Origin of the sequence: Ammoniphilus resinae (assembly GCF_017873965.1) — a bacterium.
GTDB lineage: Bacteria > Bacillota > Bacilli > Aneurinibacillales > RAOX-1 > Ammoniphilus_A > Ammoniphilus_A resinae.
The window spans coordinates 115344-172436 of record NZ_JAGGKT010000011.1; the positions used below are offsets into that span (position 1 = coordinate 115344).

Below are 57093 nucleotides of genomic sequence, written 5' to 3' on the forward strand. Positions count from 1 at the left end.
AATACGATACTGTCAGGGTGAATTCCACTAAGTACATCTACTGTTTTATACAAAGCCTCATGGAAAACCCCTACAACATGAGGTCTTTCGATTGGACTATGGTCACGCACCTGAACATCTGAATCACAGAATCGAACAAATGATTTAACCGGGGATCCCTTCTTCTCGGAACCATAAGATGAAAAGTTCATCCCATTCAGCCCAAGCCCCATTACGCCAGCTTCCGCAAGCATTTTCCCTGCTAGGTTGGCACCAAGACCACCGATTGACTCTAAGCGAATTTCAAAAAAACCAAGTTCATTTTGCTTGGGTAAAATCGACATCTACTTTCCTCCTTGCTCTTTTCAATTCAAGTGTTTCTACTATTAGCACAGTGGAAACACGAATCTCTATTATGAATTTTCAATCAAATAACCTTATGATAAATTATAACAGATAGTTTTTACCATGACAACAGATTTCTTGAATGCGTTTTACCTTCAGTAAAATCACCTAATCTGGTTAAGAAACAACACGATACACTGCTATGCAACAGGGATTTTCCTGTTATAACACAAGGAGGACAACCCGTTCCTCGTGGAACGAAGTAGTCGAGTCCGTTTAATGAAATAATAAAAACCGGCGCGAGCGCCGGTTTCTTTGGTTTGCAGGATCTTTTCTTTTCCGTTATTGAGGGTGATTGGACTTTTCTCTAATTCCCCTCATTTAAAAAAGCTCTCGGCATCCAAAATACGATACTGATACCCCTGTTCAACTAGAAACGTCTGTCTTTTCTGCGAAAATTCCTCTTCTTTACTTTCCTTTGTCACGATAGAATAAAAATGGGATTGATTGGAGCCAGTTTTCGGGCGTAGGATTCTGCCTAAGCGCTGTGCCTCCTCTTGCCTTGAGCCAAAGGTTCCGGAAATTTGCAGGGCGACGTTAGCATCTGGTAAATCCACGGCAAAGTTGGCTACCTTGGAGACAATCAATTGTTTCACATCTTTCTTGCGAAAAGCTTCATAGAGCTGGTCCCTTAGTCCTTGTGGAGTTTTCCCAGTGATTAAAGGGATTTGCAGATCATCGGCGATTGCCTGCAGCTGTTCAACGTATTGTCCAATGATCAAGATTTGGTCATCTTTGTGCCTACTAACAATCTCTTTGATAATCTTCTTTTTCTCAGGGTTTTCCGCTGCAACCCTGAATTTTTGTCGGTTTGTGCTGTATATGTACTCTTCTCGAAGTGGGAAGGGCATGCTTACACGGATTTCTGAACATTGTGCCTTGGCAATCCAACCACTTTTCTCAAGGTCCTTCCAGGGAATATCGTATTTTTTAGGTCCTACGAGGGTGAATACTTCCTCTTCACAACCATCCTCACGAACCAAGGTTGCGGTTAATCCCAGTCGGCGCTTCGCCTGGATATCAGCCGTCATCCGAAAAACCGGGGCAGGAAGTAGGTGCACCTCATCGTATATGATTAGCCCCCAATTTCGTTGATTAAACAGATTAATATGCTTATAGTCCCCATCTTTTTGATCACGGTAAGTTAACATTTGGTAGGTTGTGACTGTAATGGGCTTAACTTCTTTAGCTGCTGCGGTATATTCCCCCACTTCGTCCACACCAAGATTTGTTCGCTGTTGTAATTCCTTGATCCATTGCCTAACGGAAGTAACATTAGATGTTAAAACCAATGTTTCCATCCCTATTTTGGCCATGGACGCTATGGCGATCACTGTTTTTCCAGCCCCACAAGGAAGAACCAGTACGCCATTCCCGCCATATACTGAACCGTCTACATAGTAAGCATCCACAGCCTGCTGTTGATATAGCCGTAATTCTGTATTTTCAAGTCGAATAGATAATGGGGTTCCTTCCAAGTAACCTGCTAGATCCTGTACAGGATATCCTAAGCGAATCAATTCCGTTTTTAGCGTCCCTCTTGACGAAGGGAGGATTTCTACCTCATATTCCGTTCTTTCTTCGCCCAGAAATCTTCGAATATCCCGATAGGCAAGAATCTCCTGTAGCACAAAGGTAGAACTTGATTCTAGCCAAAGTTTCTCGTTCCTCTTCACAAGTTTTAAAAGCCCATACCGCCCAGCGTATTCTCTAATTTCGTGCAACAGTGCTTCAGACACCCCAAATTTCGAAAAGCGAACCAATGCTGTACACATGTCACCAGCTTCCAATCCCGTTGCGGCTGCATTCCAGATGCTAAGTGAGGTGATTCGATAAGTATGTATGTATTCGGGGCTTTTCACCAATTCGGCAAAAGGAGATATCGCGTTCCTTGCTTCCTCAAATTTGGGGTTCAGGACTTCCAGTAAAAGTGTACGATCACTTTGAACAATGAGAGGATTTTTCGGCTTAATCTCCATTAAAAACTGTCTCCTTAGAATGAATGAATTTATTTAATAAGGATAGCATACCCATTAGGGGGTGGAAAACATTACGGAAGAAAATCTCTTTATCTCAAAAATGCTTAATCGCAAATCGGTTCCAGAGGTCGATGGAGAGTTCCAATATGAATTTGCAGTAGATATGGAATTTGTGCATGTGGAAGACAAGGAAGAGCAGGAGACATGAGCAAAGGCTTCTTACGAAGCCTTTGTCTCTGTTTTTATTGCATGAAAAGTTTGCGTTCTCTACGAGACATCTTCAAGAGAAGCTTTTTTTAACTGTTGAATGGAATTCGCTACTTCTAATGCCACCCCTTCATAATCCGAACTGTTTAAACGAAGGGGTTCACCAAAAATAATTCCGGCTTTTGCTCCCCATCCCCCTTTTAGACCATAAATATAGGTTGGGATTACTGGCGCCTTACTTTTTCCCACGATAAAACCAATTCCTTTCTTTGGCTCCAACATCGTTTCATCCTTAGCGCGCGTCCCTTCAATAAAAATAGAAAATATATGCCCTTTTTGAATCAATTGGAGTGTATGTTTCAGTGATCTCAAATCAGCACTCCCTCTCTTCACGGGAAAAGAGCCCATTTCCGTTATGATCCACGCGAAAAAACGATTTTTAAAAAGCTCCTCTTTTGCCATAATGAACATTTTTCTTGGGGTGTGAACCCCAACCAAAAGCGGATCCCAATTTGATGTGTGATTCATAGCCAAAATACAGCCGCCCTCAGGTATATGCTCGATCCCTTGGACTTGAATACGAAAACGAATTTTCAGAAACCAATAAACGATAAATCTGATGATTCTGTAAACCACTCTCAATCCTCCCCTACCCTTCCACAGAAGTCGGACCCCAGCCGAAATTTGTACAAAACTATAAATTCCCCCTTCAAAACGGTTCTTCAAAATAAAGGGTAGTTTACTTTATGACAAATCACGATTGGAGTCCGACCCCAATTGTTGTATTTTACTTTCCTCCCGCAGTTTGGTCAATCAGGAAAAATTGAACAGCTAATTCGGTGGAAACGGAACTTCAATAATTGATCCAGATACTAGTTCTGTTGGATTTTTCAGTTTGTTGTGCTTGGCCAAAAAAGTGGCGAATTTTCCAGTATGATAGTAGGCAAGGGAAATCCGATACAATGTCTCCCCTACACCAACCTTATGTTTCATTACTTTTGTATACACTGGTGGTTTCTCCACGGGTTTTGACTCTTCGGCAGCAAGTTGTGACTCCTCGACAGTAGGCATGACCGTAGAATTAACAGTTACCGCATCGGCTTTTTCCACCTGGACGGGCTCTATGACAGGTTTAGGTTCGGTCTGTTTCTTCTCAGCCTCCTCAATATCTAGAGGTTTAGGTTCTGGGGCAGCAACGGGTTCAACCATTGTTGTTTGATTCTGTCCAAACCCAGCAAAGAAATCCTGGTCAATAAACCACCAGATCCCACCAACAAGTAATAGGAGTCCCATGGTGATAGGGATCCCCGATTTTAAAGAGGGAAGGGAAAAAGCAGAACGCCTTGCTTTACTATGAACCTTGCGTCTTGGAGGAATTCCTGCGATTACTTCTTCATCCTCAACATCTTTCTGGTTTATTAATTCTTCTTTTTTCGAATGCTTTATATCTTTTCCTCTTAAGCGTTTTCTTATTTCCATCGTTCACTCTACCTTACCTATGTTTGTTATTAACTACTTCCACATTCAACACCTTTTTCCTTCCTTTTTTGAAGAGTTAGGATTGAGGAATGCCAAAAAAGTGAAAAAGCTTTTTTATCGGTTAAATTTTCGATCGCTGTTTAAAATAAAGTTGTACTTAAAAAGCTTCAATCAAAACTCTTCTGAAGGAGATGTGTCCTCACTTAGAAGAAGCTTTCCCTTTGGACAACAATTCATGTAAAGCAGAACACAAATTGATGTAGTTCAAAGGGTATTAATTGCTGTCATACCAACAGGAAATTTCATTCACTTTAACATTGTATTCGTAAAACTTACCTATGCGGTAAAAATCTTCATAGTTCATCTTGATATTTTTCTATGTTATGACTAAAATGTAAGATGTATTGGGCAAAATAAAACATTACTTAATTAGTATGGAAGGTCTTTCACTTTACTTTCCAAATTATTTTCAAACAATCTGAGGAGGTTTTTCTAATGGCAAAATATACTTGGGTGGATAAGGAAACCTGTATTGCCTGTGGTGCTTGTGGGGCTACAGCGCCAGATATTTATGATTACGATGATGAAGGAATCGCTTTTGTAACACTTGACGATAACGAGGGAATCGTAGAAATTCCAGAAATTCTTTGGGATGATATGAACGATGCGGCAGATGGTTGCCCAACTGATTCTATCAAAGTTTCTGACGAGCCTAAGTAGTATTTTGATAGAGCATAGAGTATATAAAAGAAAAAAAGACCTCTTTGGTCTTTTTTCTTTTTAAATCCCATTTTAAGAAGCTTTTTTTAATATCCAGAATTCCATTGATAGCTAGGGCGGTAAGTTCCAGTCATATTAAAACTGTTATTAAAGTATCGATCTAGAATCTTCTGTGTTTCCCACTGCTGATCAGTCATCCCGCCATAAGGTACATTGGAGTTTGATGGGGTAGATGACGGTGAAGTCTGTGTCTGTGTATTTGGACTCGGCAGCAGAATTCGATCCTTTCCGACCGTTATCTCCATTTTTGACGCATCGTAATTCACCTTTTCCCCTAATGCCTCCGAAATAAATCGAAGGGGAACCATTGTCTTGCCTTTTATGATCTTCCCAGGTACATCGAGTGATTTTACTTGGCCGTTTACAAAAGCTTGCTGCATTCCTATTGTAAATTTGATCGTTCTAGTTTCTTTTACTGCGGAAATGGTTCTGGTTTTCTCATCCCACTCCACTGATACCCCGAGCATTTCAAATAACTCACGAAGAGGAACCAGGAACCTCCCGTTTTCATTAACAGGATTTGTTTTAAAGACAAAAATCCCTCCCGTTGCTGCAGGAACATCCCATGAATTTTCACTTGGGAGTGTTGCCTCTTCACTCCAGTGACTAGTTGAACGAGGTGTATCTGCCCACTGCTCGGTATATTGTGGTTCAGTCCACTGTTCAGTATATTGTGGTTCAGTCCATTGCTTCGTGTAGGATTCGGCTGATTCAGCGGTTACATGAAAATCATACGTATCGTTGACTGTGACCTTCTTTGCTTTGGCATTATAGTTCATCGAACCACCGGCGAACTTGATGATAATGTCAATGGGGACAATCGTCAGGTTTCCTTTCTCCTGAACTGCTTTAGGCAGTGTAAAGGAATCCATCTTTTCAGTTTGGATATTAAACTGCACATATTTGTTTAGACCGGGGAAAAAGTAAAGAATTTCCTTTTCCCCCTTGAGCACCGCAATTCCCTTTGGGTCATCCAAAGGCAAAGTGACGAGGCCAAGGTAACCTGCGATTTCCTCTACAGGCGCATAAATCACTCCATTCTCGATCACGGGATCCACTGTAAATGATAGGGACTCCCCCAATTCCTCTTGATTCGTGGTCTCAGCTTCAGTCCATAATTCAGTTGTTTCCGCTTCAATCCATTGTTCTGTAGTTTCCGGCTCCGACCAGACTGAGGTGTTTGATGTTGTTGTGACAGATGTTTGGTTCTGCGCTATACCATCCTTGCAGTACCACCCCTCCCCTAACGAGAACTTGGCATCTTCACAGCCCAATGCTTTAACCTCATCGTATGTCTTATAGAAAATCTTTGCGGAACTGGATGGAGACTGAGTTGAAGTCTGCTCAGTGTAGAGCACATCCGACCAAATTTCCGCCGCCATGGTTGACGGAACAACCGTAAATAAAAAAGCCAGGGATAATGATAAAATTCTTCTCATCTATAGACCACCTTCATGAAAGAGTTTGACTTCATTATACTAATCAGCTTCTTACAGTCCTCTTACAGGACACCAGTATTTAAATATCTAAAAAACAAGGGATTCAAATATCAAACCAACTCGTGTAAGATGTTCTTAAAAACAGTAATTTCTAAAGAGGAACAGCAATGGAAGAATGGTATGCACTCTATCTGAATGAAAGCCTGGCCCCATTTCAAAAATATTTGCAAACGAAACTTAATCAATATGGAATAGAGGGAAATGATATTGGGTTCGCTCGTGCTCTTTCCCATCTTGGATGCATAGAAATCTATGAAGCCAATGAATTTGCTGTGCAAATTATTCATAGACAAATAAGTGACGAGTACAAGGAAGGGATCCTTGTCGGGGCGGATCCGCGAATCCTGGCTGGGTACGCAAGATTTCTCGCCCTCCATTCCGTTTTTCACGGCCAATATAGCGAGGCAGAGGCCTTCTATCGTGCGGCAAAGATGTATTATCAAAGTTTGGACTTCTTTGAAGACGAAGTTCTCATGCTGCAAGAAGCAAGCTATTGGTATGATCTGCTCACAGGGAATTGGGAAGAAGCCTTTGCGGTACTGGCACGCCTAGAGCAGATTAATCAATGGAAACCAAACACCTTTCATCTGGAGATCGAATGTTTGCGGTTTAGTTTAAGCGTCTACCAGGAGGGCTTCACACGCGAACTAAAAATGAATTTGCCAAATGACTGTGATCTGCGCGTAGTATTTTTCGTAGCTTCACGAATAAAATTTCTGGCAGGTTTATTGCTAGAGACATTGAATCAAGAAAAAGCCCATCATCATTTCATCGAAAAAATTGAATTATCTCTGCTTCATATCGTGTCCGCTTTCCAGCGAAAGGAATGGAGTCAAGTTGCAAAGTTGTTTGCTGAAAACCAAGGAAGAATCCGCTTATGGAAGCACCCATGGTACGTGCAGTTCATACAGTATTTAAATCAATTTTCTCTATCCGAACATGCCAAAGACCTGTCCCTGCTTTTCGACAAAACCGGGGACACTTTCCCATGGGATCGATCATTTTACAAGTACATAAGCGAACTGTCTCAATCTAAGCAACATGTAAGAAAATTTTCTTTCAGCTTGTTCCATCACTTTTCTATACAATACGGGGACGCTCCATTAAAAATTTCGGGTTGGGGGAGAAGAAAGGCACCCGAGTTGCTATTATGTTTGCTCATCCAACCCGATCACCAATTATCCAAAGAGCAAATGATCGAGTTATTATTCCAAACGGATGATTTTCTGAAGGCATCCAATCATCTACATGTCATCATCCATCAACTGAATCGCACCTTCCAGAAAATCATGGATAGTAAAGTCGATGATTTTAAAATGGTTCAAGTCACCCAAGGAGTGATTCATCTAGATAAGGAATGGCTCGGAGAAATCGATCTCAAACATTATAAAGAACTAATCGAGGCAGGAAATAAAGAATGGCTGCAAAACCCGAAAGAAGCTGTGATAATTTATGAACAAGCAAGGAAAATTTACCATCCAACTTTTCTCCCGGAATATCTCTATATTGATTGGCTCAACGATTATCGCGAGGAGTTAAAGGGAACTTTTTACCAGTTGATGCAAAAGCTAATCCAATATTATCAGAGGAAAGAGGATTCATCTTCGGTTTGCTTCTTATATGAAGAATTGATTGCCCATAACAGCGAGGAGGAAGAGCATTATCAAAAATACATTTCCTATTTACTGCAAATACAGGAGCATTCCAGTGCAAAACATTGGTATGGCCTATATAAAAACATGATGAAAAAAGAATGGGGGGCTACACCCACCTATACCTTGCAACAACTGGCGGGAGAGATCTTAAAATGAAATTCAGCAAACTCTTCGTGCCCTTATTTTTTTTATACCTTGGTATCGCTCTTTTCGGTGCGTTGATCATTACTCTGGGAAATCTCTATATCAACGGTTCCACCATTGCAAAGCTTTTAAAATACAATTTAAAAGCGATTGCGGTTCAAGTTCTGTTTTTACTCGTTCTTTTTCAAATCTTTTCGTTGGTCCGCCTGAAAACAATATGGAAGCCCAAGCATTCGGAACAAGTAAAGGATTCGTTGATCTGGCAGCGACTATTATACTTCCCTTCCGAGACGTTTTGGTCGATGGTCATATTCGGACTCCTTGCCGGTCCCCTTTTTCACATTTTTGATTTGCTCCTAAGGAGACGCTCTATAGCGATGCTAACCCAATGGGAATGGCTGTCACAAATTAAAAGTTTCTTTTATGAACAGGCTATTGTGCTTATGCTAGCCATCCTCTTGTACACGTTTATTCGCCGTTTACTGCGTCCTTATATTTTACAGCTCCCGGTTGAAACAATGAAAGAAATGAAACCAAGAACGCTTGTTTATCATTTTGCCATTATTTTTTCTTCACTCTTTCTCGTGTCTTTATTTAGCATTTTGTGGTACATCTTCAACAGGAGCTTACAAGGGAAATCCATTGATTTGTGGGTTTTACTCGCGATAACCGGGTTTATCACGTTATTCTCCTGTTCCATCTTCACGGTTCATGTACTGGAATTCCGTCGGGAAATCCGCATCTTTATCGATCGAATTTATTCACTATTAAATAGTGAAAGGAAATCGATCCATGCCAAGATTCCCGTCATGTCTCGGGATGAAACGGGACAACTTAGCCTCGTTTTTAATCGTTTACAAGAACGCATCCAGCATGAATATGAAGATATTGAAAGAGATTTGCAATTGGCGAATGCCGTTCAGCAAAAATTACTCCCTTCGCCCTATGCGACCTTTGAACACTTCCAAGTAGCTGCTTCATTCCAACCGTACAAAGAAATTGGCGGGGATTTCTACGATCTCATCCAATTTAGCCCGCAGCGTTTTGCATTCGTCATTGGAGATGTCTCAGGGAAAGGGATGCCCGCAGCGCTTGTGATGTCTGCCACCCTCGTTTTACTGCGGACTGAAATTAAACGCGGTGGAACACCCGCAGAAATTTTGGAAAGAGTTAACAAAGAACTGGAAGAAATCGTACAGGGAGAAATGTTTGTCACCTTGGGCCTTGGGATGATTGATACCCAAAATAAGAATTTGAGATACGCTAGTGCAGGTCATCTGGCTCCCTATCTTGTCCGGAACGGGCAACCCCAGCCACTGAAAGTATCTTCCCTGCCATTAGGGATTGATCCAGATGAAATTTATAGGGAAGAAGAGGTATCACTTTTGGACGGGGACACCCTTGTTCTGTATACTGATGGATTAATTGAAAATTTCTCGTTAAAAGATTACTCTACAGGATTCGATGCCCTTGAATCCTGGATTAAGCAATGGGACCCTGGACTTTCCATTGAAGACAAGCTGCAGCTACTGCTTGCTCAAAGGGCACTTATGCAGAGCCAAGGTACAGAGGATGATTGTACTGTACTGCTTATCGGCTGTGGCAAGGTGGTGAAAACTAATGAACATCCAAAGCCAATTTGGTGAAGAAAAACATGTGATCAAGCAATTGGATCTTTATTTATCACAAGGGGCCCTTCAGGAAGATGAATATTATGATATTCGAACAGCGGTGACAGAGGCCTGCCTAAACGCCATGGAGCATGGAAATCAATTACAGAATCTTCTCCCCGTCAAGATACATTTCGAGTGGCTGGAATCTCGTCTCATCATTATCGTGAAGGATTGCGGTAAAGGTTTTGGGAGAATTCCTACAAACAGGGAGGATGACCGCGGATGGGGGCTGGCTTTTATTCAACATCTAATGGATTATTGCACTTACTACATCGATTTAACAGACCGATGTTTTTGTATGCATATGGAAAAGGAGCTCAAAAATAAACATCAACCGGAGGGCTTGTAATGGATAAACAAGTGGAACTTCAGATCCAGGCCAAATTAAATAAAGGGGTCTATCTGGTACAATTAACAGGAGATATTACAAAAAAGTCAGGCAAACAGCTTTTAGATTGGCATCATTGGGAAGCGGGGCTACCTGGACAAAGCAAAAGGCTGGTTCTTGATTTTGGGCGGGTAAATTATATTAATAGCGCTGGGATTGGGGACTTAATCCGTCTTGTTCGAATGGGTAAAGATGGTCTGTACCAAAGCGGTTGCTTCGGCTTGAACTATCATTATGAAAAATTATTTCATATGGTTGGTTTGACGAGATGGCTTACTATCTATCCCAGTGAATGGGCTGCATTGGATACAGAAACGGAAGTGGGATAATTTACCCCTCTTCCGTTTTATTATAGGACATATAGACCCCAAGCAATCAATCCACCAGAAAGAGAGCTCAAAAAATTCACCAAATCATTCGTCATCCAAGGGTATCCTCGATAGAAATCCGCTTTATGCCCACAATGTAACGCTTTCTCTGTTATTTTCCCACATTGTTTACAAATATTGATTTTTTGTACCGTAGCCCCTAACAAACTATCTACCAAGGCTCCAATAAACCCTGCCATTGTGCCAATCCAAATGATCGAAGGGGATTCCATGTGGCCTTCCATTCTCATCCAGATAAAGCCTAATAGACTGATTAATCCAGCAGCACATAGGGAAGCAAACAGTCCCAGTCGGGATACGCCCCCCGATGTCCCCTTCTCTACTCTTTTCCAGGTTAAAATATGTCTTGGCGCACGACGGTTCAATACCCCTATCTCGGTTGCCCAAGTGTCCGCATTCACGGTTGCAATGGTTCCGAGATAAAACACCATATAAGGTAAGGGGTCGGCAGACAGAAAGGAAAAGATCACAAGAACCCCACCGAGACCACCGTTTGCTAAAACCTGTAAAGCATCTCTACATCCTGTCTTGGCAAATAATTCCTCCACTTCTCTTTTTCGCTCCTTTTTAAAATGGGAGAACAAACTGGAAGAAATAAAAAAAACAAGAAGGAGCCCATACCAGAACAGGGACCCAAACATAAAAATGAGGGTGCCGATCCCTATAGCAGCGATAGCACCGCTAAATGACAAGGATTTGCGAAGGTAAGCTATGATCGATATTAGTCCACTTAAAAAAAGCCCCCAAGCAAATGAAATTCCCATTGCAGTTATTCCCCTCTTTCCTGCAAGAAAAGCGCGACTTCCGCCATCCCTCCTTCAACATTAATTACTTGATCAAAACCTTGTTGAAGTAAAAAATTGGTAACATGCCAACTTCGGACTCCGTGGCCGCAAACAATATATAGTGGCTGATCTTTAGGAAGCTGTTCCAATTGCTCCGGAATTGTATTCATGGGAATCAAGGTCGACTCCTCCAAATGGAACATCTCCCACTCGTATGGTTCACGCACATCTATGACTTGTTCAGGTTTTAACACCCTAGCCTTATATTTCTCCACAAATTGCCCTGCACTTATAAAATGATCTTCCATCTTCGTCAAGCTCCTTCGTTTAAGGTTTTCATCCATTTTAACATAATCTTTCCTTTGCATAAGGATATTGCTATAATATCAGAGTGTTATTATATGTTTAAATTGGAGGTAACAACATGTCATTTGAAAGCAGAATTGTTGATGTATTTGTTGAAATCCCAACAGGAAGTCAAAATAAATACGAATATGATAAGGAATCCGGTGTATTCCGTCTTGACCGCGTTCTGTTCTCTCCCATGCATTATCCCACAGAATACGGTTATTTAGAAAATACCCTTGCTTTAGATGGTGATCCACTGGATGCCCTTGTACTTACTACTTTCCCAACTTTCCCCGGTTGTGTAATTTCTACCCGAATTATCGGGGTATTGATCATGGCGGATGACAAGGGACAAGATGAAAAGCTGCTTGGCGTTCCCGTTGACGACCCTCGCTGGAAACATGTTCACAGTTTAAAGGATATTTCAGAGCACACACTAAAAGAGATTTCCCATTTCTTTGAACGCTACAAGGATCTTGAAAACAAAGAAACCAAAATCGAAGGTTGGGAAGGACCTGAAAAAGCTTCCCAACTTATTGATGAATGTATTGCACGCTTCCAGCAAAAAAAATAGAAGAATCAAGTAGAAAAGACGAACATTCCCTACCTAACGTTGGGGATCGTTCATTTTTTTCCTTAATTTCTTATTGACGTATGAAATTAAGCATGGTAAATTAGTAATCAATTAAGAGACATCCATTCTCATATATAGATGTATAAAAACGATGATAAAGAATGTTTTCGGAAATGAAATCCAAAGAGAGCTGGTGGATGCTGCGAACCAGTGATTCTTCCGATGACCAGAGCACTTTTGAGTTGTTAGTCTGAAACCTTTGGGATTAGGAATAACCGGTAGCACCGTTATATGCATTGGTCTAGGACCAGCAAAGGTCATGATCGCGAGATCTTGATGAATGAGGGTGGCACCACGGAGCTAATAATGGCCTCTCCGTCCCTTACTACAACGCAAAAGTAGTGAGAGTCGAGAGGTCATTTCAATTTTAAAAAATAAAAAAACTAGGGGTGGAGAAAACCATGTTTAAGATTCTTGTCAGTGACCCATTAAGTGAAGTAGGATTACAAAAATTATTGGAAGCGACTGATGTAGAAGTCGTTCAAAAAACCGGATTAAAAGAAGAAGAACTTGTTCAGATTATCCCTGAATTTGATGCACTTCTAGTAAGAAGTCAAACAAAGGTTACCCCAGCGATTATTGAAGCAGCTTCCCGTTTAAAAGCGATTGGACGGGCTGGTGTCGGTGTAGATAACATTAATATTCAAGCAGCAACCAGCAAAGGGATTGTTGTCATTAATGCACCAGACGGAAACACGATCTCTACTGCTGAGCACTCCTTTGCGATGATTATGGCTTTGGCTCGCCGCATCCCAAATGCCTATCATTCCATGATGAATGGTCAGTGGGATCGTAAAAGCTTTGTTGGTGTAGAGTTAAACCAAAAAGTTCTTGGGGTTGTTGGCTTGGGTCGTATTGGTACTGAGGTAGCAAAAAGGGCAAAAGCATTTAACATGAAAGTGGTTGCTTACGATCCATTCCTAACCGAAGAAAGAGCGAAAAAGCTTGGAGTAACTCCTGCTTCCATTAAAGAACTTGTATCCCAGGCAGATTTCATTACAACACATACACCGCTTACCAAGGAAACCAAATATTTAATTAGCACGAAAGAATTTGCCTTGATGAAAGATGGCGTGCGCATTATCAACTGTGCCCGTGGAGGAATCATTGAAGAGAAAGCTCTTTATGAAGCCATTGTCAGCGGGAAAGTAGCTGGAGCAGCGCTTGACGTATTTGAAGTGGAACCACCAATGGAAAACCCATTGTTAAAATTACCAAAAGTCATTGTGACTCCTCACCTTGGAGCATCCACTGTGGAAGCACAAGAAAATGTGGCGATCGATGTATCTGAAGAAATCCTTCACGTTTTACGTGAGCAGCCATTTAAAAATGCAGTCAACCTACCATCTATCCCAGAAAATATCATCGAAAAGGTTGAACCGTATTTTGCGTTAAGCGAAAAATTGGGTTCCTTCATTGCCCAAATCGCAGTTGGCGGCCTAGAAGAAATTACTGTCACCTATTCCGGTGAACTTACAGAAATTGATACAGCTTCCCTAACTAGAACCGTTCTAAAAGGAGCGCTTTCTTATCACTTAGGTGAAGGTGTTAATTATATTAACGCCCCGCACTTAGCGAAGAATCGTGGCATCAATGTTGTCGAGCAAAAATCAACAGCAAATAAAGGGTTTACCAACTTAATTGCTGTAAGTCTAAAAACCAATCAGGAAGAGAAAACCGTTGCTGGAACCATGTTAAATGGTTATGGAGCTAGAATCGTCAAGGTTGACGGATACCCTGTAGATCTTCAACCAGAAGGGCATTTAATCCTTGTTCACCACAATGACCGCCCAGGGGCAATCGGTCGTGTTGGAACCATCCTTGGTAACAATAACGTAAACATCGCTGCGATGCAGGTTGGACGTCGCGACATGGGTGGAAATGCGATTATGATTCTTTCCATCGACCGCCCAGCAACTCCTGATGTATTGGATGTTTTGGGTGAATTAAACGAAATTACGAGCGTAACGGAAATTGATCTATAGGTTATATAGGAAAAACCCGGTGGAATTCTCCACCGGGTTTTTATATGCTTCGAAAGAAGCTTATTCCTTTTCCTTCTTATCCAAAATCATACTTAATTCTTCCCAATAATCATCTGCATCTTGACAGTAAAAGTAATCGACACCGTTATGATGAAAATGGGTAAGACATTCCATTGTACGGAATATTTCTACTCGATCACCGATGGAGAACTTCATGCCCACCTGCTCTGCTTCCTCCCAGACAGACTTATATTCATCGTCCATAAATTCTTCTTCACTAGCCTCAGAAACTGCCTGGTAGAAAGGATATCTAATGGTGCGTATGATATTTAAAGTCATCTTCTTCACTCGACACCCATCCTTTCACTTTACTATATTCTATGAACGGAATGTAAAAAAGTACGCCTGTTCATTGCTTAAAGAATAGATGGAATCTCTGTCATATCGTTGACGATAAAATCTGCCTGCAATTCTTCAAATTTTCCACGTGCCTCTTGACCAGTTAATCCGGTAAGTGTTGCGGCAAAACAGCAGCCTATTTCTTTTGCTGCCAGATAGTCCGCCACTGAATCTCCGACAATCATTAATTTTTTAGCATCAGAAGGGTTAATCTGGAAATCAATCACTTGTTCATCATCTTGCTGAAGTCCCAACCAGCCCTTAATATAACAGAACGGATGTGGTTTTGCCATAGGGGCCCTATGCGGAAAGCGACTTTCAGCATCTAGTACATGGCTTGCCGTGATGATCCGCTCAGGATCGAAATAAGACAAGAGTCCCATCTCCCGCAAGGGGATGATGGTTTCAATGGTTGGCCGGCCTGTGCCAATCCCCAATTTTATTCCCTTATTACGAAGCATTTCAAGTGTTTCTGCAATCCGTTCTGGGGGAACAATGGGAATTTCATTGCTTAGAAAGCCTTTCTTTCCACTTTGGTAAGTTTCTCTGCCAATGCTTTCAGGCACTAATTGATCTCCTAGATACCATTCTTGAAAGGTTTCCTGACAAATTTCCCATAATAGGCTAGTAGGTGAGAAAACGTCCGTTTTGATTCCCAATCTTTTTTCTGCGACGTTGTTTAAATAGTAAAGAATAGATTGATTTTGACTCGGACCTGTTGAGAAATCCTCTAAAAAACTTGCATAATCAATCTGGATTGTTTTGTTTTTAAGCAAAGAAGCTATCTTCTCAATACTCTCTCTCGTTATTTCCTTGGTAATGATGTGTTCAATCTCCACACGGTGTTCGGGAAGAAGCTGTTGTAAAAGAACAATCAGCTGGTGGCTAAAACTCAAGTAAACCATATCCCAATTTGCATTAATTCCATAGCTCTTCATTAATGACAGTACCTGGTCATCGATAAATAATTCTTTACGAATTCTTCTAATCTCTTCCTCTACAGGATCCGGAGAAAAATTCTCACTACGAATCCCTAAATACTTTTGGCTATAGAGCATCTCCCACACGGTTAGTGCGGAGGCATCGAAATATCTTTCCTCACTTAATAGCACTCCGTCAACATCAAATAAAATCAAGTCAAGCATTGGTATTCCTCCACAATTTACAATATCCCTATTTTATCATACTTCAACGAGAATGAAGAGAAGGAATATCCACAAACATTAAATCTTTATTAATCTTGATGTTCATTTGGAATCGTAATGGAAAAGGTTGTGCCTTCACCAAGTTTACTATGGACACTGATTTGACCCCCATGCGCAGCCACAATTTGCTTTACGATAGACAAGCCTAGCCCTGTTCCTGATCGCGATCTTGTTCTCGCTTTATCTGCTTTATAAAATCGTTCAAAAACAAATGGAAGATCTTCTTCCGGGATCCCTGTTCCCGTATCCCTCACTTCAATAAATAGCTGGTCATCCTTAATCATCGTAGAAACAAATACTTTCCCATCTGCATGGGTATGGCGAATTGCATTATCAATGAGGTTTGTAAACACCTGCTCAATGCGGTCGGCGTCAAGGGAAAATTGTGCCTCAGGCATGAGCATAAATTCAGGGATGACAGTGATTTTTTGTTCATTCCCGACCACGGAAAATTTGCGAATAATCTTATCGAAGATCGGTAGTATTTCCACTTGTTTTCGATTTAATTCAATATGGCCTGCTTCCATCCTTCCCAAGTCAAGCAGTTCATTGACGAGCCTGCTCATCCGCACAGACTCATCGTAAATGATCTGTGCCAATTCCTTGGTTTCTTCCGGACTTACCGCAATATCATCGACGATAGCTTCGCTATATCCCTGGAGCATGGCAAGCGGCGTGCGAAGTTCGTGTGATACATTTGCGATAAAATCTTTACGCAGCTTATCGAGCTGTCTCTCTTTCGTCATATCCCGCAAAACAGCAACAACCCCACTGACTTGATTGCGGTCATACAAAGGGGCTAAAACAACGGACCAGACCCTGCCCTGTGCCGTTATATCAATTACAGATTCATGCTCCGTCTCAACCACTTCTTTACTATAGGTAACAAACGGTTCTGGTGGTTGCAACCCGATCAATGAATCTTTACTGCCCCATTCCTTCCCTGAACTTTCAAACTTTAAGGCCTTCAGCATTTCTTCAGCAGGAGGGTTAATAATTAATATTTCGCCGCTCTTATCGACAGTGATCACCCCGTCAACCATACTGCGAAGAACACTGAATAACTGGTCTTTCTCCCTGGACAAAGCATGAATTAATTCATCCAACTGTTTTGCCATCCGATTAAAGGTGGAAGCCAATTCGCCAATCTCATCACCGCTTTTAATGGTAATAATGGTATCAAAGTTCCCTCTTGATATGGAATCCGCTGCTTTGGTCATCTGTCTCAACGGGTTCGTAATTCTCGTGGAAAGGAAAAAGGCGAAAATAGTGGTCAAGAAAATACTAATCGCTGCAGCATAGAGAATGTACTTGGTTGTTTCTTTGGTTGTTTCGGTCATGTCTTGAAGATTCTGGTAGAGAATAATGGCTCCGTTTGTTCCTTCTTTCGTATGTAAAGGGACAGACACCGCCAGAATTTCCTTCTCCCCGATCTCATTCTGCATAGGCGGCTGGAGCACCGGGAAGCGGCCCCTCACTACCCCCACCTCTCCTTCTAGGGCCTTTTTAAGAACCGGATGTTCTGTCAGAAGGTTTGAGGGTACCTGTGGCAGGCCTTGATCTACTGCATTAATGGAACCCTCTTTTAGACCGACAACCAAAAGATTAGTATTATATGCTTCTACCATTTCTTTGGCCGTTTGAATATGTTCAGAATCTGGTGTCGCCTCAATGGTCTTGGTAAGCTGCACAGCTAATTTCTTTAGATTGTCTGTACGCTGTTCCAAATAATAACCGTCCAAAAACTGAACCAATAAAAGGCTTAGCAGGGTGAGAACCACCGCTACCAAGCCTATAATCGTAATCCAAAGCTTTCCTACAATACTATTCCAAACCATTATTTTGGCACCTCAAGCTTGTATCCAATTCCCCATACCGTAGCGATCATTTCCGCCGCCTCTGAAGAAACTTTGTTTAGCTTTTCCCGCAATCTTTTGATATGTGTATCTACCGTTCTTAAGTCGCCGAAAAATTCATAATGCCAGACATCCTTTAGCAAATCCTCTCGGGAGAATACCTTTTCCGGATGCTGTGCCAAATATAACAAAAGTTCATATTCCTTTGGCGTTAGGTTTACCTCAATCCCATCAGCCAATACCTTGTGTGCATCATGGTCAATCGTGAGATGAGGAAACACCAAGATGTTATGCGGATTATTCTCCGTATTGAGGAACGTTGTACTGGACGAACGCCGCAACAATGCCTTCACCCGAAACACAACTTCCCTTGGGCTAAAAGGCTTTACCACATAGTCGTCAGTACCAGCTTCAAACCCTTGGATACGGTTTACCTCTTCCCCTTTTGCTGTTAGCATCATAATTGGAGTTGATTTTTTTTCCCGCAGTCGTTGGCAAACTTCAATTCCATCCATTCCTGGAAGCATCAGATCTAGTAGAATCAATGCGTAATCATTGGCGAGAGCCAACTCTAGCGCTTTTTCCCCATCTTCTGCTTCATCAATTTCAAAATTTTCACGTTCCAGATACATCTTTAACAATCTGCGAATTCTTTCTTCATCATCTACTACTAGTACTTTTTGAATCCCCTCATTAGCCATCATAATATCACCCCACCTGAGCGTATGAATGCAACCCCACTATGACTAAATTAACAAATACCAATGTCACCATAACAACAATAAACCCTAAAACAGCAAGCCACGCTGATTTTTCTCCAATCCACCCTTTGGAAAGCCGTAAATGCAAATAGGCAGTGTAGAACAACCAAGTAATCAGCGCCCATACCTCTTTTGGATCCCAACCCCAGAAGCGCCCCCACGCCTCTGCAGCCCAAATCATGGCAAAGATAAGTGCACCTAATGTAAATACAGGGTAGCCAATGGCAATTGCGCGATAACTGATTTCATCGATCATTTCCGGATCAAGATCAGACAATGCTGGCTGCAACAGCTGTCCCAACCTTTTTCTAAATAACAAACGAAGCAAAACATATAGACCAAGTCCTGATAAGACAGACCAAATCACGGTATTCAATTTCTTCGCAGCATTAAGTCCCTTCATCCAACCCGGCGCATCAAACCACGGTTTCATAGCCGAATCTGAAAGTAGAACAGCATTCTGGGGACCGGCAATCGCTGGCATTTTATATTCCACTACGGATTTTGTATTATCTATATTCAATTCAAATTCTGCTTTATAATCCATCGCATTAAAGACAACGGAAGTAATGATGAAGCCTACTAACATCAACACGAGAGTTAATGTCCCTTCAAGCCATCTTCTGCTGCGAGAATTTTTGCTTTGATCGATGGTTCTTACGAGATACATTAATCCAGCAGCAAACCCTACGGCAAAAATCCCTTCTCCCGCAGCAGCGGTCGTTACGTGAATCTTCAGCCAATAACTTTGCAAGGCTGGTATTAACGGTGTAACTGTCCGCGGGAATACGGAAGCATATGCTATCATAATGAAGACAACAGGGATAGCAAATGCACCCAGAATCGGCACGCGATAAACCAAGTAAATAATCACAAAGGCAACCGCGATACTGAAAGCCAGGAAGGCAATGAATTCAAACATATTCGATGTTGGAATATGCCCCTGACCAATCCAGCGGGTAATGATATAACTCGCATGGGCCAAAACTGCTACGATTGTGATCCCAAATCCAATCGAACCAAAACGTTGCTTATGTGCCTGTTCATCACGTTTGCCCCATCTTTTTCCGGTTACAGAGATAGCAAACACAAAACTGGCAACAATATATAAAATAAACGCGACCAACAGCAGGTTACTACTAAGCTCAATCAACTTTCTTCCCATCCTTTCCATGTTCCACAAGTGAAACAGGTATTGACGCCTTTTTGAAAACATCTAATACTTCGTTCTTGAGTCCAAACCAGTTCTTGTTTGTATGCCCAGCCACATAGACTAATGACCTCTCTGTTTGGATCCATATCCGGCGATGCTGCCAATAGAAGCCCATGACAAGCCCAAGCATGGAAATAAAACAGCCAAAATATATAACTGGTAGACTTTTATCTTTACGCACCATAAGTCCGGTAATATTCGTTAAATCCGGCATGGAAAACTCATATCCGAAAATATTTTCTGTTCCAGGTGCCGGCAAGTAGGAACCTAGAAACAACCAAGCCTTTTCGCCGTTAGGCGTTTGCGGACTGATCACATTTAGGACGAAAGCTGGATTATCAGGATTGGGAGATTTCGTTGTAGGCTTTTTATCCTTTGTAAATTCAAAATCCGGATAGTACTCAAGCATCTTTATCGTCGTTGTATCATTGATTTTATACTCAGATTGCGGGTTATACAGATCTATTTTAAACTTGCCAATCTTATCCCCTGTCTTTTCGTTTACCAAGGTCATATTTAACGCGGCGATGGCCTTTGGTCGCTGTCCAGACTGGAACAATTGGAGGTCATTATACTTCAATGGATGGTTGACAATGATATCATGTCTTGCAACCTCTTGAAGCTTTGGTTCTGAACCCGGTAACCCTGCATTGACATTTTCATATAGCACAGCTTTTGTTTGATATTGTTTAATAACCCCTTGTAGGTTATCGAGTCCTGCACCCTCCGGAAGATCCTCTTTCTCGTAAAAATCGATGGTGAACCCTTCGCTTTTCACATAATAGGGGGTTTCAGGAACCTTCTTCGTTTCTCCGTCTTTCACCCAGACATATTGGTCAAGATAATAGCCTGGTACCAAACGCATTAAGGCACCAATTAAAAATATAATTAATCCGATATGATTAATATAAGGACCCCAGCGGCTAAACCGACCTTTTTCAGCGAGGAGAGAATCTCCCTCACGGCGCACATCGTAGCGACGTTTTTTTAGAAAGCCTTGAAGTTGATCCAGTTTGCTTCCCCACTCAGCAGGGACCGAAACTTCTGCTTTTAATCTTTGACGGGTCAAAAAGTTGATGCTGTGCTTCACTTTTTGCTTTTTCAAAGCTTTATAGAGTGGAATCATCCGATCCAGACTACAAACGACAAGTGAGATCCCAATCATTAATAATAAAAGGACATACCACCAGGAAGAAAATAAGTTATGAAAACCTAATAAATAATAAATCTTTCCAATAAACCCATAGGTTTCCTCGTAAAAAATACTCGCTGGCTTTGGAACAGGAATATACACTTCCTGTGGAAAGATCGTTCCGACAATCGACGCCACTAAAACAATCACGATCATATAAACAGCGATTTTTACAGAGGAGAAAAAATTCCATACCTTATCTATAATCGACTTGTTGTATGTCTGGGACCGCCGGGCTGCTCCCTCATAACGCATATCAAGCGGACTGTCCCCCTGTTTGATTTCCTCCAATAGAGGGTTTCCGCACGCTTCACAAAGTACTGTTCCAACCGGATTAGCATGTCCACATTCACATTTTACGTTATTCATTTCTTATTACCTCACTACTCACTGCTGTGGAAGAATTTGCGTGATATTTTCCTTAATTGTTTTTTCTGCCATTGGCCCACCGATCACAATCTTTTTTACCACTCCATCAGAGTCAATGAAGTAGGTGGTTGGAATCGGTCCAATTTCATAGAGCTGGGTAATTTCCCTCTTCCGATCCATTAAGATAGGAAACGAAATATGGTAAGTATCTCGGAAGCTTTCCACAGTGACATCAGATTCTCCAATATTCACCCCGATCACTTCTACCCCTTTATCTTTAAATTCCTGATGCATTTTTTCTAGGGCCGGCATTTCCTCTCTGCATGGGGCACACCATGTTCCCCAAAAGTTTAAAACGATCCCTTTGCCCGCCTGTTTACTTAACTGAAACTCTTGATTATCCTCGAGCGTTTTCAAAATAAAATCAGGTGCTAATTCATTGGCCTGAACTGCAGCTGTATCTTTTATAAACGCATTATATAAAGCAACGCTAATACCGACAAAGATCACTCCAAGAATGATCAATCGCATCCATGTCCTAGAGCGGTTCAATTGTTCCCTCCCCCTTTCCAAAACTTCTTATAACACGTACCTTAAACTAATTTCATTATAACTGCAATATTTCACTAGTTATAATACCATTTTTGAACGTTATATGACATTCTGGGAAAAAAGGCCAGAAAGAGCATGGAACTTATTCCATGCCCGAAGCAAACATTGATTTCAGTTGTTGTACCTCTTTAGCCGTCAATGGACGGTATTCTCCCATTTTCAGTTCGCCCAGTGTAAGAAAGCCCAACCTAACCCGTTTCAACTTAATCACGGGATGACCTACCGTCTGGCACATGCGCCGAACCTGACGATTTCTCCCTTCATGGATCGTAAGCTCGATCACAGCTTGTCCCTTTTTTTCATCCATTTCAAGGAGTTTTGCCTCGGCGGGAGCTGTAGGCCCATCTTCCAGTATAATTCCCTTACGCAACCGTTCAAGGGTCTTTTCACTAGGGTAGCCCTTCACTGTTGCAATGTATACCTTGTCAATTTCAAATCGCGGATGTGCAATCTGATTGGCAAGCTCACCATCATTCATCAGCAACAAAAGACCGGATGTATCGTAATCCAGCCTGCCTACGGGATAGACCCTTTGTTTTACCTCTTTAAAAAAATCCGTAACAATTTTTCTTCCTTGTGGATCATTCAAACTAGTGATGACCCCTGTTGGTTTATGAAATAAAAAATAAACAAACTTCTCGCGTGAGATCGGTTTACCGTCTACCTCAATATGATCGCTGTCAGACACTTTATGTCCTAATTGAGTGATCGTCTGATGATTGACTTTTACTCTCCCTTGTAAAATCAAATCTTCACACTTTCGCCGAGAAGCAATGCCCGCTGCCGCCAATACCTTCTGCAGTCGCTCCTCCATTCCTATCATCCTTCCCTCGTCTAAAACTGGCGTACATTGGTATTTTACCTCATCACAAGGAAAATACCTAGAATAGTCATTAGGATGCCGAACCATTGGGTTACATTGATTTGTTCATTAAAAGCAAAGACAGCGAAGAGAATGGCTATAATTGGGGAGGTTGCGGTGATTAAAATCACCTTATTGATGTCTCCTTTGGAAAGGGCATATAAATAGGCAACAAAGGAGGTTGGTACAAGGATGCCGTTTAGAATACTGAAACTTATCGTTTGGGGGGAGTAGGCAAAAGACATGCCTGCTTTTTTAGCTAACACAAAATAGATCATCACGACGATCGCCATAGTCATGGTGGTTATAAAATTCACTTCAATTGGATGCCCTGTTTTTAGAGCCTGTTTATCAATGATCACATTCATTCCCCAGACAACGGTGGCAAAGAAAAGACTAAGATAAAACATTTCCCATCCCCCCAAGCTATTACCTATGTAAAAATAACTGTAACGATAAATAATGACGCGATAATTCCAACCAAATCCGCAAGCAGGCCTACCTTTAAGGCATATAAACTATTGCGGATACCGACCGCCCCGAAATAAACAGTCAAAACATATAGCGTGGTGTCGGTAGAGCCCTGCATCGTTGATGCCAATCGTCCAAGGAATGAATCTGGTCCAAAGTTGGCAATAATGTCGGTGGTCACGGCCAGCGAGCCAGCCCCAGTGATGGGTCGGAGCAAAGCGAGCGGTATAATATCTCCTGGGATATGTAAAAATGTCAGCACAGGTTGAATAATCGTAGTTAGCCATTCGAGTGCCCCGGACTGACGAAAGATAGAAACAGCCACGAGCATCCCAACCAAATGGGGAATAATTTTAATCGCTGTATCAAAACCACCCTTTGCCCCTTCCGCAAACACCTCAAAGACGGGCACTTTTTTATACATGCCATAAACTAAAATAATGGAAAGCAGCAATGGGATAGCCCATATAGAGGCCGAAGAAATAACTCCATACAAATTTCCTCATCCTTTCCTATAGCCACTAGTACGATAACGGTAATATTTATCCAAAAGAATGGCTGCAGTTGTGGAAACCATCGTGGCAAACAAAGTTGTCCCGACTATTTCTACAGCATTTGCCGACTGATAATTCATCCGAATGGCAATGATAGTTGTTGGAATTAGCGTAATACTTGACGTATTTAGTGCCAGCAAGGTACACATCGCGGGTGTTGCGGTTTTCGGGTCGGGATTGAGCTTTTGAAGTTCTTCCATCGCTTTGATCCCCATCGGTGTAGCTGCATTTCCCAAGCCAAGCATATTGGCACTCATATTGGAAAGGATATAGCCCATTGCCGGGTGATCCTTGGGAACCTGGGGAAACAAAAAGGAAGCGATGGGACTAAGTAACTTCTGCAACTTTAGCAACAGCCCCGATTCCTCGGCAATCTTCATCATCCCCAACCAGAAGGCGAGGATACTGATTAAACCAAAACAGACTGTAACTCCCGTCTTCGCTCCTTCAAAAGCTGCCTCACTAATCGTTTCTATTCTGCCGTTTATGCCGGCGACAATAACCCCAATCATAATTAGTCCGAACCATATCCAGTTAACCATTTACAGGCCTCCCAGGACCATCGATTTAAAAATTTGGAAGAAGCGCGTAACCGGTCCCCCCTCCCCCCATTTCATCGATTCCTCCGTTTGATAGACCAAGCCGATCTTGGCAATTTCCTTATCCTTTAAGTTGATATGCAGGTATCCTGCTACCCCGCCCGGCAGTATCGATTTGATCGATTGATCTTGCTGGACTCGTTTGGTGATATGCTCGGCTTCTCCTTCGGCTAATGGGTAATAAAAGGATCGAATGGGACGCAGATTATTAAACATCTCCGTTTCAGAAACAATTTGTGTCCGTGTAAACTGCTTCATCCCGTAATCGAGCAGTTTCGCATGATCATCCCAGTCATCCGGAGCATTTAGCGTCACAACTGTAACTTGTCTTTCTTCACGGGTCGCAGAGGAGACTAAACAACGTTTTGCAAGCTTGGTGTAGCCCGTTTTTACCCCATCAGCCCCCTCATAGTAGGAAAGCATCTTATTTTTGTTTATCAAATTCCGATCCCATTTTTCTCCGGCTTGTGGAATCTTTTTCACCTTCGTTGCAACGATCTTCTTGAAATCGGGATTATGCAGCGCATAAGCCGTTAATTTCGCCAGATCATTGGCTGTTGAAAAATGATTATTGCTGTCGTCCAAACCATGAGGATTCGTAAAATGAGTGCCAGACAAGCCCAGATATTGAGCTTTTTCGTTCATTAAACGGGCAAAGCCTTCGACCGAGCCGCCGATATGATCAGCAATCGTCACCGCCGCATCATTGCCTGATCTTAACATCAGACCATATAACAAGTCCTCCAAGGAAAGCTCCTCATTCTTCCGCAGATAAATGGATGACCCCTCTGTCCCAACTGCATGACTAGGTACACGGACCATCTCCTGCAAATTCCCCTCTTCAATAGCTACAATGGCAGTCATAATCTTCGTCAAGCTGGCCACACGCATTTTTTCGTTTCCATTCTTTTCATATAAAATCCGCCCAGATTCCACATCGATCACAGCTGCTGCCTGGGCAGAGATCGAAGGGGCTGCTGCAGCTTCCGTACTCGTTATAGAAAACAAAGGGAATAAGAACGTCAAAATCACCATCCAAACCAACCATCTCTTTCTTCGAACCATCTTTTCCTCCTTCTTCTAACGTTTGCGAACTACGTAGAATACGCTCTCTTTCGCAAACAATTTAGTTGTCCTCGTAGAGGGCTTCTTCTAACGTTTGCGAACTACGTAGAATACGCTCTCTTTCGCAAACAATTTAGTTGTCCTCGTAGAGGGCTTCTTCTGTCGGACGACCTCAATCGTGTTTGTACATGTATATGCTTATCCAACATTCTTATGAAAATTTTTGGGAATGGTCTGACGGTGGAGGCTTTTTTCACTATTTTGGTTTTTGGGGGAAGGGTAAAGAGTTTCGCCCACTAAAGATTGAGAGCGGTTACAGATATTAAGATTAACACAGGGGATCAAGCGGACTGTAGAGCCTTTATTTCTCATTAGATCCCTATATTCAAGGGGGATCCGGACCCAAAAGACGCTATTCCGCTGTTAAGTGTCAAATATCCAAGGATTTAAAGCAAATAAGGTCTTCTGAGTCCTCCATACCCCACGAAAAGGGCAATTTTACCCAAATAAGGTCTCCTCGGTCCGGTCGCCAAATCAAGCGGATCGCAAAGTCGCTAATTTGTATCAAATGCTCAAATAAAAAGACAAAAAGTTAGGCGTTTTTCTCCTTTAGCGGGAAAATTCCCGTTATTTAAAGAGATTCACCTAACTTTTCTAATTTAGCGGGAATTTCCCCCGTTAATCCTTACGCTAATTCATATAGTTCTTCAATTTTCGCCTGGATTTCCTTATCGGTCATCCCATGCTGCAACAAGTGGAGGAAGAGAGCCTCAACCCACACCTTTGATCGTTCGGAAATTTTTTTGTATTTCTTCGCTTCTGGAAACTTCCGGGTGAGTCGGGAATCGCTGTTTGTTTTTAAATTATCCATCACAAACAGTGCTTGGATCCCTTTCTCTTGGTCGTATTCCTTGTAATTCTTTTCTAATTCCTCGAGAACGGTTTTATAATAATCATTAAATTCTTTAAAATCAATTTCTGTATCCATTTTAAGATACTCTAGCATTTTATCGTACAGGGATTGAATCATATGTTTTGGACACTCCTCTTATTTGATACGGAAACATTATAGCATTTTGTTGGTAAACTGCAAATGAAGATTATGCTTTTTGCTCGTTCCATTTTTGAAACAATAAATCTACTTCCTCCTCCACACCGTCACTATCCTCAATGGATGGCGCGGGTGGGAGATCCCCAATATTTTTCAAACCGAAATACTCAATAAACTCGGTGGTTGTCCTATAAAGGATCGGGCGGCCGGTTGTTTCAGATCGCCCTGCATCTTGAATCAGCTTTTTACTCATCAGCGTGTTTATCGCCTTCTCACATTTCACCCCACGGATATCCTCAATTTCCGCCCTAGTAATCGGCTGTTTATAAGCGATAATTGCCAGTGTTTCCAGAGCAGCCTGTGATAAAGTTGAGTGGCTGGGGGAAGATGCTAGCTTTTCATAGTATTTTGCATGATCCGGAAGTGTTGCAAATTGGAAGGTGTTTGCAATCTCAATGATCTGCACGCCACGCCTGCTTTGGCGAAAATCCAGTTGCATTTGATGAATTAATTCCCTTGCTTGCTCTACCGGCAGATCCACAATATCGGCAATTGTCTTCAGGTCTAACCCTTCGTCGCCACTGACAAACAACAGACCTTCGATGACACTTTTTATTTCCTCTACATCAAAATTCTGCATCCTGCTCATCCCCCTTATTAGCGGTAATGATAATGTCCTCGAATAAAGTCGATTGCAGGCATCGAATCTGAAACTTACGCATCATTTCCAAGATGGCCATAAAGGATGTAACAACTTCCGCTTTACTTGGGGAGCCAGAAAAAAGCTGGGAGAAGCGGACGTTTCCAGTTATGGACAGAAGCTCTTTTATTTCTTTGATCCGTTCCTTTACAGAGATTTCATCACGGTGGATCCGAGTGATCTTGGTCTCCGGTTTATCCTCCTTGTTTAATGCTTTATTAAAAGCTTCAACAAGATCATATAGTGTCACATTCGCAACAGGGTTCTCTTCTACCTGAACCATAAAGGTTGACAAATTTTCTGCAGGTCTTGTGAAAATCTTGCTTCTTTTCGTTTCACGATCCCGTAATTCTTCGGCCAATTTTTTAAACCTCTTATATTCTAATAACCGCTCTACTAATTCTTGCCGGGGATCGATATACTCCTCTTCCATCTCAAACGTCGGTTGAAAAACGACTTCTTCTTTGCGGGGAAGCAGCATCTTACTTTTTATTTCCAAAAGGGTAGCAGCCATCACCAGAAATTCACTGGCAATTTCAATTTGGAATTCCTGCATAACATATAAATACTGCATGTACTGTTCAGTAATAATAGTGACGGGAATATCATAGATATCGACTTCCGCTTTATCAATTAGATGTAATAAAAGATCCAATGGGCCTTCAAACGAATCCAGCCTCACTTCATATGCCATTGATCATCCCCGCCTGAACTTTAAACTGTAAAATATTATACAACAATACGTCCAAGGTTTACATAAGTAAAATAGAAAAAAGCATCCCAGTTGGGATGCTCACTCCACATCAAAGTCAAAATACTGCGAAGGATACGGTTCATTTTTGATCGTGTAATGCCACCATTCCTCCGGATATGGGGTAAACCCGTGTTTTTCCATCACATCTTTTAATAGTCTTCGATTAGCGGCCTGCGCATTTGTAATTAAATCCGTACCGTGATGTGATATTTCTGAAAAGAAATCAAAACTTCCTCCCATGTCCACTTTTTCTCCCGTTTTTAGGTCGATTAAAGTCAGATCCACAGTGCTCCCACGTGAATGCCCCGATTTCTCAGCGATATAACCGAGTTGGAACAAAACACTTTTATCAAGGTTAGGGTAATATTGCTCCTTCATTTTCGTGTCCTTGGCGTCTTTGGACCAGGCCATAAAGTGATTGACCGCTTTTTGCGGGCGATAGGCGTCGAAAATCAAAAGGGTATAACCTTTTCCCCTCAATTCGGTCTGGACTTCCTTCAATGCTTCAGCTGCTTCCTCTGTCATAATCGCAAGTGGAGCATTGTATCCGTTAATTCGCTTGCCAACAAAATTGTTATTTCCAAAGTACCGTACATCGAATTGGACCGTGGGAATCAAATCATCAAGATAAACAAAACCGTTTGGCAGATTTCTCTTCTTTTCGGTAGTATTCTGTTCCCCCTCAACTTTTTCAACATCCTTTTGCTCAACCATTGTTAAGTCAGCATTGGAGAATTCTTCGTTTTGCGGCAGTTCCATATTTAAACTAGTAAGGGGATCAATTTCCACAGTGGCTCCAGAGGCAATGAAATCTAGAACATGTCCTCCACTCGATTGATCTTCAGTGATGAAATGAAGATGATAGCCTGGAACATTGATTCCAGCAATGTAATTTGGAGACCAGAATCCAACAAGCGTCCCCTCTTTCTGGTGGAACTCAAAGATTGGCTGATTCGCAGTTACTTTAGTCAATGGGGGATATGGCTTGTCCTGCTTGGGTACACTCCTCGCTTTGACATATTTAAAAGTCCCCTTTACTTTAATCGCGTAGAAATTGTTTTTGTTTACAAATTTCTTATCAAGAAAAGTAGTTAACTCCTCCATACTGATTTGTTTATCGATTCGATCAAATAATTCTGGTTCAAAATGTGTAACAACCGCAAACGGTGTTTTTGTTGTTTCTTCCAGCTGGTGGAGGTTGCCCTTACTGTCGATTTGATAAAATTTGTCATTCAGGACAATCATTTCTCCATCTAACTTATTGATCGTACCAAGCCCAAAACCACCGTGTTCACGTAATTCTTTTAATTCCATTTCCCCATCGTAAAGCCCTAGCATGAGAGCGTTAATTGTGGAGTATTGGAATAGCGAGTTTTTTCCGCCTTGCTTCGCATCATCTTGCGCCAAGTTTGTCAGGTTGTCTCCTGTCATTGGGTTTGCACTAGATAGTGAGGACCATGCCATCAGAAAAATAAAACAGAGAATCGCAACAAATTTCTTCAATATCTTCGCTCCTTTCAACCGAGTATGAGTATAGGATTTTTATCTCGATTTTTTTATATTATAAATATTATGACTATAACTTTTGGACTAAGTCAATAGTTTGATACTATTCAATAGTAATAAGGTCGATTTTGTAATAAAAAAGCCCCTCATAATCTATGAAGGACTTTCGTCAACAAAATTCTGTTTATTCTTCGACTACTTTCACTTCTTTCATTTTGTCGCCTGGTCTAATCTGATCCACATGTTCCATTCCTTCAACCACTTGTCCAAAAACGGTATGAACGCCATTTAAATGTGGTTGTGGCTCGTATACGATAAAGAATTGGGATCCACCCGTATCCTTTCCAGCGTGGGCCATAGAAAGGGAACCCCGTACATGCTTATGAGGATTTCCTGCTGTTTCACATTTGATAGTGTATCCAGGACCGCCAGTACCTGTACCATGTGGGCATCCACCTTGGGCTACAAAACCTGGGATTACACGGTGAAAATTCAGTCCATTGTAGAACCCTTCGTTAATTAGCTTTTCAAAGTTAGAAACTGTCCCAGGTGCTTCGTTTGGAAACAGTTCAATTTTCACTTGTCCGCCTTTTTCTAGATCAACTACTGCGTATTTGCTCATATGTAAGAACTCCCTTCAAGCGTTTATGTAAATTGTACCATTTGATTATACGCTAAAAAGGAACAAAAAGAAAACCGTACAAAAAAAGAGAGGGGATCCCCTCTCTTATTTCGAAGCCATCATATTCGTTGGTATGCGATCGAGTTTGACAAGATCATCCATGGTTTCCCTGGCGATGACAACCTCTGCTTGCCCATCTTTAACAAACACAACGGCTGGTCTAGCAATTCGGTTGTAGTTGTTTGCCATGGCATAACCATAAGCTCCTGTACAGGAAACAGCCAATAGATCTCCTGGTGCAACGACAGGCAAGTTAATATCCCAGATAAGCATATCTCCTGATTCACAGCACTTACCGGCAATGGAAACCACTTCTTCAGCCTCATCCTGAGCCCGATTTGCTAACGTCGCTTCATAGCGGGATTGATAAAGGGCAGGACGAATATTATCGGTCATTCCTCCATCAACTGCTACATATTTGCGAACGCCAGGGATTGTTTTTACGGAACCAATCTTATACAAGGTCGTTCCTGCATCCCCAACAATACTACGGCCTGGTTCAATCCAGATTTCCGGAAGAGCATAGCCCGCAATTTCAAACTGTTTCTTCACTTCGTCTGTCACCGGAAGGATGTATTGATCAGCCGTTAAAGGCGTATCTTCTTCCGTATAGCGGATTCCAAAACCTCCGCCTAGATTGAGTACTTTAATCTCATAACCGGTCTCGCCACGAAGATGGAATAAAAAGTCAGATAACTTCCGAACTGCTTCAACAAAGCCAACAGTCTCAAAAATTTGCGAACCGATATGGGAATGAACTCCTAAAACGTTGTAATATTCCATTTTCAACGCTTGCTTGATCGCTTCAAGAGCTTGCCCAGTATGGATGCTGAAGCCAAACTTCGAATCTTCCTGGCCTGTAGAAATATATTCATGCGTATGTGCTGAAACACCCGGAGTCAAACGCAAAAGGATATTCACTTTTTTCCCGCGTTCTTGCCCTAAGGCGTGCAACACCTCAAGCTCGTGAAAGTTGTCTACTACGAAGCAGCCAATTCCTGCATCTAAAGCCATTTCCATTTCTTCGATCGTTTTATTATTCCCGTGAAAATGGATTCGCTCTACAGGAAAATCCGCTTTTAGTGCCGTATAAAGTTCCCCGCCGGATACAACGTCAAGGGATAATCCTTCATCTGCAGCTACCCTGCACATGGCAAGTGACATAAAAGCTTTACTTGCGTAGGCAACCTGATAGGAAAACCCGGATTTTTGGAAGGCTTCCTTGTAAGCTCTGGATTTTTCTCTGATTAAATTTTCATCGTAAACAAATAATGGGGTACCAAATTTGTTAACTAATTCTACGGTATCACAACCACCTATTTCAAGATGGCCTTTTTCATTAATTCTACTGTTTCCGTGTAAATACATGAGCGTCCTCCTCACCCGAAAAAAACAAATGAAATCTCTGTTTAAAAACTATCCGTAAAAGATTGAAAGGTCAATTATATCTATAAAATATACCATGTGTTCGAATCGGTGACAACCAGTTTGCCTAACTTTCTCCCACATCATACCCGCTTTTCTGCAAAATATATTCTACAGCTTTTGTCGTAATCGGCGCGCCGTGGATAGGGTGGTCTTTTCCTTGCATTTTCCCAACATCCCCTACTCCTACAATGATTGGAGCCTCAACGCGATTTAAAACATCGACTGTATCCCCCGAAATATGGGCTTCCATATTTTTATGCTCAATCCCATCTTTATCCACGGCAAATCCGGTGATTGCTCCGTTCCCGTTGATACAAACATCTACCTTTACACCGTCTACAAGCGGAGTATTGGAAGCAACGGCAACAATTCCCAAAAGATTGATATCTTCGTGATTGGCTACAAATTCCAGGGCGCGTTCTGCATCCCCTTCTTCACAGTTTCCATTGTCGTCAAACATAACCAGCACAGGATCATATTTTGCCCGCATGATTTGTTCCACTATTTCTTCACCGGATAAAGGAGTGGGATTTCCTCCTGAACGAGAAATACAGCGTCCATTTACCTTCTTTGCGACAATTTCAACAGCTTGTTGTGCTACATGGTCTCCATCTGTGATGATAACAATATCCCGTTTCTCTTCCATTGATTTAGGTCACCCCTTTGGCTTAAACACTAATGATCCAAGGAATCCAAAAACGATGGCGGCAGAGATCCCTGCGCTTGGCACTTCAAAAATCCCCGTAATAATCCCGATCAATCCATGGGTTTCCGCTTCTGCCCATGCCCCGTGGTACAAGGCATGCCCAAAGCTGGTAATCGGGACAGTTGCCCCTGCCCCGGCGAAATCGATCAACGGGTCATACAATCCCAACCCATCAAGTACAACACCTACGACAACCAAGGAACTCATGACGTGTGCAGGAGTCATTCTCGTAAGATCCATTAGTAATTGGCCGACTACACAAATAAGTCCCCCAACTACAAAGGCAATCAGTAACTGCTCCATCCTACCGTCCCCCTTCCAGAACAACACCATGTGCTATACAAGGGATAGACTCGCCCTGCTGAAAGCTGACTGGACTAAATAAGGCACCTGTTGCTACAACCAACACCCTAGAATATTTGCCCTTATTTAATCCATTCACAATGTGACTGTAAGTTACTACGGCGCTGCACGCACATCCACTTCCCCCAGAAAATACATCCTGGTCGGCGCTGTAAATCATGATTCCACAATCGTTGTAAACAGGAGTCATATTATAACCTTGATCCGCAAGAATATCCTTTAATATGGCATAGCCGACTCTTCCCAGATCACCTGTGACAATCAAATCATAGTCGTGAGGTCCTCTCTCAAGATCCTGAAAATGGGTTTTAATCGTATCCACTGCTGCAGGAGCCATTGCTGTTCCCATATCAAATGGATCTTTAATTCCCAAATCGATGACCTTTCCAATCGTTGCGTGTGTAATTTTGGGTCCATATGGACCTTCACCAACCACAGCAGCCCCTGCGCCCGTTACTGTCCATTGCGCATAAGGCGGTTTTTGCCCTCCGTATTCAGTAGGATAACGGAATTGCCGCTCTGCCGTTGAGTTATGACTGCTGCACCCCGTCAAAGCATATTGCGCAAAGCCACTGTCAACTAATGCCGCAGCCAAGGCGAGTCCCTCCATGGAAGTAGAACAGGCACCGAATAGTCCCAAAAAGGGGATAGACAACTCATGTGCTGTATAATTTGATGTTATAATCTGGTTCAGCAAATCACCAGCAAGCATTACATCAATTTGATCTTTTGCGAGCGAACTTTTTGATAAAGCGGAGTCTGCCGCATCTCTCATCATGGTTCGCTCCGCTTTCTCCCATGAATTCTGACTAGCGTAATTATCGGAATGAATATGATCAAACTCTTTACCCAAAGGGCCCTGGCCTTCCAAGGGTCCAACAGCTACTGCAGAGCCCAAAATACGTATCTCCTTTGAAAATAGCCAGGTTTGTCGTCCAAGTTTCTTTACATTTTGCATTCTTTTCCCTCCGCCCATTTTTCTTTGACCTTTGTCTTAGAAAGACTTGAGAAGGATTCAGGATTATCCGACGATCAATTTCTTGATTAGAACAACAACGAAAGAAGCCACTACTCCATACACAATAACAGCCCCTGCAAGCTTAAACATATTTCCCGCTACTCCAAGAACGTAACCTTCACTCCGATGCTCTATCGCTGCTGCCGCTACTGAATTTGCAAATCCCGTGACTGGAACAGCTGATCCCGCCCCCGCAAACTGGCCCAAAACATCATATACGCCAAACCCTGTTAGAAGTACAGCGATAAAGATTAAAGTGGCCACGGTCGGATTACCTGCCGATCTTTCTGTGAAATTGAAATACATCATATAAAAATTCGCGATCAACTGCCCCAGCATGCAAATAAAACCACCCACAAGAAAGGCCTTCAAGGAGTTCCATAGGACATTCTTTTTAGGTTTATACGCTGCAGTTTCCTTAGAATAAGTTTCTCTATTTAGTTGAAACTTGATCTGCTTGGTTCTTTCAGCCATCCATTAATACCTCACTTTGGACTTTTAGTGTATTGGTTATCCTTCCTCTAATTCGTTTGGATATAAGAGTTAATATTTGGTGACCCAAAAAAGAAAAACCAAATCGCTAAAACTCGATTTGGTCTTTAATCATCTTCAAAATTTTCTTTTCCAGTCGTGATACTTGAACCTGGGAAATCCCTAGCCTTTCGGCCACTTCGGACTGGGTTTGGTCGCGGAAATAACGCAAGTAAACGATCAGTCTTTCCCGGTCGGACAGCTTGTTGATGGCCTCTTTAAGGGCTATTTTTTCAAACCACTTTCCTTCGTCACTGTCAGAGATTTGGTCCATTAAGGTGATAGGGTCCCCATCATTTTCAAAAACGGTTTCATGGATGGAGGATGGTGCGCGGCTTGCCTCTTGGGCAAAAACCACCTCTTCCGGTGTAACCCCCAATTCTTTGGCAATTTCTCCGACTGTGGGAATACGCCCAATCCTTTTGGACAGATCATCCTTTGTTCTGCGCACCTTATTTGCCATTTCCTTTAAGGAACGGCTGACTTTTAAGGTTCCATCGTCGCGTAAAAACCGTTGAATTTCCCCGATAATCATGGGAACTGCATACGTCGAAAACTTCACATCGTAAGAGAGATCGAACTTATCCACGGCTTTCAGCAAACCAATGCAACCAATCTGGAAAAGATCATCCGCCTCATAACCGCGGTTAAGAAAACGCTGAACTACCGACCAGACTAAACGTATATTGCAGTTTACAAGTTTTTCTCTGGCCTCTTGGTTCCCGTTTTGGCTGTCTTGTATTAAAATTTTCACTTCTTCATCGGTCAGATAGGGATGATTCGCGTTTCGAACATCTGTCTCCATAGGCATTATCTCCTAGTTGCAGATTGCTTTGTTTTTTACTAAATTTTTATGTAAAATAACCTTCGTTCCTTTGTTAACACCTGTTAAAATTTCGATAGAATCCATGAAGTTCTCCATAATGGTAAAGCCCATTCCAGAGCGTTCCAGCTCAGGTTTGGTGGTGAAAAGGGGCTGTCTTGCTTCCTCAATGTCCACGATCCCTTTCCCGTGGTCTTCAATCATAATTTCAATGGATTCATCCGTGTAACCTGCTGTAACTATTACGATTTGTTCAGGATCTTCATCATAGCCATGAATGATTGAATTGGTAACGGCCTCGGAAACGGCTGTTTTAATTTCTTCGAGTTCGTCCAATGTCAAATCCAACTTTGAAACAAAAGAGGCAACAGCTACTCGTGCAAAACTTTCGTTTTCACTTCTTGCCGAAAACTGCAGCTGCATAAAATTTTTGTTGTTCATCATTAGGCCACCCCCAACAGCTGAAGTGCTTCATCTTCATTTTCTCTAATTTTTAAAATCTTAAAGAGGCCTGATAATTCGAACAAACGGTGGATAAATGGGTTGATAGAACATACAACCATTTCTCCGCCACGCCCAGTAATCTGCTTGTACCGCCCTAGGATTACGCCAAGACCAGAACTATCCATGAAATGTAGATGTTCCAGACTCAGGATAATATTGCGAACACTTCCTTTTAGAATTTTTTCCTCCATCTGTTGTCTTAACTCGTCAGCAGAATGGTGATCCAGTTCACCTCGCAGGCGGACGATCAAAACATCGGCAACAACCTGTTGATCAATGTGCAGACTCAAATCCCTCACTCCTTGTAGTTCGATCTAGAGATACTTTCTACAAGGAAAAAGCCAATTCCTGCCAGTCGACAAAACTAGAAAAAAAACGAGATACCTTGTCAAAATGCGGCATCTCGTTGCGATCTTTATTCTAGCCCAAGAATCATACGCTTCGTTGACCTTTTCATCAATTCCCACCAGGTTGCCTTGCTGACCGACTGTTCAGCAACCAAATCTAGTCTGGCAACTTCTTTTCCATTCTTTTTGACAAACATATGTCCAAGGATTTCTCCTTGTTTGATCGGAGCATCCACCATTGGGTTCACTACGATTTCCTTTTCATAATCGTTGATGGACTCCCCTTTTTTCGTGAGAATTCCAAAATGATGGGGTGCAGTCAAATTCATTTCAGAAAGAGAACCTTTATTAATCTCAATCTTAGTTATCGCTTCCCCTTTTTTAACAAAAGGATGTGATTGATAACTAGCAAAAGCATAATCAAACATTTGTGTGATTTCACTATTTCTTGTTTTCGAATTGGGTTCACCCATTACGACCGCTACAACCCGCATGTTGTCCTTTTTCGCGGTAGCAGATAAACAATACTTAGCTTCTGCTGTATAACCCGTTTTCAATCCATCTGCACCAGGATAAAAACGGACGAGCTTATTTGTATTCACTAACCAAAAGGGACGGTTGGAATCCTTCCGAAGGTAGTCCTGATAAATGCTTGTATACTTTGTAATTTCCTCATGTTTGAGTAATTCTCTGGACATCAATGCAATGTCATGGGCCGAAGAATAATGATTTTCCGCAGGCAATCCATTGGTGTTAACAAAATGGGTATTTTGGAGTCCCAATTCCTTTGCCCGTTCGTTCATCTTCTTGATAAACGCCTCCTCGGTCCCCGCCAAATGTTCAGCCATCGCAACAGATGCATCATTACCCGAGGCAACAGCGATTCCTTTCAGCATTTCCTCAACGCTCATCATTTCTCCCGGTTCTAGAAAAATCTGGGATCCACCCATCGATGCTGCGTATTCACTTGTTCGTACTTTGTCTGAAAGTTTTATTTCTCCCCGTTCCAATGCCTCCATGATCAGCAGCATCGTCATGACCTTCGTGATACTTGCCGGAGGCAGCTTCTCATGAGCGTTTTTTTCATAAATTACGGTTCCAGTATCGACATCTAACAAGATCGCAGATTTAGCGTTTGCTGCTAAATGAACTTGGGCATTTTCTTCTGCTAAACTGACAGCAGGACTTAAACAAAGCATCAAAGCAAGCAAAAATGCAACTTTCTTTTGCATAACTGACCTCCGACTAATAGAAATAATAGGGCATCTACACAATCTCAATTTCTATTGTCGTCAAAAGAATGGATAATTATAACAAAAAGGTGAAACTAATTTTTCTTAAACTATATCTTTTCAATAATCCCTGTTACTAGGGTCAAAAACTTCTCTCTTACCTTTTCGGCAGTCTCCATGACTTCTTGATGGGATAAAGGCTGCGACAAAATTCCTGCAGCCATGTTACTGATACACGAAATCCCGAGAACACCTAGACCATTATGACGTGCAACGATCACTTCCGGTACCGTGGACATCCCTACGGCATCGGCACCCAGCGTCCGCAGCATACGAATTTCTGCTGGTGTTTCATAGCTAGGTCCACTCAAGCCGGCATACACCCCGTGACGGGTTTCAACCCCTTGTTCTTTGGCTACTTTTTCCGCAATAGCAAGCAGGTCTTTGGTATAAGCATTGGACATATCAGGAAATCTCTCTCCCAAGCGTTGATCATTAGTACCGATTAATGGATTTTGAGAAGTCAGATTCAAGTGGTCGGTGATCAGCATTAAATCACCCGGTTGAAAATCCGTATTCACCCCTCCTGCCGCATTCGTGACAATTAAGGTTTTCACTCCAAGGGCTGCCATCACCCGCACTGGAAACGTCACCACCGATAACGGGTACCCCTCGTAATAATGAAATCGACCTTGAAGGGCCGCTACTTTTTTCCCTTTGAGACTTCCGAATACAAATTGTCCTTTGTGTCCGACTACCGTGGAGACCGGGAAATTGGGAATCTCTTGATAAGGGATTTTGGTGCTCTCGGTGATTTCATCTGCCAGCATCCCCAGTCCCGAACCTAAAATCAGGCCAATTTCCGGTGTATCCTTGTACCTGGATCTAATAAAATTTGCACTCTCATTAATTTGATCCATCATCTGAAAACTCCCCCTTATTTTTTGACCACCTGAAGAAAACTCTTCCCAATACTTGGCATCGTTACCCCAAAATTATCTGCAATGGTTGCCCCCACATCGGCAAAGGTTTCACGAACACCCAAGCTTTCTGCCTGGTCAATCTTTGTATGGTAAACGAGAAGTGGAACGTATTCCCTTGTGTGATCTGTCCCATGATGGATGGGATCATTTCCGTGGTCAGCAGTGATGATCAGAAGATCATTATCCTTTAATTTAGAGAGAATTTCTGGAACTCGGGCATCAAATTCTTCGATAGCACGTCCATACCCATGAGGATCTCGGCGATGACCAAACAAAGCATCAAAATCCACCAAATTGACAAACGCTAAGCCTTGAAAATCCCGCTCCATTACATCCAAAAATTTGTCCACCCCATCCATATTGCTTTTGGTTTTCATCGAATCTGTCACACCCATACCGGCGTAAATGTCGGAAATTTTTCCGATAGCGATCGATTCAAAGCCCTCATCTACTAACCGATTCATCACAGTTAAACCGGGTGGGGTCACGGAATAATCGTGACGGTTTGCTGTACGGGTAAAATGACCAGGGGCGCCGACAAAAGGTCTGGCAATCACACGAAGGACTGGATACTCACCTTCCAAAGTCATCTCTCTAGCGACTTCACATATACGGTATAACTCCTCGAGCGGTACGATCTCTTCGTGGGCAGCAATTTGAAAAACGGAATCTGCTGATGTATAAACAATCACATCGCCTGTTTTTATGTGTTGTTCCCCTAATTCTGCAATAATTTCCGTCCCTGAGGCCGGTTTATTCCCTAAGACGCCGCGCCCGATCCTCTTGGAAAATTCCTCAATTAAAGGCTGGGGAAAGCCGTTTGGATAAGTTGGAAAAGGGGTTTTTACATGGAGCCCCATGATTTCCCAATGTCCCGTACTCGTGTCTTTTCCTACCGAAATCTCTGCCATTTTTCCATAGTAGGCCATTGCTGAAACCTCTGCAGAAACTCCCTGCAACGGGGCAATCTTCCCTAGTCCCAACCGTTCAAGATGGGGAACATGAAGGCGTTCCATCTTTTCAGCGATATGGCCGAGAGTGTGAGCACCTCGATCATTAAATTGATCCGCATCCGGTAATTCTCCAATTCCTACACTATCTAACACAATCAAAAAAACTCGTTGAAAATCCATTTTTTTCACTCCCCTGATTATTATGTGTCTATTATCTCCATAAACAATATGCTTTTTCGGAAAAAAAAGCCGTTCAGTTGGTACTAAAATTAGTCCCTTACCGAACGACCTAAGCTCTAGGATGCGCCTTCTTATATTCATCGCGAATCTTTAATTTCGTAAGTTGTGTATAGATTTGGGTGGTCGAGAGATCGGCATGGCCCAACATCTCTTGCACAGCACGTAAATCTGCCCCATTCTCCAAAAGATGTGCAGCAAAAGAATGCCGTAAGGTATGTGGGGTGATGTCGACACTGATCCCTGCCTTTAACGCATATTTTTTGATTAACTTCCAAAATCCTTGTCTAGATAGCCTCTTTCCGTGGTGGTTGAGAAATAGGGCTTGTTCCCCTTGATCCCTGCTAAATTCCGATCTCCCCTGTGAAAGATATTTTTCAAGAGTCTGGGCCGCAAATTTTCCGAGAGGAATGAACCGTTCTCTCATTTTATTTGAACACTTGACAAATCCTAAATCGGTATTCACATCCACCATGTTTAAAGATAAAAGCTCTGATACCTTTGCCCCAGAGGCATACAACAATTCCAACATAGCCTTGTCCCGCAACCCTGCAGCATCTGATTCCACAGGTGCGCCAAGTAGCCACTCCACCTCGTGTATGGTAAGGATTCGCGGAAGCTTTTTCTCTACCTTTGGTATTTCCAGATGGATCGATGGATCCCGGTCCACTGCTTTCTCCCTCATCAGAAAAAAATAAAATGACCGGAGAGAAGCAATATTTCGCGAGATCGTAGAAGGTGCTCGACCTTTTTCCTTTAAAAGATATAGGTATTGTGCAATTTCCGCATCGGTTGCCTTTCTAAGATCGGAAACATGTCTAGTCTCAAGAAAAAGTAGGTAAGATATCACATCTCTGCGATAAGAATCAATTGAATTCTTAGCAAGACCTTTTTCTGTATGAAGATAATCCATGAATTTATGCAGCCATGCTTCCATTCCTGATGCTCCTTTGATCATTTAAAAATTCCAATATGAATCTAATTCCATAAAACATGAAAATTTCCTGCCAAGACATATAATTTTCTCATTCACCATACCAATAAAAAAACTTCAGGCGGTCAACCATCTCGTGATCACCAGGGCGATAGAGGTGGTCGTCAATTTTAATTACCTTGACCGCACGCCCTTCCGGTTTATGATAAGGATTACTGGGTTTCACCACATCTGAAAAAAAAGAAATGATACTGAAAAAAATAAACGTTAAGACAGCGAATAGAATGAGGAAACGGAGCAGTTCGAACAGTCTGCGTAAGGAAATAAACATGGCCTGCCACCACCTAGACTTTCGTATCAATTCGGACAAGTTAGTTTCATTCTATTCCTGGGATGGGAAAATTATACAAAAAAAAAGCCCGAAGGCTTTTTATTCTGATTCAGACTCAGCTTTGCAACGATGACAAATCCCGTGGAAAGTTAACCGGTGGTCAGTGATTTCAAAGTTAAAATCCCTTTCCACCATTTTCTCGACGTCACCAAGAAGGTCCTCCACAATCTCATCAACGGTTCCACATTGTATGCATATTAGGTGATGATGATGATGTGCGGCATTTTCCGCACGAAACTCGTATCTTGCTACGCCATCACCAAAATTTATTTTGTGAATCACTTTCAACTCACTCAGAAGCTCAAGTGTACGATATACAGTGGCTAAACCAATCTCCGGTGCTTTTTCCTTTACAAGAAGATAAACATCCTCGGCGCTAAGATGATCCTCTTCGTTTTCAAGGAGGACTTTAACCGTGGCTTCCCTTTGTGGTGTAAGCTTGTAGCCATGAGAATGTAACTGTTGTTTGATTCGCTCAATCCGTTCTTCCACGTGCGACTCCTCCTACACCCTGACTTTCTCATTATGTATCAATCTAATCATGAAGATGTAGATTGTGTCAAGGATATCACTTTCAGCGAGTACTATTGTGATTATTATAGAAGAGGCAGACAAGGGAAGTCAATAAAGAAAACTTCCATCAGAAGGGGCCCCTTATCCCCCTCTGATGGTTAGTTGCACTTACCCTAGCATTTACGGGCAGTTATCCCCTCCCCACTTCGTATCGAAAGTTTTGATGTGGGGGGGTTACTGCCCGTTAATGCCGGATCATCGTTTTCATTAAGACAATAAACTTGCCGCGATTGGCTTCATTAAAAGAGGAGATAAAATCGCCTCAAGAATGGATGCCCCACACAATAATATCACGACAAACAGGACCAACGCGGAATAACGGAAAAAGTAGGGCGAAACCGCTTCACCCCGACGTATAAAGCGAGATCTGATCAAGCGTAACGAAAACGAGACACCTGCTGTACCAATAATAATTACAGCTGGGATGACCAACAGATTCTGCGGAAGAACAGAAGCTCCAGCCAGCAGCAAACCGTTCCAATGCCATTGATTAATCATAAAGCCCACCGTGAATCCGACAACCAATCCTTTGAGAAAAACCATAATAAGAATAATCGGAAGACCAATAATCGAGAGCCCCAGAATCCACATAAATCCAACATACTTAATATATTGACCAAAGGATTGTTGGAAAGCGGTTTGTGGATCGACATTGGTCCCCTGCTTAAATTCAGTGAAAAACTGTCCCAAATAATTCATCAAATCATGCTTTTGCTGTTGCTCCAAGGAATTAACAATCACCGCCCCAAAACAGACCCCCATGGTGAACAGAACAATCGTAAATAAATAGAGAGATATATTTTCTTTCACGTGTAAACTGATAGTTTGTCCAATTCTCGTCGTTCCCATCTTCAATCCTCCCTCGCGACCTATATAAAATCTATATGCAAGGGATGCCAGAATATGATGCTAGTGTGTGATGATTTTCCCGTACTTGCCTCCTCCACCCTCAACAAAAGAAATATTCCCTTCACGATTAAGGATAATCGTTCGAGCAATATCCTCCCCTACGACTTGACTTAAATCCTCTTGCGAGACCTCATGAAGGATCTTCATCTCTGTTTGATAAGCGGCCAAGAGGGCTTGTATTTTTTTCGGGCCGAGATTTGGGATGAATTCTAAGGGCACCTGATAAACGTACGGCGGACGGTGCGGTGGATGGACAGGCTGTTTTAAATCTGCAATCTCTTGTAGGCGATTAAACACCCCTTTGATCAAGGAAGTGTGTCCGCAATAAGGGCATCTCTGCTCTGATTCTTCTCGGATCAATTCATCACAAGCTGCACAACGGGTGTAATGATATTTACCCAACTTCGGCTGCAGTCCGTAGTTCGCCAGAACCTTGCGACCATTTTGCCTCCATAGCGCTTGTTTCAATTCAGCAAAATTGCATTCTTCTAGCCACATTTTTTGATACTCCCGCCCTATTTTGGCTAAGGAATGGGCATCAGAGTTGGTGACAAAGGTTTTATCATACAACTCACTTATGTGATCCGCCATTTCGCTGTCTGAGCTGAGCCCGAGCTCGATCGCAGGGATTTTTGTTAGATCAAGCAAGCCTTTCATGCTGTTTGCGCAATTCCCGTATACACTTTTGAATGGTGTAAAGACATGCGCCGGGATCATAATCCCCTGCTCCGTTTCAACGATTTCTTGCAGCTCCTGCATCGAGGCGTACATCCTCTGCGTACTAAGATGGATATTTTTCACCTTCGTCGCCAACCAATGGGAAAAGTTTTTCATTCGCTCCACCGTTGGAAAATAGGTAAGAAAATGCGCCGCACAGCGAAGCTCTTCAAAACGCATTTCCACTTCACAACCGGGTAAAACAGTGGTATTTTTATACCTTAAACCGCCACCATCCAGTGCATGAACGACACCTTGTTCCATCAACTGATCTACTTCTTCAAGCACTCCCGGAGAGTGGAAATCAATAATCCCGATCATATCCATTCCTTTTTTTTCGGATGCCTCTTCAATAATATTGGAAAGTGTGAGATTCCGCGATGCTGTTATTTTCACGGCCTGTCCATGGAAAGTTCGTCCAATATGAATATGTAGGTCTACGAAAAATGATTTCATCGCTGCTATTTCCCCTGTAGTTGTTGGTTTTGCCAATAATAAACCGCTAGCACGGTTTTGGCATCAATAATTTCTCCCCGTTCGATCGCTTCAAAGGCTTCCTTCAAATTCAACAGAGTAAGCTCCACAAATTCATCCTCGTCAGGTTCAGCCTGTCCCGAAACTAGATCCTCTGCTTCGAATAAATAAAGAAATTCATTGGCAAAACCAGGTGAAGTGTAAAAAGCAGAAATCTGTTTTAATTGTTTTGCCGTGTATCCCGTTTCCTCCAGCAGTTCCCTTTCCGCACAGCGCTTAGGATCCTCTCCTTTTTCCAATTTTCCTGCCGGAATTTCCAAAATCGTTTTCTCCAAAGGCTTGCGGAATTGTCGTACAAAAATCATTCGCTGATCCGAAGTGAGCGCCATGATAGCAACTGCCCCTGGATGTTTGACGATTTCCCGCGTAGCTGTTTTTCCATTTGGCAATTCCACCTCGTCCAAATGAAGCGTAATAATTTTCCCATGATAAATTTCTTTTGTTTTTAATGTTTTTTCTTCCAACTCACTCATCATTAACCCCCGCAAATTATTTTTAGTTCTACCGCGTATGGCTTGTACATATTTTAGAACAAAGCAACCTCATCCCGGTGAGAGGTTAGAACTCTGAAGAAAGGATTTGTCGCCATGAAATGTTATTATCAAGCTAATTGTATCAGATTTGTTGGGAAAGTTTCGGAAGTCAGATCCCTTTTAAAAACATGGTCTAAACAGACCATAACGGTGAAAGACTATTTACATCAGAAGGGACATTAGTCCTGCTGGCAACAAAATCTGCGAAATCCGCAGCCAACGCTACAGAATAAAAAAATAACGGATCTTCCTCAATCGTCCTGCCCATCGTTTTAATGGGAAAAGGTAACCGTGTTAGTATTTCCTTTAACAGATGAAGTTTCTCTCTTTTTCCGATATGCCAAAAATGACGATCTGTTCCTTTTTCGGAGGCTATTTCTTCCAAGATCGGGATATGTACGGAGCTTAGAGTATGTTTTAGAACAGTTTTAGTATGGTGGCTTAAACCAACATGACGACGGCGCTGATCAGCCTCACTCACGCGAGGGACAAGCACAGGGATGCCTCCCAACGTGGATACAGCATGAAGAATCTCCACCTGCTCCATCCCGGAAAATCCCAACGCTGTGCTGGTCCCAACAATACCTGGTCCCATGGAAACAAACACGATATCCGCTTTTAGCAAATGCTTTGCGGCAATTAAGCCGGAATAAATATTGATAGCCTCTAGATCCCCACCAAAGGATTGTCCGATCGTGATCGTACCATTAAGTATGCCAAGCTCTCTTAAGGCGGACACATTATCACTTAAATCCAGGGGAAGGGCACCTTTATCAGTCATAATATAAACGATTCGGCAAGCTTTATTACTCTGTTTAATGTATGTGGCAGCGATTGGGAGCATGCTGTGCAATTCACCAACCAACACCGTCATACCATGCAGCGATTGTTGCGAGGCCATCTGTTGGTGGAAGGGGCTGTCCTGTTCCTCACAGGATCCCGTGGCGATTTGCAAAGGAGTATACCGAAGCTTCATGATATGTTTGTTTTTAGAGACTTTTTGTTCCTCTTGGCATGGCTGTGACAGATTGGCCATCACAAAATGATACCCTCCTGTACCCAATTTAAGTGCTACCGCCGTTGTATTTAGAAGGACCAAATCACCTATCTGAACCGAACCAGTAATGGGGGGATAAACAATGGCCTTTTCCACTTCTGTTCCAATTTCCACCAAAATTTTTTGCAGTTTGCTATCGCCATATAGAATTCCCTGAACTGTACCTCTTTTTGTTACCAACATCTCCTATTCCCCTTTCTGGATTCATAGTGCTCCCCCATTCAGGGAACATTGAAGAAAAGTCCGTAAACTGGAGGTTGTTCGGTATGGCCAAACAGATGGAAGCCCACTTTTCTTCACCTGATGAAGCATTGAAAGTAAAAGAGTATCTTTTAGGCACTGGAATCGATAAAGTTACTGTTGATGGTTCAACACTAACAGTTGATACTTCCGATGAAGATTGGATTTCCAGTTATGAAATTCTGCAAAGCTTTGGCGGCACCACAAATGATGAAGGATTTGAAGAATATTATCAGATCCATCTGGAAAACGAGGATACCAAAGACACAGAAATTGAACTGATTGACCGTGACTCCTATATAGACGCCAATTTAGGATATGGCGATTATGAATTGGTCGAGCCTTATGTATTAGAAACATATGAGGAAATGCTGGATGAGGAAAATAATGGGGATGTATGAGCGGTCGATTGAATCTGAAATAAGGGGAAAATTTCCCCTTATTCTTCCAGCACGGCTTGGCTCAATGCAACAACCAATTCGGCTGCCTTATATAGTTCCTCGACCGGCATTCTCTCGTTCGTCGTATGGATTTCCTCGTAACCAATAGCCAGGTTCACTGTCGGGATTCCATATCCGGAGATGGCATTCGCATCACTGCCCCCACCACTTGATTTCAACTGTGGTTTCCTGCCAATGGCTTTAATGGCTTCCATGGCTTTTTGCGTAACCAAGTCATCCTCGGAAAATTTGTACCCAGGGTACATCTTCTCTACATGAACATCGATAGCCGTTTGAAATTCTTCGGCCGTTATGGTTATTGCCTTTTGCATCTTCGCCAACTGCTGTTCCAACTTTTCTTCAACTAGACTGCGGGCTTCAGCAAGGAATTCTACCCGTGGGCAAACAATGTTCGTTGCCTGGCCCCCTTCAATCTTTCCGATATTTGCGGTTGTTTCCTGATCAATCCGGCCAATCGGCATTCTCATGATGGCACGGCTTGCCACCTGGATCGCATTCAACCCGTCCTCTGGGTTTACACCGGCATGTGCTGCCCGGCCATGGACGATCACCTTCATTTTTGCTTGAAAAGGAGCCGAGACGATAATGTCCCCGACTTTTCCGCTGCTGTCTAAGGCGAAACCGTATTCAGCCTTAAGCAGCCCAGGATCCAGAGCCTTTGAGCCGGCCAAACCGGATTCCTCTCCTGCAGTAATTAATACCTGAATGCCAGAGTGAGGAAGCTTAGATTCCGAAATGACTCGAAGCCCTTCCAAAATCGCGGCAACCCCTGCTTTATCATCACTTCCCAAAATCGTGGAACCATCTGAAACAACATATTCCCCTTCAATACGAGGTTTAATCCCAATGCCTGGTGTCACCGTGTCCATATGGGATGTAAAGAAAATCATAGGACCTGAGCTATTTCCAGGCAAAGTGGCGACAATATTTCCTGCGGCATGTCCCGTTTTTTCAGCGCTTTGATCTTCAATCACTTGAAAACCCAGTTGTTGAAACTGTCCGATCAGTTCATCACAAATTTGTCTTTCCGCCCCTGTCACACTATCAATCTGAACTAGCTGTAAAAATTGCTGCAGCAGGCGTTCCTTGTTAATCACCTGAAGAACCTCCTTACAAAGGAATATTTCCGTGTTTTTTATATGGTCTTGATTCTTCTTTATTGCGCAGCATCTCCAAAGACTGGATTAATTTGATTCTTGTTTCCCGTGGATCAATGACATCATCCACCATGCCGTGGGCGGCAGCAACATAAGGATTGGCAAAACGATCACGATATTCTGCAATCTTGGCGGAACGAGTAGCGACCCCGTCTTCACTTTGTTCGATTTCTTTAGCGAAGATAATATTGGCAGCCCCTTCAGGACCCATTACAGCGATTTCCGCATTCGGCCAGGCATATACGATATCAGCCCCAATCGCTTTAGAATTCAGGGCAACGTAAGCACCGCCGAAGGCTTTCCGCAAAATGACCGTAATCTTCGGCACGGTTGCCTCTGAATAGGCATACAAAATTTTGGCTCCGTGACGTATGATTCCCCCATGCTCTTGATTAATCCCGGGGAAGAATCCTGTAACGTCCTCGAAGGTAATTAATGCGATGTTAAAGCAATCACAAAAACGGATAAATCGAGAAAGCTTGTCCGAAGAATTGATATCAAGACCACCAGCAAGGAACTTCGGCTGGTTAGCAATGATCCCCACACTTTGGCCGGCAATTCTGGCAAACCCGACCACGATGTTGCGGGCAAATTTGGGCTGAACTTCCATGAAATCGCCATCATCTACAATCTGTTCTACCACCTTGCGCACATCATATACCTTTGTCCCTTCCACGGGAACGATTTCGGCTAATTCTTCACGCCAATCTTCCCCCTGTTGAACATCTAAGATTTGCGGTTTTTCCTTGTTGTTTTGTGGAAGAAAGCGAATCAGGCGACGGACTTCCTGTAGAACTTCCGGCTCCGATTCCGCGGTGAAATGAGCATTCCCGCTGATCGAACCATGAATTTTGGCTCCACCTAAATCCTCTGAGGAAATTTTTTCACCCGTAACCGTTTCGATCACCTTCGGTCCAGTGATAAACATCTGGCTCGTTTTCTCGACCATAAATACAAAGTCAGTAATCGCTGGCGAATAGACAGCTCCCCCTGCACACGGCCCCATAATCACAGAAATCTGCGGAACGACACCGGAATAAATAGAATTCCGATAAAAAATATGACCGTAGCCATCCAGGGAAACTACCCCCTCCTGAATACGTGCGCCGCCGGAATCGTTCAACCCGATAATCGGCGCGCCATTCTTCGCAGCCAGATCCATGATCTTGGCAACCTTCAAGGCGTGCATTTCCCCTAAGGCACCGCCAAACACGGTGAAATCTTGGGCAAATACATAAACTAAACGCCCTTCAATTTTACCATATCCTGTCACTACACCTTCTCCTGGGGCCTCAATTTTATCCATGCCAAAATGGACAGCCCGATGCTCCATAAATGGATTTAATTCTACGAAGGAATCCCGGTCCAACAAAAGGTCGATCCGTTCTCTTGCCGTTAGTTTTCCGCGCGCATGCTGGGCATCAATACGCTGATCCCCACCACCAAGTTCTACTCTTCTCTTTCTCTCCATTAATTGGTCTATTTTTTCATACATGTTCATAAAAATTTTCTCCAATTCTGTTTATCTTTCGTTCTGCTTTGTTTGCGGCTCACACAATTCCACAAGCACTCCGTGACTCGATTTCGGATGCAGGAAGGCAACCAAACTGTGATGTGCACCGTCCTTCGGCACTTCATGGATTAAGCGAATTTCTTGACTTTTAAGCGTTTGCAGTTGATCGGAAATTTCTTCGATCTGAAAAGCGATATGATGGATCCCTTCGCCTTTTTTTTCAATAAATTTGGCGATTGGACTTTCCGAGCTGGTTGCTTCTAACAATTCCAACCGAGTTTCCCCAATCGTTAAAAAAGCAACACGAACCATTTCACTCTCAACTGTTTCATAACCTTCTAGCGTCAATCCGAGGACATCCGTATAAAAAGGAAGGGTCTCTTCCAAATTCTTCACAGCGATGCCCACATGACTTATCTTCTTCGGAGGCGTAATGGCCATTCTTAGCGCTCCTTTCTCACGTTTGCCCGGATAAATTCAATCGTCTCCGCTGTCGTAGTTCCAGGCGTGAAAACCTTGGAAATCCCTTGTGTTTCAAGGAAAGGGATATCTTCATCAGGGATCACTCCGCCCCCTACAATTAAAATATCTCCCGCCCCTTGCTCGCGGAGAAGTCGAACAATCTCCGGGAAAAGCTCGTTATGGGCACCAGAAAGGCAGGAAATCCCAATCACATCAACATCTTCATCGATCGCAGCGGAAACAATTTGCGCAGGCGTTTGCCGTAAACCTGTGTAAATAACTTCCATTCCCGCATCACGCAGGGCCTGGGCGATAATTAAAGCCCCCCGATCATGACCATCTAAACCTGGCTTAGCTACTAACACTCTAATCTTCTCCATTATCCCCACTCCTCTCTCATTTCGCTCAACCTTTTTTAATGGGGTTGATAGAGTCCAAATACATCACGCATCGTGTTGCAAATTTCCCCAATTGTCGCATAGGACTTGACCGCTTCTAAAATCAACGGCATTAAATTTTGATCCGTTGACTCACAGCCTTTTCTTAGTGCACGCAAAGCCTGGTCAACCTTCCCTTGGTCCCTTCTCTGCCTCAATGCTGCAAGTTTTTCTTTTTGCCGTTTGGCGATTGTAGGGTCTACGCGGAGTAAATCGGGCTGCTTTTCCCCTTCCAGGCGGAAACGGTTAACCCCGACAACCGTCATATCGCCCTTTTCAATCGCTTTCTGGGTTTGATAGGCCTTTTCATGGATTTCTCGCTGCATGTATCCCTGCTCAACGGCAACCACGGCACCGCCCAGGTCATCAATTTTTCTTAGATATTCCAAAACTTTTTCTTCGATCTGATCTGTCAGGTTTTCCACATAATAGGAACCGGCCAGTGGATCAACGGTGTCTGTAACCCCTGTCTCGTAAGCAATGATTTGCTGTGTTCGGAGGGCAATCCGGGCGGAATCCTCCGTCGGGAGGGCAAGCGCCTCATCCTTGGAGTTGGTATGAAGACTTTGTGTGCCACCCAACACGGCTGCCAAAGCTTGGAGCGTAACCCGCACAATGTTGTTGTCAGGCTGTTGTGCGGTTAAGGTGGATCCCCCCGTTTGCGTGTGTACCCGCAGCTGCCAAGACTTTGGGTTTTTCGCGCCAAACTCTTCTTTCATAATCTTGGCCCATAGTCGTCTTGCCGCACGGAATTTCGAAATCTCTTCAAAGAAATGATTATGGCCATTAAAGAAGAACGAAAGCTGTGGAGCAAACTGATCCACTTCCAACCCTGCCTTAATTGCTGCTCTTACATAAGCAATCGCATCCGCTAAGGTAAAGGCAACTTCTTGAACGGCATCTGATCCCGCTTCACGAATGTGGTATCCACTGATGCTGATAGTATTCCATTTGGGCACATGTTTTGCACAATAGGCAAAAATATCGGTAATCAGACGCATAGAAGGTCCGGGCGGGTAAATATAAGTGCCTCTTGCAATATACTCCTTTAAAATATCATTTTGAACCGTTCCTGACAGACGCTCAGAAGGCACACCTTGTTTTTCCCCCACTGCGATATACATGGCAAGGAGGACGGAAGCTGGCGCATTGATCGTCATTGATGTACTTACCTTATCAAGTGGAATCCCGTCCAGAAGTATCTCCATATCTTCCAGAGAGTCAATGGCAACCCCCACTTTTCCCACTTCTCCCATTGCCATCGTGTCATCGGAATCATAGCCGATCTGGGTTGGCAGATCGAAAGCACAGCTTAAGCCGGTTTGTCCTTGTTCCAACAAATATTTAAACCTTTGATTCGTTTCCTCCGCAGACCCAAATCCGGCGTATTGGCGCATCGTCCACAAACGACCGCGGTACATCGTTGGCTGTACACCCCTGGTATAAGGGTACTCTCCAGGCAGTCCAACCTTTTCTGCATATCCCTCCGAAGGGTCATCTGGTAAATACACTCTTTCTATTTCAATGCCCGATGAAGTTTCAAATCTATTTTGTCTTTCGGGAGATTTTTGCAAACGTTTATCCACATTTTTTTGCCATTCTTCCTTTTTTTCTTGAAAAGATTGCTCCTTCATACTAGTCCTCGCTCCTTTTGCCTTGAAGATTTCGAGAGTCCGATAAAAAAATAATCAATTTTTCTTATATTCGAGAAAAGAGGGAGAAATTCCTTCTAATCTTGATTTGCAATGTTTTTTAGGTTGTCCTGGTTTGTCCGAACAGTATAGAATATAGGTAGTATATACGTATTGGGGGTTGAGTTATGATTCCAAAAAAGTTTACCAAGCTCGTTGTCTACCTCATCATCGGCACGATGGTTTTATCTACATTAATTATGGGGGTCGGGTTTTTCTATTAATCGGGGAATAGGGGATGAATTCGATTCAGTAAATAGCCTTGAGGGGGCTTCTTAAGGTCTTTTCTCTTGGATTCGACTTAGGAAAAGTCCTTGAGGCTGCTTCTCAAGGACTTTTCTCTTGAAATCGACTCAGGAAATGGTCCTGAGAATCAAAAGATCAGAAACCATAAAGCACTGACCAATTCCCTATTAAAAAATCTCGGTACCCTCCCCGTAACTTTCAACCCGCCTCTTCACACTTTGCAGGAATCGACCACAAACTAGCCCGTCAAGCACGCGGTGATCCAATGATAGACACAAGTTTACCTGATCTCGGAGCGCAATCATATTGTCTATGACAACAGGCTTCTTTACGATCTTTTCGACACTCATAATGGCCGCTTGTGGAGGATTAAGAATGGGAGCGGAAATCACAGAACCAAAGGCTCCTGTATTATTAACGGTGAAAGTTCCACCAGAAAGATTAGCAACGGTCAACTTTCCCTCTCTCGTTTTTCGAACAAGTTGGTTTATCTCCCTCGCAAGACCATATATACTCTTTTGATCTGCATCGCGAATAACCGGCACAAATAAGGCATCTTCAGTAGCAACAGCTATTGAGATATGGATCTCTTTTTTCACCACAATCCCCTGGTCGGTCCACTCTGAGTTAATCATCGGATATTCCTTCAAGGCCTCAACTACTGCTTTAATAAAGAAAGGAAGATAAGTGAGAGAAAAACCTTCCCGATCCATAAACTCGCTTTTTTTCCTTTCCCGAAAGGTTACCAAATTGGTGACATCTGCTTCCATCACCATCCAGGCATGTGGTGCCTCCTGCTTACTCCGCACCATGCGCTCTGCAATCGTCTTTCTCACACCGTTAATGGGTATTATTTGGTCCTGGTCCTTAGTAGACGGGATACTGGGTGCCTGCTCCTCGTGGGTGGGGGGAACCTGCTCCTGGACAGTAGCTTTTGTTTCGGAACTCCCTTCAAGATAGGCTAAAACGTCCTTCCTTGTAATCCTCCCACCAGCACCTGTTCCAGTTACATTCACTAAATCAATTTGATGATCTTGGGCGATACGCAAAACAGCAGGGGAATATCTTGGTTTCGTCTCCTTCAGGGATGGAGGGGCTATCTGATGTTGTGTAGGTGCAGTCTTTTCCCCCACTACTTCGATATAACAGATCAAAGCACCGACAGCCACGGTTTCTCCTTCCGCAACAACTATTTCGCTAATCCTTCCAGCTATCACAGAAGGAACCTCGGCATTGACTTTGTCTGTACTTACTTCACAGAGCGGATCATAACGACTGACTTGATCCCCAACCCGAACAAGCCACTTGGAAATTGTGCCTTCTGTTACACTTTCTCCCAGTTGTGGCATGAAAATCTTTTCCACCACGGTTACCTCCTTTATAAATGGTTTATGTTTTTCGACGATGATGTACAGGATGTACGAACTTCTGTAACTTACACTTCTGCCCTACGTCGATATCTCTGCTTGCTCAGAAGTAACCGTTGCCCCGAAGAGGACTTTACGACAGGACGTAGCGTTCTTAGCAGAAGATCATCTTTAGGGGGCTCATTTTAAAACTCAGCTAGTTCTTTCATTGCCTGATAAATTTTATCTGGGTTGAGCATAAAGAATTTTTCCATAGGTGGGCTGTAGGGCATAGCGGGGACATCTGGACCACATAATCTTTGGATTGGGGCATCGAGGTCAAACAAACATTCTTCGGCAATCACGGCCGATACTTCAGATCCTAAACCGCCTTCCTTATTGTCTTCGTGAACGATCAAAACCTTCCCTGTGGATTTCGCAGCAGCAATTATCGTTTCCCGGTCGAGCGGATATAACGTTCTAAGATCCACAACCTGGGTTTGCACGCCCTCCAAAGCTAATTTTTCCGCGGCTTGCATAACATAGTGGAACATCAATCCGTAAGAAAAAACAGTAAGATCGCTGCCATCCCGCTTTATATCCGCTTTTCCAATCGGCACCGTATAATCCGACTCGGGGACCTCCCCCTTAATCAGGCGATAGCACCGTTTGTGTTCAAGAAACAGAACAGGATCATTGTCATGGATCGCAGATTTAAGCATCCCTTTTACATCGTAAGGTGTCGAGGGGGCAACTACCTTTAACCCTGGTACATGGCAAAACATCGCTTCAATGCTTTGGCTATGATACAAAGCCCCATGGACCCCTCCCCCATAGGGAGCACGAATCACAACAGGACAATTCCAATCGCCATTGGAACGATACCTCATTTTGGCCGCTTCATTGACAATTTGATTTACGGCAGTCATGATAAAGTCCGCAAATTGCATTTCCGCAACGGGGCGCATCCCATAGGCCGCAGCACCGATAGCAACGCCGGCAATCGCCGATTCCGCTAAAGGGGCGTCTATCACACGGTCTGCTCCGAACTCCTCATAGAGACCTGCCGTTGCACGAAATACCCCGCCGCGCACGCCCACATCTTCTCCCAAAATAAATACCTTCTGATCACTTAACATCTCTTCTCTTAAAGCTTGAGTCACTGCCTCAATATAGGAAATCACAGCCATATTTTAAACCTCCATTCACTTCTGCTTTTCCTCGTAAACATGAAGAAGCGTACTCTCTGGCGAAGGATAGGGTGCCTTTTCTGCGTAGACGGTAGCCTCGTTCACTTCATCCATAACCTTCTCGACCATCTCCCGTTCCTTTTTCTCGGTCAAAACCCCAACCTCTTTCAGGTACTGGGCAAATAACGGAATGGGGTCCTTTTTCTTAGCTTCCTCAACTTCCTCGCGACTTCGGTATGAGCGGTCATCATCATCACTAGAATGCGGCACTAAGCGGTACGTTTCCGCCTCAATCAATGTAGGGCCTAGACCGTCACGTGCACGGTCGACGGCTTCCTTCATAACGCGATAGACCTCAAGTGGATCATTACCGTCCACACGCACCCCGGGGAAGCCGTAACCAATCGCCCGGTCAGCGATACTTTCACAAGCAACCTGCTTGGATAAAGGAACAGAGATCGCATATTTATTATTTTCACAGAAAAAGATAACAGGTAATTTATGAACCCCAGCAAAATTGGCTCCCTCATGAAAATCTCCCTGGTTACTCGATCCTTCTCCAAAAGAGGTGTAAACAACGAGGTCTTTTCCCTCCATGCGACCGGCCAAGGCCATTCCCACGGCATGCGGTACTTGAGTAGTGACTGGACTTGATCCGGTAAGGATTCGATATTTTTTACCGCCAAAATGGCTAGGCATCTGTCTGCCGCCACTATTAGGGTCCTCCGCCTTGGCAAAAGCAGAAAGCAGAAGATCCTTTGCCGTCATCCCGAATACCGCGACAACTCCCATATCCCGGTAATATGGGCAGACAAAGTCTTTTGTGCGGTCAAAAGCAAAGGCTGCACCTACCTGTGCAGCTTCTTGCCCTTGGCAGGAAATCACAAAGGGGATCTTCCCCGACCGATTCAATAACCACATCCGTTCATCCACTCTTCTTGCCAGCATCATGTAGTAGTACATATCCATGACTTGTTGGTCCGACAACCCTAGTGCCCGATGTTTGTTTTCCATCCTGTTCTTCCCTCCTACGCATGAATCGCTTTACCTTCAACTGCCAACGCTGCTTCGGAAAACACCTCTGCCAGCGATGGGTGCGGGTGAACCATTTGAGAAAGTTCCCATGGCGTGGCATCCAAAAACTGTGCGAGCGTTCCTTCCGCGATTAAATTGGATACAGCGGGACCGATCAGATGAATGCCTAGCAAATCTTCGGTTTCTCGGTTGACGACAAGCTTAGCAAAACCATCTGTTTCCCCTTCGACAGCTGCCTTACCCAATGCACGAAATGGAAAAATACCGGTTTTCACACCAAATCCTTGTGCCACTGCTTCCTTTTCGCTCCATCCAATACTGGCAACCTCCGGACGGCTGTACGTTACCTTTGGCACCTTTAAAGGATCGAGTGGGGAAGGCTGAAGGCCAGCGATATGCTCTACTGCAATGATCCCTTCACGGGAAGCTACATGGGCCAACTGCAATCCCCCAATCATATCGCCCACCGCGTAAATATGGGATTCATCCGTTTGATACATCTGGTTTACAACAACCACACCCTGCTCTACCCGAATCTCTGTATTCTCTAAGCCGATATTTTCAACATTGGCCGATCTGCCTATGGTAATGAGCAGCTTTTCACTTTCAAATTCCTTTTCTTGTTCACCAACCATCCCCCTGATCCTTATTAAATTCTCTTTCTTGATCAATGAATCGGGTAAAAGGGTGACCCCCGTTTGAATCTTCACCTTTCTCTTTTTCAAAATCCTCGTCATTTCTTTACTAATATCTGGGTCTTCTCCAGGAAGAATGCGATCAGACAGTTCCACCAGTTCCACATCGACCCCTAAATCAGACAACAAGGATGCCCATTCCAGGCCAATCCTCCCCGCTCCTACGATAAGCATGGAATTTGGCAACGATTCCAGCTGCAAGGCATGATCACTGGAGAGAATATATTCCCCATCAAAAGCTAACCCTTCCATCTCTCGTGGGCGAGATCCTGTAGCCAAAAGCAGATGTTTGGGAACAAGAATTTCCGGATCCCCCAATTCTTTTGTCACAGAAACGGATCCTGTAAGTGGAGAAAAGATTGAGGGACCAAGAATCGTACCCAATCCATGAAAGACGGTAATATTTCCCTTTTTCAATAAATGCTGGACACCCCGGTGTAATTGATCCACAATCTTTTGTTTTCTCTCTTGCATTTTAGGGAAATTCAAAGTGATACTAGCTGTCTCGATACCATACTCGTCGGATTGCTTCATCAGACGATAGACTTCTGCGGACCGGAGCAATGCTTTACTAGGAATACATCCCCGATGCAAGCAGGTGCCGCCCAGCTTATCCTTTTCGACAAGGGCCACCTTCATCCCCAATTGACTGGCCCGAATTGCGGCAGTATATCCCCCGATTCCTCCCCCAAGGATCGCTAGGTCAAATTCATTGGCTGCTGGCAATTGTCCTTCCCTCCTTTATCTGTTAATTTGTGGACCTTTAGGGTCTTATGGCAAATACATCCTCCGCGACATTTTAACAGCTTCAATCCGTTTTTCCGCCAAGCGATCCGCTGCCAGGTAACTTGGAATTCCCTCCTCGGCTGCAATCTCAAATACTTTTTGGATATTGTCGTAGATCGTTGCCACTTTTTTAAGCGCTCTTTCCTTGTTGTATCCCTGTAGCTCATCAGCCACGTTCATCACACCGCCAGCATTGATGACGTAATCCGGGGCGTAGAAAATTCCCCTTTCCTCCAACATTTCACCATGTCTTGGCTCTCTCAGCTGATTATTTGCCGAACCGGCAACCACTTTCGCTTTTAACTTGGGAATGGTTTGATCATTGATAATCGCCCCTAATGCACAAGGTGAAAAAACATCACAGTCTGCCCCATAAATCTCTTCAACCCCAACCGCCGTTGCCCCAAATTCGTTTACCGCACGTCCCAAATTATCTGGGTTAATATCTGTTACAATCAGCTTTGCCCCCTCTTCATGCAGATATCGGCAAAGCTGGTAGGCGACATTTCCAACCCCTTGCACAGCGATTGTTTTATCTTTTAAACCATCTGAGCCAAAAGCAGCCTGAACGGCCGCCTTCATTCCCTGGTACACTCCAAAAGCCGTCACAGGTGCAGGATTCCCACTACTGCCGAAAGCAGGTGACACCCCCGTCACAAATTTTGTTTCCTGTCGGATGATATCCATATCTTCAACAGTAGTACCGACATCCTCTGCTGTGATATAACGCCCATTAAGAGAGCGGATAAATCGACCATAAGCACGGAGCAATTCCTCCGTTTTTTTTCGTGGATCCCCAATAATGACCGCCTTTCCTCCGCCAAGATTAAGTCCAGCTGCTGCCGATTTATAGGTCATTCCCTTCGCCAGTCGAAGCGCGT

General features: G+C 43.2%; 62 protein-coding genes and 1 other annotated feature (2 of these 63 running past the window's edge). Of the genes, 10 read left to right on the top strand and 52 right to left on the bottom strand.

Going from position 1 to position 57093, the window contains the following annotated elements:
• From J2Z37_RS17045 to J2Z37_RS17060, 4 genes are all read right to left on the bottom strand, one after another.
• Positions 1-323, bottom strand: partial view of a 2-oxoacid:acceptor oxidoreductase family protein gene (locus J2Z37_RS17045; RefSeq protein ID WP_209811498.1) — the 5' end (the start) only. Its footprint begins 676 nt before the window's first position; only the first 323 of its 999 coding nucleotides appear in the window; it begins with the start codon at positions 321-323; the stop codon falls past the left edge of the window.
• Between the two features lie 378 nt (positions 324-701).
• Positions 702-2363, bottom strand: coding sequence for a DNA repair helicase XPB (locus tag J2Z37_RS17050; protein ID WP_209811499.1), 1662 nt, complete (start codon positions 2361-2363; stop codon positions 702-704).
• 267 nt (positions 2364-2630) lie between these two features.
• Positions 2631-3206, bottom strand: coding sequence for a lysophospholipid acyltransferase family protein (locus J2Z37_RS17055; RefSeq protein WP_209811500.1), 576 nt, complete (start codon positions 3204-3206; stop codon positions 2631-2633).
• 195 nt (positions 3207-3401) lie between these two features.
• Entirely contained in the window at positions 3402-4049 is a 648-nt protein-coding gene (locus J2Z37_RS17060) for a hypothetical protein (RefSeq protein ID WP_209811501.1), read from the bottom strand.
• 495 nt (positions 4050-4544) lie between these two features.
• On the opposite strand from J2Z37_RS17060, the gene J2Z37_RS17065 reads away from it, so the two are divergent.
• On the top strand, positions 4545-4769 hold the full coding sequence (locus J2Z37_RS17065) for a ferredoxin (RefSeq protein WP_209811502.1): 225 nt from the start codon (positions 4545-4547) through the stop codon (positions 4767-4769).
• 86 nt (positions 4770-4855) lie between these two features.
• On the opposite strand, the gene J2Z37_RS17070 is transcribed toward J2Z37_RS17065, so the two are convergent.
• On the bottom strand, positions 4856-6268 hold the full coding sequence (locus J2Z37_RS17070; protein WP_209811503.1) for a copper amine oxidase N-terminal domain-containing protein: 1413 nt from the start codon (positions 6266-6268) through the stop codon (positions 4856-4858).
• A 167-nt stretch (positions 6269-6435) separates the two neighbouring features.
• Here J2Z37_RS17070 and J2Z37_RS17075 point away from each other — a divergent pair, with 167 nt between their 5' ends.
• From J2Z37_RS17075 to J2Z37_RS17090, 4 genes are read left to right on the top strand one after another with little or no spacing between them, the layout of a single operon-like run.
• The gene (locus tag J2Z37_RS17075) at positions 6436-8139 is read left to right on the top strand and encodes a bacterial transcriptional activator domain-containing protein (RefSeq protein ID WP_209811504.1); all 1704 of its coding nucleotides are present in this window, start codon (positions 6436-6438) and stop codon (positions 8137-8139) included.
• Positions 8136-9773: a PP2C family protein-serine/threonine phosphatase gene (locus J2Z37_RS17080; RefSeq protein ID WP_209811505.1), complete on the top strand. Its 1638-nt coding sequence runs from the start codon at positions 8136-8138 to the stop codon at positions 9771-9773. Before J2Z37_RS17075 ends, J2Z37_RS17080 begins: the two co-directional genes overlap by 4 nt.
• Complete coding sequence (locus J2Z37_RS17085; protein ID WP_209811506.1) at positions 9748-10149, top strand: ATP-binding protein; 402 nt, start codon at positions 9748-9750, stop codon at positions 10147-10149. The genes J2Z37_RS17080 and J2Z37_RS17085 overlap by 26 nt, the downstream gene beginning before the upstream one ends.
• On the top strand, positions 10149-10517 hold the full coding sequence (locus J2Z37_RS17090) for an STAS domain-containing protein (RefSeq protein WP_209811507.1): 369 nt from the start codon (positions 10149-10151) through the stop codon (positions 10515-10517). Before J2Z37_RS17085 ends, J2Z37_RS17090 begins: the two co-directional genes overlap by 1 nt.
• Before the next feature lie 20 nt (positions 10518-10537).
• Here J2Z37_RS17090 and J2Z37_RS17095 read toward each other — a convergent pair whose 3' ends face one another.
• Together J2Z37_RS17095 and J2Z37_RS17100 are read right to left on the bottom strand one after the other, a co-directional pair.
• Complete coding sequence (locus tag J2Z37_RS17095; RefSeq protein ID WP_209811508.1) at positions 10538-11341, bottom strand: DUF92 domain-containing protein; 804 nt, start codon at positions 11339-11341, stop codon at positions 10538-10540.
• Between the two features lie 5 nt (positions 11342-11346).
• Positions 11347-11670 (bottom strand): rhodanese-like domain-containing protein, encoded by a 324-nt coding sequence (locus tag J2Z37_RS17100; protein ID WP_209811509.1) that lies wholly within the window; start codon positions 11668-11670, stop codon positions 11347-11349.
• Positions 11671-11786: 116 nt separating this feature from the next.
• Here J2Z37_RS17100 and J2Z37_RS17105 point away from each other — a divergent pair, with 116 nt between their 5' ends.
• Together J2Z37_RS17105 and serA are read left to right on the top strand one after the other, a co-directional pair.
• The gene (locus tag J2Z37_RS17105; RefSeq protein ID WP_209811510.1) at positions 11787-12284 is read left to right on the top strand and encodes an inorganic diphosphatase; all 498 of its coding nucleotides are present in this window, start codon (positions 11787-11789) and stop codon (positions 12282-12284) included.
• Between the two features lie 142 nt (positions 12285-12426).
• Positions 12427-12670 (top strand) — a binding site (T-box leader).
• Between the two features lie 75 nt (positions 12671-12745).
• Positions 12746-14329 carry a phosphoglycerate dehydrogenase gene (gene serA, locus J2Z37_RS17110; RefSeq protein WP_209811511.1) on the top strand — a complete coding sequence of 528 codons (1584 nt, stop codon included), beginning with the start codon at positions 12746-12748 and terminating at the stop codon, positions 14327-14329.
• A gap of 60 nt (positions 14330-14389) precedes the next feature.
• Here the strand turns inward: serA and J2Z37_RS17115 are convergent, their stop codons facing one another.
• From J2Z37_RS17115 to J2Z37_RS17280, 34 genes are all read right to left on the bottom strand, one after another.
• Positions 14390-14677: a hypothetical protein gene (locus J2Z37_RS17115; protein WP_209811512.1), complete on the bottom strand. Its 288-nt coding sequence runs from the start codon at positions 14675-14677 to the stop codon at positions 14390-14392.
• 68 nt (positions 14678-14745) lie between these two features.
• Positions 14746-15873, bottom strand: coding sequence for an HAD family hydrolase (locus J2Z37_RS17120; RefSeq protein WP_209811513.1), 1128 nt, complete (start codon positions 15871-15873; stop codon positions 14746-14748).
• An 89-nt stretch (positions 15874-15962) separates the two neighbouring features.
• A complete protein-coding gene (locus J2Z37_RS17125; RefSeq protein WP_209811514.1) occupies positions 15963-17771 on the bottom strand; it encodes an ATP-binding protein in 1809 nt (602 codons plus the stop codon).
• A complete protein-coding gene (locus J2Z37_RS17130; RefSeq protein WP_209811570.1) occupies positions 17771-18490 on the bottom strand; it encodes a response regulator transcription factor in 720 nt (239 codons plus the stop codon). Before J2Z37_RS17130 ends, J2Z37_RS17125 begins: the two co-directional genes overlap by 1 nt.
• A 7-nt stretch (positions 18491-18497) precedes the next feature.
• Positions 18498-19715, bottom strand: coding sequence for a c-type cytochrome biogenesis protein CcsB (gene ccsB / locus J2Z37_RS17135; RefSeq protein WP_280922231.1), 1218 nt, complete (start codon positions 19713-19715; stop codon positions 18498-18500).
• A complete protein-coding gene (resB, locus tag J2Z37_RS17140; protein ID WP_209811516.1) occupies positions 19696-21324 on the bottom strand; it encodes a cytochrome c biogenesis protein ResB in 1629 nt (542 codons plus the stop codon). The genes ccsB and resB overlap by 20 nt, the downstream gene beginning before the upstream one ends.
• Before the next feature lie 18 nt (positions 21325-21342).
• Positions 21343-21876, bottom strand: coding sequence for a thiol-disulfide oxidoreductase ResA (gene resA / locus J2Z37_RS17145; RefSeq protein WP_209811517.1), 534 nt, complete (start codon positions 21874-21876; stop codon positions 21343-21345).
• Between the two features lie 142 nt (positions 21877-22018).
• Positions 22019-22750, bottom strand: a complete 732-nt coding sequence (locus tag J2Z37_RS17150) for a pseudouridine synthase (RefSeq protein WP_209811518.1) — start codon at positions 22748-22750, stop codon at positions 22019-22021.
• Between the two features lie 44 nt (positions 22751-22794).
• Positions 22795-23208: an EamA family transporter gene (locus tag J2Z37_RS17155; RefSeq protein WP_209811519.1), complete on the bottom strand. Its 414-nt coding sequence runs from the start codon at positions 23206-23208 to the stop codon at positions 22795-22797.
• 23 nt (positions 23209-23231) lie between these two features.
• Complete coding sequence (locus tag J2Z37_RS17160; RefSeq protein WP_209811520.1) at positions 23232-23765, bottom strand: spore maturation protein; 534 nt, start codon at positions 23763-23765, stop codon at positions 23232-23234.
• A 6-nt stretch (positions 23766-23771) separates the two neighbouring features.
• Positions 23772-24365, bottom strand: a complete 594-nt coding sequence (locus tag J2Z37_RS17165; protein ID WP_209811521.1) for a nucleoside recognition domain-containing protein — start codon at positions 24363-24365, stop codon at positions 23772-23774.
• On the bottom strand, positions 24366-25487 hold the full coding sequence (locus tag J2Z37_RS17170; protein WP_209811522.1) for a D-alanyl-D-alanine carboxypeptidase family protein: 1122 nt from the start codon (positions 25485-25487) through the stop codon (positions 24366-24368).
• Between the two features lie 685 nt (positions 25488-26172).
• A complete protein-coding gene (locus J2Z37_RS17175; protein ID WP_209811523.1) occupies positions 26173-26517 on the bottom strand; it encodes a hypothetical protein in 345 nt (114 codons plus the stop codon).
• Between the two features lie 70 nt (positions 26518-26587).
• Positions 26588-27178 carry an SMC-Scp complex subunit ScpB gene (scpB, locus tag J2Z37_RS17180; RefSeq protein WP_209811524.1) on the bottom strand — a complete coding sequence of 197 codons (591 nt, stop codon included), beginning with the start codon at positions 27176-27178 and terminating at the stop codon, positions 26588-26590.
• Positions 27165-27932, bottom strand: a complete 768-nt coding sequence (locus J2Z37_RS17185) for a segregation and condensation protein A (protein ID WP_209811525.1) — start codon at positions 27930-27932, stop codon at positions 27165-27167. The genes scpB and J2Z37_RS17185 overlap by 14 nt, the downstream gene beginning before the upstream one ends.
• A gap of 99 nt (positions 27933-28031) precedes the next feature.
• A complete protein-coding gene (gene budA, locus J2Z37_RS17190) occupies positions 28032-29495 on the bottom strand; it encodes an acetolactate decarboxylase (RefSeq protein ID WP_209811526.1) in 1464 nt (487 codons plus the stop codon).
• A 187-nt stretch (positions 29496-29682) separates the two neighbouring features.
• Positions 29683-30120 (bottom strand): peptidylprolyl isomerase, encoded by a 438-nt coding sequence (locus J2Z37_RS17195; RefSeq protein WP_209811527.1) that lies wholly within the window; start codon positions 30118-30120, stop codon positions 29683-29685.
• Between the two features lie 105 nt (positions 30121-30225).
• Positions 30226-31548 carry a diaminopimelate decarboxylase gene (lysA, locus tag J2Z37_RS17200; protein ID WP_209811528.1) on the bottom strand — a complete coding sequence of 441 codons (1323 nt, stop codon included), beginning with the start codon at positions 31546-31548 and terminating at the stop codon, positions 30226-30228.
• A 124-nt stretch (positions 31549-31672) separates the two neighbouring features.
• On the bottom strand, positions 31673-32254 hold the full coding sequence (spoVAEA, locus tag J2Z37_RS17205; protein WP_209811529.1) for a stage V sporulation protein SpoVABEA: 582 nt from the start codon (positions 32252-32254) through the stop codon (positions 31673-31675).
• A gap of 9 nt (positions 32255-32263) precedes the next feature.
• On the bottom strand, positions 32264-32617 hold the full coding sequence (spoVAE, locus tag J2Z37_RS17210; protein ID WP_209811530.1) for a stage V sporulation protein AE: 354 nt from the start codon (positions 32615-32617) through the stop codon (positions 32264-32266).
• 1 nt (position 32618) lies between these two features.
• Positions 32619-33635, bottom strand: a complete 1017-nt coding sequence (gene spoVAD / locus J2Z37_RS17215; RefSeq protein WP_245203878.1) for a stage V sporulation protein AD — start codon at positions 33633-33635, stop codon at positions 32619-32621.
• A 63-nt stretch (positions 33636-33698) separates the two neighbouring features.
• Positions 33699-34169 (bottom strand): stage V sporulation protein AC, encoded by a 471-nt coding sequence (spoVAC, locus tag J2Z37_RS17220; protein WP_209811532.1) that lies wholly within the window; start codon positions 34167-34169, stop codon positions 33699-33701.
• 106 nt (positions 34170-34275) lie between these two features.
• A complete protein-coding gene (sigF, locus tag J2Z37_RS17225) occupies positions 34276-35031 on the bottom strand; it encodes an RNA polymerase sporulation sigma factor SigF (RefSeq protein ID WP_209811533.1) in 756 nt (251 codons plus the stop codon).
• 12 nt (positions 35032-35043) lie between these two features.
• Positions 35044-35493, bottom strand: coding sequence for an anti-sigma F factor (gene spoIIAB / locus J2Z37_RS17230; protein WP_209811534.1), 450 nt, complete (start codon positions 35491-35493; stop codon positions 35044-35046).
• Positions 35493-35843 carry an anti-sigma F factor antagonist gene (spoIIAA, locus tag J2Z37_RS17235; protein WP_209811535.1) on the bottom strand — a complete coding sequence of 117 codons (351 nt, stop codon included), beginning with the start codon at positions 35841-35843 and terminating at the stop codon, positions 35493-35495. The genes spoIIAB and spoIIAA overlap by 1 nt, the downstream gene beginning before the upstream one ends.
• Positions 35844-35968: 125 nt before the next feature.
• Positions 35969-37132, bottom strand: coding sequence for a D-alanyl-D-alanine carboxypeptidase family protein (locus J2Z37_RS17240; protein WP_209811536.1), 1164 nt, complete (start codon positions 37130-37132; stop codon positions 35969-35971).
• A gap of 110 nt (positions 37133-37242) precedes the next feature.
• Complete coding sequence (locus J2Z37_RS17245; RefSeq protein WP_209811571.1) at positions 37243-38052, bottom strand: purine-nucleoside phosphorylase; 810 nt, start codon at positions 38050-38052, stop codon at positions 37243-37245.
• Positions 38053-38069: 17 nt separating this feature from the next.
• Entirely contained in the window at positions 38070-39248 is a 1179-nt protein-coding gene (gene deoB / locus J2Z37_RS17250) for a phosphopentomutase (RefSeq protein WP_209811537.1), read from the bottom strand.
• 109 nt (positions 39249-39357) lie between these two features.
• The gene (gene xerD / locus J2Z37_RS17255; protein WP_209811538.1) at positions 39358-40242 is read right to left on the bottom strand and encodes a site-specific tyrosine recombinase XerD; all 885 of its coding nucleotides are present in this window, start codon (positions 40240-40242) and stop codon (positions 39358-39360) included.
• 88 nt (positions 40243-40330) lie between these two features.
• The gene (locus J2Z37_RS17260) at positions 40331-40570 is read right to left on the bottom strand and encodes a DUF4227 family protein (protein ID WP_209811539.1); all 240 of its coding nucleotides are present in this window, start codon (positions 40568-40570) and stop codon (positions 40331-40333) included.
• Between the two features lie 99 nt (positions 40571-40669).
• Complete coding sequence (fur, locus tag J2Z37_RS17265) at positions 40670-41122, bottom strand: ferric iron uptake transcriptional regulator (RefSeq protein ID WP_209811540.1); 453 nt, start codon at positions 41120-41122, stop codon at positions 40670-40672.
• Between the two features lie 288 nt (positions 41123-41410).
• A complete protein-coding gene (gene spoIIM / locus J2Z37_RS17270; protein WP_209811541.1) occupies positions 41411-42052 on the bottom strand; it encodes a stage II sporulation protein M in 642 nt (213 codons plus the stop codon).
• A gap of 60 nt (positions 42053-42112) precedes the next feature.
• Complete coding sequence (locus J2Z37_RS17275; protein ID WP_209811542.1) at positions 42113-43285, bottom strand: endonuclease Q family protein; 1173 nt, start codon at positions 43283-43285, stop codon at positions 42113-42115.
• A gap of 5 nt (positions 43286-43290) precedes the next feature.
• Complete coding sequence (locus J2Z37_RS17280; RefSeq protein ID WP_425340336.1) at positions 43291-43839, bottom strand: NUDIX hydrolase; 549 nt, start codon at positions 43837-43839, stop codon at positions 43291-43293.
• A gap of 111 nt (positions 43840-43950) precedes the next feature.
• On the opposite strand from J2Z37_RS17280, the gene mciZ reads away from it, so the two are divergent.
• Positions 43951-44079 carry a Z-ring formation inhibitor MciZ gene (gene mciZ, locus J2Z37_RS26145; RefSeq protein WP_209811544.1) on the top strand — a complete coding sequence of 43 codons (129 nt, stop codon included), beginning with the start codon at positions 43951-43953 and terminating at the stop codon, positions 44077-44079.
• Here the strand turns inward: mciZ and J2Z37_RS17290 are convergent.
• Positions 44030-45136: a DUF3866 family protein gene (locus J2Z37_RS17290; protein ID WP_209811545.1), complete on the bottom strand. Its 1107-nt coding sequence runs from the start codon at positions 45134-45136 to the stop codon at positions 44030-44032. The two genes, mciZ and J2Z37_RS17290, sit on opposite strands and share 50 nt — an antisense overlap.
• Positions 45137-45219: 83 nt before the next feature.
• On the opposite strand from J2Z37_RS17290, the gene J2Z37_RS17295 reads away from it, so the two are divergent.
• Positions 45220-45594 carry a hypothetical protein gene (locus J2Z37_RS17295; protein WP_209811546.1) on the top strand — a complete coding sequence of 125 codons (375 nt, stop codon included), beginning with the start codon at positions 45220-45222 and terminating at the stop codon, positions 45592-45594.
• A gap of 38 nt (positions 45595-45632) precedes the next feature.
• Here J2Z37_RS17295 and J2Z37_RS17300 read toward each other — a convergent pair whose 3' ends face one another.
• The 5 genes from J2Z37_RS17300 to J2Z37_RS17320 are packed head-to-tail and all read right to left on the bottom strand — an operon-like array spanning position 45633 to position 50857.
• Positions 45633-46751, bottom strand: coding sequence for a M20/M25/M40 family metallo-hydrolase (locus J2Z37_RS17300; RefSeq protein WP_209811547.1), 1119 nt, complete (start codon positions 46749-46751; stop codon positions 45633-45635).
• 13 nt (positions 46752-46764) lie between these two features.
• Complete coding sequence (locus J2Z37_RS17305; RefSeq protein ID WP_209811572.1) at positions 46765-48306, bottom strand: acyl-CoA carboxylase subunit beta; 1542 nt, start codon at positions 48304-48306, stop codon at positions 46765-46767.
• A gap of 27 nt (positions 48307-48333) precedes the next feature.
• Complete coding sequence (mce, locus tag J2Z37_RS17310) at positions 48334-48759, bottom strand: methylmalonyl-CoA epimerase (RefSeq protein WP_209811573.1); 426 nt, start codon at positions 48757-48759, stop codon at positions 48334-48336.
• 8 nt (positions 48760-48767) lie between these two features.
• A complete protein-coding gene (locus J2Z37_RS17315; protein WP_245203880.1) occupies positions 48768-49166 on the bottom strand; it encodes a cobalamin B12-binding domain-containing protein in 399 nt (132 codons plus the stop codon).
• Positions 49167-49201: 35 nt separating this feature from the next.
• On the bottom strand, positions 49202-50857 hold the full coding sequence (locus J2Z37_RS17320; protein WP_209811548.1) for an acyl-CoA mutase large subunit family protein: 1656 nt from the start codon (positions 50855-50857) through the stop codon (positions 49202-49204).
• A gap of 185 nt (positions 50858-51042) precedes the next feature.
• On the opposite strand from J2Z37_RS17320, the gene prli42 reads away from it, so the two are divergent.
• A complete protein-coding gene (gene prli42, locus J2Z37_RS17325; RefSeq protein WP_209811549.1) occupies positions 51043-51138 on the top strand; it encodes a stressosome-associated protein Prli42 in 96 nt (31 codons plus the stop codon).
• A gap of 189 nt (positions 51139-51327) precedes the next feature.
• Here prli42 and J2Z37_RS17330 read toward each other — a convergent pair whose 3' ends face one another.
• The 5 genes from J2Z37_RS17330 to J2Z37_RS17350 all read right to left on the bottom strand — a co-directional run.
• Positions 51328-52527 carry a dihydrolipoamide acetyltransferase family protein gene (locus J2Z37_RS17330; RefSeq protein WP_342453849.1) on the bottom strand — a complete coding sequence of 400 codons (1200 nt, stop codon included), beginning with the start codon at positions 52525-52527 and terminating at the stop codon, positions 51328-51330.
• A gap of 185 nt (positions 52528-52712) precedes the next feature.
• Positions 52713-53696, bottom strand: coding sequence for an alpha-ketoacid dehydrogenase subunit beta (locus J2Z37_RS17335; protein WP_209811550.1), 984 nt, complete (start codon positions 53694-53696; stop codon positions 52713-52715).
• 15 nt (positions 53697-53711) lie between these two features.
• Positions 53712-54710 carry a thiamine pyrophosphate-dependent dehydrogenase E1 component subunit alpha gene (locus J2Z37_RS17340; protein ID WP_209811551.1) on the bottom strand — a complete coding sequence of 333 codons (999 nt, stop codon included), beginning with the start codon at positions 54708-54710 and terminating at the stop codon, positions 53712-53714.
• Positions 54711-54724: 14 nt separating this feature from the next.
• Positions 54725-56152 (bottom strand): dihydrolipoyl dehydrogenase, encoded by a 1428-nt coding sequence (gene lpdA, locus J2Z37_RS17345; protein WP_209811552.1) that lies wholly within the window; start codon positions 56150-56152, stop codon positions 54725-54727.
• Positions 56153-56197: 45 nt separating this feature from the next.
• Positions 56198-57093, bottom strand: partial view of a Glu/Leu/Phe/Val dehydrogenase dimerization domain-containing protein gene (locus tag J2Z37_RS17350; RefSeq protein WP_209811553.1) — the 3' portion only. 166 nt of this gene lie beyond the right edge of the window; the window shows 896 of its 1062 coding nt (coding positions 167-1062); its start codon lies beyond the right edge, outside the window; its stop codon occupies positions 56198-56200.

Excerpts from the sequence above, each read along its gene's own strand:
- J2Z37_RS17050 (WP_209811499.1), bottom strand. The coding sequence starts at position 2,363 with ATGGAGATTAAGCCGAAAAATCCTCTCATTGTTCAAAGTGATCGTACA.
- J2Z37_RS17060 (WP_209811501.1), bottom strand. The coding sequence starts at position 4,049 with ATGGAAATAAGAAAACGCTTAAGAGGAAAAGATATAAAGCATTCGAAA.
- J2Z37_RS17065 (WP_209811502.1), top strand. The coding sequence starts at position 4,545 with ATGGCAAAATATACTTGGGTGGATAAGGAAACCTGTATTGCCTGTGGT.
- J2Z37_RS17070 (WP_209811503.1), bottom strand. The coding sequence starts at position 6,268 with ATGAGAAGAATTTTATCATTATCCCTGGCTTTTTTATTTACGGTTGTT.
- J2Z37_RS17075 (WP_209811504.1), top strand. The coding sequence starts at position 6,436 with ATGGAAGAATGGTATGCACTCTATCTGAATGAAAGCCTGGCCCCATTT.
- J2Z37_RS17080 (WP_209811505.1), top strand. The coding sequence starts at position 8,136 with ATGAAATTCAGCAAACTCTTCGTGCCCTTATTTTTTTTATACCTTGGT.
- J2Z37_RS17085 (WP_209811506.1), top strand. The coding sequence starts at position 9,748 with ATGAACATCCAAAGCCAATTTGGTGAAGAAAAACATGTGATCAAGCAA.
- J2Z37_RS17090 (WP_209811507.1), top strand. The coding sequence starts at position 10,149 with ATGGATAAACAAGTGGAACTTCAGATCCAGGCCAAATTAAATAAAGGG.
- J2Z37_RS17095 (WP_209811508.1), bottom strand. The coding sequence starts at position 11,341 with ATGGGAATTTCATTTGCTTGGGGGCTTTTTTTAAGTGGACTAATATCG.
- J2Z37_RS17100 (WP_209811509.1), bottom strand. The coding sequence starts at position 11,670 with ATGGAAGATCATTTTATAAGTGCAGGGCAATTTGTGGAGAAATATAAG.
- J2Z37_RS17105 (WP_209811510.1), top strand. The coding sequence starts at position 11,787 with ATGTCATTTGAAAGCAGAATTGTTGATGTATTTGTTGAAATCCCAACA.
- serA (WP_209811511.1), top strand. The coding sequence starts at position 12,746 with ATGTTTAAGATTCTTGTCAGTGACCCATTAAGTGAAGTAGGATTACAA.
- J2Z37_RS17120 (WP_209811513.1), bottom strand. The coding sequence starts at position 15,873 with ATGCTTGACTTGATTTTATTTGATGTTGACGGAGTGCTATTAAGTGAG.
- J2Z37_RS17125 (WP_209811514.1), bottom strand. The coding sequence starts at position 17,771 with ATGGTTTGGAATAGTATTGTAGGAAAGCTTTGGATTACGATTATAGGC.
- J2Z37_RS17130 (WP_209811570.1), bottom strand. The coding sequence starts at position 18,490 with ATGGCTAATGAGGGGATTCAAAAAGTACTAGTAGTAGATGATGAAGAA.
- ccsB (WP_280922231.1), bottom strand. The coding sequence starts at position 19,715 with ATGGGAAGAAAGTTGATTGAGCTTAGTAGTAACCTGCTGTTGGTCGCG.
- resB (WP_209811516.1), bottom strand. The coding sequence starts at position 21,324 with ATGAATAACGTAAAATGTGAATGTGGACATGCTAATCCGGTTGGAACA.
- J2Z37_RS17150 (WP_209811518.1), bottom strand. The coding sequence starts at position 22,750 with ATGGAGGAGCGACTGCAGAAGGTATTGGCGGCAGCGGGCATTGCTTCT.
- J2Z37_RS17155 (WP_209811519.1), bottom strand. The coding sequence starts at position 23,208 with ATGTTTTATCTTAGTCTTTTCTTTGCCACCGTTGTCTGGGGAATGAAT.
- J2Z37_RS17165 (WP_209811521.1), bottom strand. The coding sequence starts at position 24,365 with ATGGTTAACTGGATATGGTTCGGACTAATTATGATTGGGGTTATTGTC.
- J2Z37_RS17170 (WP_209811522.1), bottom strand. The coding sequence starts at position 25,487 with ATGGTTCGAAGAAAGAGATGGTTGGTTTGGATGGTGATTTTGACGTTC.
- J2Z37_RS17175 (WP_209811523.1), bottom strand. The coding sequence starts at position 26,517 with ATGATTCAATCCCTGTACGATAAAATGCTAGAGTATCTTAAAATGGAT.
- scpB (WP_209811524.1), bottom strand. The coding sequence starts at position 27,178 with ATGCAGAATTTTGATGTAGAGGAAATAAAAAGTGTCATCGAAGGTCTG.
- J2Z37_RS17185 (WP_209811525.1), bottom strand. The coding sequence starts at position 27,932 with ATGGCATATGAAGTGAGGCTGGATTCGTTTGAAGGCCCATTGGATCTT.
- J2Z37_RS17195 (WP_209811527.1), bottom strand. The coding sequence starts at position 30,120 with ATGAGCAAATACGCAGTAGTTGATCTAGAAAAAGGCGGACAAGTGAAA.
- lysA (WP_209811528.1), bottom strand. The coding sequence starts at position 31,548 with ATGTATTTACACGGAAACAGTAGAATTAATGAAAAAGGCCATCTTGAA.
- spoVAEA (WP_209811529.1), bottom strand. The coding sequence starts at position 32,254 with ATGGAAGAGAAACGGGATATTGTTATCATCACAGATGGAGACCATGTA.
- spoVAE (WP_209811530.1), bottom strand. The coding sequence starts at position 32,617 with ATGGAGCAGTTACTGATTGCCTTTGTAGTTGGGGGACTTATTTGTGTA.
- spoVAD (WP_245203878.1), bottom strand. The coding sequence starts at position 33,635 with ATGCAAAATGTAAAGAAACTTGGACGACAAACCTGGCTATTTTCAAAG.
- spoVAC (WP_209811532.1), bottom strand. The coding sequence starts at position 34,169 with ATGGCTGAAAGAACCAAGCAGATCAAGTTTCAACTAAATAGAGAAACT.
- sigF (WP_209811533.1), bottom strand. The coding sequence starts at position 35,031 with ATGGAGACAGATGTTCGAAACGCGAATCATCCCTATCTGACCGATGAA.
- spoIIAB (WP_209811534.1), bottom strand. The coding sequence starts at position 35,493 with ATGATGAACAACAAAAATTTTATGCAGCTGCAGTTTTCGGCAAGAAGT.
- J2Z37_RS17240 (WP_209811536.1), bottom strand. The coding sequence starts at position 37,132 with ATGCAAAAGAAAGTTGCATTTTTGCTTGCTTTGATGCTTTGTTTAAGT.
- J2Z37_RS17245 (WP_209811571.1), bottom strand. The coding sequence starts at position 38,052 with ATGGATCAAATTAATGAGAGTGCAAATTTTATTAGATCCAGGTACAAG.
- deoB (WP_209811537.1), bottom strand. The coding sequence starts at position 39,248 with ATGGATTTTCAACGAGTTTTTTTGATTGTGTTAGATAGTGTAGGAATT.
- xerD (WP_209811538.1), bottom strand. The coding sequence starts at position 40,242 with ATGGAAGCATGGCTGCATAAATTCATGGATTATCTTCATACAGAAAAA.
- J2Z37_RS17260 (WP_209811539.1), bottom strand. The coding sequence starts at position 40,570 with ATGTTTATTTCCTTACGCAGACTGTTCGAACTGCTCCGTTTCCTCATT.
- spoIIM (WP_209811541.1), bottom strand. The coding sequence starts at position 42,052 with ATGGGAACGACGAGAATTGGACAAACTATCAGTTTACACGTGAAAGAA.
- J2Z37_RS17275 (WP_209811542.1), bottom strand. The coding sequence starts at position 43,285 with ATGAAATCATTTTTCGTAGACCTACATATTCATATTGGACGAACTTTC.
- J2Z37_RS17280 (WP_425340336.1), bottom strand. The coding sequence starts at position 43,839 with ATGATGAGTGAGTTGGAAGAAAAAACATTAAAAACAAAAGAAATTTAT.
- mciZ (WP_209811544.1), top strand. The coding sequence starts at position 43,951 with ATGAAATGTTATTATCAAGCTAATTGTATCAGATTTGTTGGGAAAGTT.
- J2Z37_RS17290 (WP_209811545.1), bottom strand. The coding sequence starts at position 45,136 with ATGTTGGTAACAAAAAGAGGTACAGTTCAGGGAATTCTATATGGCGAT.
- J2Z37_RS17295 (WP_209811546.1), top strand. The coding sequence starts at position 45,220 with ATGGCCAAACAGATGGAAGCCCACTTTTCTTCACCTGATGAAGCATTG.
- J2Z37_RS17305 (WP_209811572.1), bottom strand. The coding sequence starts at position 48,306 with ATGTATGAAAAAATAGACCAATTAATGGAGAGAAAGAGAAGAGTAGAA.
- J2Z37_RS17315 (WP_245203880.1), bottom strand. The coding sequence starts at position 49,166 with ATGGAGAAGATTAGAGTGTTAGTAGCTAAGCCAGGTTTAGATGGTCAT.
- J2Z37_RS17320 (WP_209811548.1), bottom strand. The coding sequence starts at position 50,857 with ATGAAGGAGCAATCTTTTCAAGAAAAAAAGGAAGAATGGCAAAAAAAT.
- prli42 (WP_209811549.1), top strand. The coding sequence starts at position 51,043 with ATGATTCCAAAAAAGTTTACCAAGCTCGTTGTCTACCTCATCATCGGC.
- J2Z37_RS17335 (WP_209811550.1), bottom strand. The coding sequence starts at position 53,696 with ATGGCTGTGATTTCCTATATTGAGGCAGTGACTCAAGCTTTAAGAGAA.
- J2Z37_RS17340 (WP_209811551.1), bottom strand. The coding sequence starts at position 54,710 with ATGGAAAACAAACATCGGGCACTAGGGTTGTCGGACCAACAAGTCATG.